General features: G+C 45.5%; 45 protein-coding genes (1 of these 45 running past the window's edge). 26 read left to right on the forward strand and 19 right to left on the reverse strand.

Annotated features, from left to right (window positions below; genetic code table 11):
- Nucleotides 1-272: 272 nt before the first annotated feature.
- From GMES_RS09630 to GMES_RS09650, 5 genes are all read right to left on the reverse strand, one after another.
- Complete coding sequence (locus GMES_RS09630) at nucleotides 273-581, reverse strand: hypothetical protein (protein WP_039987111.1); 309 nt, start codon at nucleotides 579-581, stop codon at nucleotides 273-275.
- Nucleotides 582-1,596: 1,015 nt separating this feature from the next.
- Nucleotides 1,597-1,911, reverse strand: coding sequence for a type II toxin-antitoxin system RelB family anti-toxin transcriptional regulator (locus GMES_RS09635; RefSeq protein WP_006992471.1), 315 nt, complete (start codon nucleotides 1,909-1,911; stop codon nucleotides 1,597-1,599).
- Nucleotides 1,898-2,233, reverse strand: a complete 336-nt coding sequence (locus GMES_RS09640) for a type II toxin-antitoxin system RelE/ParE family toxin (protein WP_264368272.1) — start codon at nucleotides 2,231-2,233, stop codon at nucleotides 1,898-1,900. Before GMES_RS09640 ends, GMES_RS09635 begins: the two co-directional genes overlap by 14 nt.
- A 352-nt stretch (nucleotides 2,234-2,585) precedes the next feature.
- Nucleotides 2,586-3,632, reverse strand: a complete 1,047-nt coding sequence (locus GMES_RS09645) for a hypothetical protein (RefSeq protein ID WP_006992473.1) — start codon at nucleotides 3,630-3,632, stop codon at nucleotides 2,586-2,588.
- A complete protein-coding gene (locus GMES_RS09650) occupies nucleotides 3,632-4,894 on the reverse strand; it encodes a hypothetical protein (RefSeq protein WP_006992474.1) in 1,263 nt (420 codons plus the stop codon). Before GMES_RS09650 ends, GMES_RS09645 begins: the two co-directional genes overlap by 1 nt.
- Before the next feature lie 942 nt (nucleotides 4,895-5,836).
- On the opposite strand from GMES_RS09650, the gene GMES_RS09655 reads away from it, so the two are divergent.
- The 12 genes from GMES_RS09655 (at nucleotide 5,837) to eutC (ending at nucleotide 20,937) form a co-directional block, all read left to right on the forward strand.
- On the forward strand, nucleotides 5,837-6,505 hold the full coding sequence (locus GMES_RS09655; protein ID WP_006992477.1) for a GntR family transcriptional regulator: 669 nt from the start codon (nucleotides 5,837-5,839) through the stop codon (nucleotides 6,503-6,505).
- Between the two features lie 99 nt (nucleotides 6,506-6,604).
- A complete protein-coding gene (gene prpB / locus GMES_RS09660; protein ID WP_006992478.1) occupies nucleotides 6,605-7,483 on the forward strand; it encodes a methylisocitrate lyase in 879 nt (292 codons plus the stop codon).
- Between the two features lie 112 nt (nucleotides 7,484-7,595).
- Nucleotides 7,596-8,720 (forward strand): bifunctional 2-methylcitrate synthase/citrate synthase, encoded by a 1,125-nt coding sequence (gene prpC, locus GMES_RS09665; protein ID WP_006992479.1) that lies wholly within the window; start codon nucleotides 7,596-7,598, stop codon nucleotides 8,718-8,720.
- 133 nt (nucleotides 8,721-8,853) lie between these two features.
- Complete coding sequence (gene acnD, locus GMES_RS09670; RefSeq protein ID WP_006992481.1) at nucleotides 8,854-11,460, forward strand: Fe/S-dependent 2-methylisocitrate dehydratase AcnD; 2,607 nt, start codon at nucleotides 8,854-8,856, stop codon at nucleotides 11,458-11,460.
- A 9-nt stretch (nucleotides 11,461-11,469) separates the two neighbouring features.
- Nucleotides 11,470-12,711, forward strand: a complete 1,242-nt coding sequence (prpF, locus tag GMES_RS09675; protein ID WP_006992482.1) for a 2-methylaconitate cis-trans isomerase PrpF — start codon at nucleotides 11,470-11,472, stop codon at nucleotides 12,709-12,711.
- Nucleotides 12,712-12,721: 10 nt separating this feature from the next.
- Nucleotides 12,722-12,901, forward strand: a complete 180-nt coding sequence (locus GMES_RS09680; RefSeq protein ID WP_006992483.1) for a hypothetical protein — start codon at nucleotides 12,722-12,724, stop codon at nucleotides 12,899-12,901.
- 27 nt (nucleotides 12,902-12,928) lie between these two features.
- On the forward strand, nucleotides 12,929-14,125 hold the full coding sequence (locus GMES_RS09685; RefSeq protein WP_006992484.1) for an MFS transporter: 1,197 nt from the start codon (nucleotides 12,929-12,931) through the stop codon (nucleotides 14,123-14,125).
- Nucleotides 14,126-14,302: 177 nt separating this feature from the next.
- On the forward strand, nucleotides 14,303-15,313 hold the full coding sequence (locus GMES_RS09690) for a GGDEF domain-containing protein (RefSeq protein WP_006992485.1): 1,011 nt from the start codon (nucleotides 14,303-14,305) through the stop codon (nucleotides 15,311-15,313).
- A 339-nt stretch (nucleotides 15,314-15,652) separates the two neighbouring features.
- Nucleotides 15,653-16,855, forward strand: coding sequence for an alkene reductase (locus GMES_RS09695; RefSeq protein WP_006992486.1), 1,203 nt, complete (start codon nucleotides 15,653-15,655; stop codon nucleotides 16,853-16,855).
- A gap of 136 nt (nucleotides 16,856-16,991) precedes the next feature.
- The gene (locus tag GMES_RS09700; RefSeq protein WP_006992487.1) at nucleotides 16,992-18,047 is read left to right on the forward strand and encodes an NAD(P)-dependent alcohol dehydrogenase; all 1,056 of its coding nucleotides are present in this window, start codon (nucleotides 16,992-16,994) and stop codon (nucleotides 18,045-18,047) included.
- Nucleotides 18,048-18,625: 578 nt separating this feature from the next.
- Nucleotides 18,626-20,029: an ethanolamine ammonia-lyase subunit EutB gene (locus GMES_RS09705; RefSeq protein WP_006992489.1), complete on the forward strand. Its 1,404-nt coding sequence runs from the start codon at nucleotides 18,626-18,628 to the stop codon at nucleotides 20,027-20,029.
- Complete coding sequence (gene eutC, locus GMES_RS09710) at nucleotides 20,029-20,937, forward strand: ethanolamine ammonia-lyase subunit EutC (RefSeq protein ID WP_006992490.1); 909 nt, start codon at nucleotides 20,029-20,031, stop codon at nucleotides 20,935-20,937. The genes GMES_RS09705 and eutC overlap by 1 nt, the downstream gene beginning before the upstream one ends.
- Nucleotides 20,938-21,170: 233 nt before the next feature.
- Here eutC and GMES_RS09715 read toward each other — a convergent pair whose 3' ends face one another.
- The 4 genes from GMES_RS09715 to GMES_RS09730 all read right to left on the reverse strand — a co-directional run bounded on the left by GMES_RS09715 (nucleotide 21,171) and on the right by GMES_RS09730 (nucleotide 27,179).
- The gene (locus GMES_RS09715) at nucleotides 21,171-22,850 is read right to left on the reverse strand and encodes a DUF3466 family protein (RefSeq protein ID WP_006992491.1); all 1,680 of its coding nucleotides are present in this window, start codon (nucleotides 22,848-22,850) and stop codon (nucleotides 21,171-21,173) included.
- Nucleotides 22,851-23,153: 303 nt separating this feature from the next.
- A complete protein-coding gene (locus tag GMES_RS09720; protein WP_006992492.1) occupies nucleotides 23,154-24,665 on the reverse strand; it encodes a hypothetical protein in 1,512 nt (503 codons plus the stop codon).
- A 441-nt stretch (nucleotides 24,666-25,106) separates the two neighbouring features.
- Nucleotides 25,107-26,357, reverse strand: coding sequence for a Vgb family protein (locus GMES_RS09725; RefSeq protein ID WP_006992493.1), 1,251 nt, complete (start codon nucleotides 26,355-26,357; stop codon nucleotides 25,107-25,109).
- A 141-nt stretch (nucleotides 26,358-26,498) separates the two neighbouring features.
- A complete protein-coding gene (locus GMES_RS09730; RefSeq protein ID WP_006992494.1) occupies nucleotides 26,499-27,179 on the reverse strand; it encodes an SDR family oxidoreductase in 681 nt (226 codons plus the stop codon).
- Between the two features lie 333 nt (nucleotides 27,180-27,512).
- Here GMES_RS09730 and GMES_RS09735 point away from each other — a divergent pair, with 333 nt between their 5' ends.
- The gene (locus GMES_RS09735) at nucleotides 27,513-28,739 is read left to right on the forward strand and encodes a threonine/serine exporter family protein (protein ID WP_006992495.1); all 1,227 of its coding nucleotides are present in this window, start codon (nucleotides 27,513-27,515) and stop codon (nucleotides 28,737-28,739) included.
- Nucleotides 28,740-28,786: 47 nt separating this feature from the next.
- Here GMES_RS09735 and GMES_RS09740 read toward each other — a convergent pair whose 3' ends face one another.
- From GMES_RS09740 to GMES_RS09750, 3 genes are all read right to left on the reverse strand, one after another.
- Nucleotides 28,787-30,418, reverse strand: coding sequence for an FMN-binding glutamate synthase family protein (locus GMES_RS09740; protein WP_006992496.1), 1,632 nt, complete (start codon nucleotides 30,416-30,418; stop codon nucleotides 28,787-28,789).
- A gap of 155 nt (nucleotides 30,419-30,573) precedes the next feature.
- Nucleotides 30,574-30,945 (reverse strand): VOC family protein, encoded by a 372-nt coding sequence (locus tag GMES_RS09745; RefSeq protein WP_006992497.1) that lies wholly within the window; start codon nucleotides 30,943-30,945, stop codon nucleotides 30,574-30,576.
- A 132-nt stretch (nucleotides 30,946-31,077) separates the two neighbouring features.
- The gene (locus GMES_RS09750) at nucleotides 31,078-31,944 is read right to left on the reverse strand and encodes a LysR substrate-binding domain-containing protein (protein WP_006992498.1); all 867 of its coding nucleotides are present in this window, start codon (nucleotides 31,942-31,944) and stop codon (nucleotides 31,078-31,080) included.
- 178 nt (nucleotides 31,945-32,122) lie between these two features.
- Between GMES_RS09750 and GMES_RS09755 the strand changes: the two genes are divergently transcribed.
- The 5 genes from GMES_RS09755 (at nucleotide 32,123) to GMES_RS09775 (ending at nucleotide 40,207) form a co-directional block, all read left to right on the forward strand.
- Nucleotides 32,123-32,449: a DMT family transporter gene (locus tag GMES_RS09755; RefSeq protein WP_006992499.1), complete on the forward strand. Its 327-nt coding sequence runs from the start codon at nucleotides 32,123-32,125 to the stop codon at nucleotides 32,447-32,449.
- Between the two features lie 186 nt (nucleotides 32,450-32,635).
- A complete protein-coding gene (locus GMES_RS09760; RefSeq protein ID WP_006992500.1) occupies nucleotides 32,636-33,760 on the forward strand; it encodes an S-(hydroxymethyl)glutathione dehydrogenase/class III alcohol dehydrogenase in 1,125 nt (374 codons plus the stop codon).
- Nucleotides 33,761-33,880: 120 nt separating this feature from the next.
- Nucleotides 33,881-34,723, forward strand: coding sequence for an S-formylglutathione hydrolase (fghA, locus tag GMES_RS09765; RefSeq protein WP_006992501.1), 843 nt, complete (start codon nucleotides 33,881-33,883; stop codon nucleotides 34,721-34,723).
- Between the two features lie 271 nt (nucleotides 34,724-34,994).
- On the forward strand, nucleotides 34,995-37,625 hold the full coding sequence (locus GMES_RS09770) for a glycoside hydrolase family 2 TIM barrel-domain containing protein (RefSeq protein ID WP_006992502.1): 2,631 nt from the start codon (nucleotides 34,995-34,997) through the stop codon (nucleotides 37,623-37,625).
- Between the two features lie 251 nt (nucleotides 37,626-37,876).
- Nucleotides 37,877-40,207 carry a beta-galactosidase gene (locus GMES_RS09775; protein WP_226990280.1) on the forward strand — a complete coding sequence of 777 codons (2,331 nt, stop codon included), beginning with the start codon at nucleotides 37,877-37,879 and terminating at the stop codon, nucleotides 40,205-40,207.
- Between the two features lie 319 nt (nucleotides 40,208-40,526).
- Here the strand turns inward: GMES_RS09775 and GMES_RS09780 are convergent, their stop codons facing one another.
- On the reverse strand, nucleotides 40,527-41,834 hold the full coding sequence (locus tag GMES_RS09780; RefSeq protein ID WP_006992504.1) for a short-chain fatty acid transporter: 1,308 nt from the start codon (nucleotides 41,832-41,834) through the stop codon (nucleotides 40,527-40,529).
- 272 nt (nucleotides 41,835-42,106) lie between these two features.
- Between GMES_RS09780 and GMES_RS09785 the strand changes: the two genes are divergently transcribed.
- Nucleotides 42,107-43,033 carry a bestrophin family protein gene (locus GMES_RS09785; RefSeq protein WP_006992505.1) on the forward strand — a complete coding sequence of 309 codons (927 nt, stop codon included), beginning with the start codon at nucleotides 42,107-42,109 and terminating at the stop codon, nucleotides 43,031-43,033.
- Between the two features lie 217 nt (nucleotides 43,034-43,250).
- On the opposite strand, the gene GMES_RS09790 is transcribed toward GMES_RS09785, so the two are convergent.
- The 5 genes from GMES_RS09790 to hmgA all read right to left on the reverse strand — a co-directional run bounded on the left by GMES_RS09790 (nucleotide 43,251) and on the right by hmgA (nucleotide 48,277).
- Nucleotides 43,251-43,676: a GNAT family N-acetyltransferase gene (locus tag GMES_RS09790; RefSeq protein ID WP_006992506.1), complete on the reverse strand. Its 426-nt coding sequence runs from the start codon at nucleotides 43,674-43,676 to the stop codon at nucleotides 43,251-43,253.
- 31 nt (nucleotides 43,677-43,707) lie between these two features.
- Complete coding sequence (locus GMES_RS09795; RefSeq protein WP_006992507.1) at nucleotides 43,708-44,640, reverse strand: 2-hydroxyacid dehydrogenase; 933 nt, start codon at nucleotides 44,638-44,640, stop codon at nucleotides 43,708-43,710.
- 222 nt (nucleotides 44,641-44,862) lie between these two features.
- The gene (gene maiA, locus GMES_RS09800; protein ID WP_006992508.1) at nucleotides 44,863-45,507 is read right to left on the reverse strand and encodes a maleylacetoacetate isomerase; all 645 of its coding nucleotides are present in this window, start codon (nucleotides 45,505-45,507) and stop codon (nucleotides 44,863-44,865) included.
- Between the two features lie 121 nt (nucleotides 45,508-45,628).
- The gene (fahA, locus tag GMES_RS09805) at nucleotides 45,629-46,942 is read right to left on the reverse strand and encodes a fumarylacetoacetase (protein ID WP_006992509.1); all 1,314 of its coding nucleotides are present in this window, start codon (nucleotides 46,940-46,942) and stop codon (nucleotides 45,629-45,631) included.
- A 30-nt stretch (nucleotides 46,943-46,972) separates the two neighbouring features.
- Entirely contained in the window at nucleotides 46,973-48,277 is a 1,305-nt protein-coding gene (gene hmgA / locus GMES_RS09810) for a homogentisate 1,2-dioxygenase (RefSeq protein ID WP_006992510.1), read from the reverse strand.
- A 243-nt stretch (nucleotides 48,278-48,520) separates the two neighbouring features.
- On the opposite strand from hmgA, the gene GMES_RS22815 reads away from it, so the two are divergent.
- The 3 genes from GMES_RS22815 to GMES_RS09825 all read left to right on the forward strand — a co-directional run bounded on the left by GMES_RS22815 (nucleotide 48,521) and on the right by GMES_RS09825 (nucleotide 52,037).
- Nucleotides 48,521-48,835 (forward strand): beta/alpha barrel domain-containing protein, encoded by a 315-nt coding sequence (locus tag GMES_RS22815; protein WP_006992511.1) that lies wholly within the window; start codon nucleotides 48,521-48,523, stop codon nucleotides 48,833-48,835.
- Between the two features lie 422 nt (nucleotides 48,836-49,257).
- A complete protein-coding gene (locus GMES_RS09820; RefSeq protein WP_083879598.1) occupies nucleotides 49,258-51,603 on the forward strand; it encodes a multiheme c-type cytochrome in 2,346 nt (781 codons plus the stop codon).
- A gap of 86 nt (nucleotides 51,604-51,689) precedes the next feature.
- Nucleotides 51,690-52,037 carry a VOC family protein gene (locus GMES_RS09825; protein WP_006992514.1) on the forward strand — a complete coding sequence of 116 codons (348 nt, stop codon included), beginning with the start codon at nucleotides 51,690-51,692 and terminating at the stop codon, nucleotides 52,035-52,037.
- A 67-nt stretch (nucleotides 52,038-52,104) separates the two neighbouring features.
- Here the strand turns inward: GMES_RS09825 and GMES_RS09830 are convergent, their stop codons facing one another.
- Nucleotides 52,105-52,734, reverse strand: a complete 630-nt coding sequence (locus GMES_RS09830; protein WP_006992515.1) for a LysE family translocator — start codon at nucleotides 52,732-52,734, stop codon at nucleotides 52,105-52,107.
- 390 nt (nucleotides 52,735-53,124) lie between these two features.
- Between GMES_RS09830 and GMES_RS09835 the strand changes: the two genes are divergently transcribed.
- The 4 genes from GMES_RS09835 to cydD all read left to right on the forward strand — a co-directional run.
- Nucleotides 53,125-54,711: a cytochrome ubiquinol oxidase subunit I gene (locus tag GMES_RS09835; protein ID WP_006992516.1), complete on the forward strand. Its 1,587-nt coding sequence runs from the start codon at nucleotides 53,125-53,127 to the stop codon at nucleotides 54,709-54,711.
- Entirely contained in the window at nucleotides 54,708-55,847 is a 1,140-nt protein-coding gene (cydB, locus tag GMES_RS09840; protein ID WP_006992517.1) for a cytochrome d ubiquinol oxidase subunit II, read from the forward strand. The genes GMES_RS09835 and cydB overlap by 4 nt, the downstream gene beginning before the upstream one ends.
- A gap of 71 nt (nucleotides 55,848-55,918) precedes the next feature.
- A complete protein-coding gene (cydX, locus tag GMES_RS09845; RefSeq protein WP_006992518.1) occupies nucleotides 55,919-56,071 on the forward strand; it encodes a cytochrome bd-I oxidase subunit CydX in 153 nt (50 codons plus the stop codon).
- Nucleotides 56,061-57,671, forward strand: the 5' portion of a protein-coding gene (cydD, locus tag GMES_RS09850) for a thiol reductant ABC exporter subunit CydD (RefSeq protein WP_039987119.1). Its footprint extends 177 nt past the window's final position; 1,611 of the gene's 1,788 nt are visible here — the first part of the coding sequence; its start codon is at nucleotides 56,061-56,063; its stop codon lies beyond the right edge, outside the window. The genes cydX and cydD overlap by 11 nt, the downstream gene beginning before the upstream one ends.

Below are 57,671 nucleotides of genomic sequence, written 5' to 3' on the forward strand. Positions count from 1 at the left end.
GGTCTTGAGGGGCTAAGGCACTGGGTCATAAGAAGTAATTTGACACAGTGCCTTAGTGCTTATACCTCTATTATTAAACCCCATGCCAACTATACCTCAGCCATTATTTTTCCTTATCCTTTTTGAGAAAATGGACAGTCGCCAGCTTAACGAATATTCATCAAGGCGGATTGGCGTACGTAATAATGTGTGATTGCTAGACAATCCAACGCTGCTAGACACAAAAAGAGCGTTATCGAGAGGCTCGGCTTATCCAGTATTCAGTTTATCTACTAATCTAATATGAGCACACAGTCCCAGCCTTCATCCACCAGGTCGTCAAAGGCACCTTGTAACGATCCTTTCTTTTTAATGGCAATGTGACTAGGGCCTTTTTTGCAATCAAGCTCATCATGCTGCACGGGCTCTAGGGTCGTCAGTTGCAATATCTTAGCGATTTCCACGGCAGACGTTCTATCACTAGCCGTAATAACCACTTCGTCTGAATGAATTAAGTAGGGTAGTGAAACTGCCGTACTAGTACATCCGTTTAAGGTTGCTAAAGATAGTATTGTTAGTAACGCTATATTCAGTATTTTCATAAATTTCCCCTAATAGTCGTAAAGCTAATATGCCCAAGTGCTTTGCTGAGCTATGTAAGAATGAGTATAGACAATTACGTTAGAGAAGAAGGGACGTCGGGGCGCTGATCTTTTATATCATAGAGGGGTATGGCAAATACTATGAGTTGTCATCTGCATACAAATAACCAGTAAAAACAAGCCTAAGAGAACATAATTTACTGATGTACATTGCATAAATCCTGACTAGAAAGTGGTTAAATTTAGGTACTGATAAGGCAAAAATTAGCTATGTCTACATGAGATAACTAAGAGCGAGTAACCAGTTTGAGTACAGGGCAGTGTGGCAAAACGGAGATAACAAAGTCATGGGATGTATGCGAAATCACTTCTTACGATGTTGCTGTAGATACCGGCAGATTTATACCTAGCAGCGAATATTTTTACTAGGCAGGTGCTGCGCACCCAGAGCATTCGCTGCGCTTACCGCAATCCATTGCGGATTTGATACGTCATCCCTGCCGCACCAGATACTCTTTCTTCTACAGCTAAGAAAGAGTAACCAGACAAAGTTGTAGGGAACGACTTTGGACATCCAAAGGACGGTGCGTAGCACGCAGGGCATGGACAGCCCGAAGTAAAGAAGCCGCCTCCAGCAAGTCACTTATCCCTGCGCGTCTCGTCTAACACTGGTCGTGAAAACGCGTTCCCGACGCGGCTTTCACTCAGATTGCTCCCGGCAATCTCACCAGCGTTAGCCTTCGATGCTCGGGGTGACTTGAGTCGGTAGAAAAAACAGCGACAAAGTCGCCAAAAGTAACGGCTACGCCGCTAAGAAAACAGTGTTGTCGAGTGTCGATTCGAAATAAATTATCATGGGTGTCTCGTTAATTCAGCTGTTGAAGAAAGAGTTACTCGAGCCGCGGGACGCGGTTTGAAAATAGGCATGGATGCCATAAGCACAGCGCATAGTGGTCAAAGCCATTTGGTGCAGGCCGTTGTGGGGGCAGGAGGTTAGAGACCTCTGGCTACCCGATTATAGCTCTGCTATGCGCGCGAGAGTTTCCGGATGACGTTGTACTAATTTCAAAAGAGTAATTGCTTGCCCATTAGGAGCACTGCGTCCTTGCTCCCAGTTCTCTAAAGTACGAGAAGATGTATGAAGCAAACTTGCAAACACACCGCGAGACATATTCAATTTTTCTCGAATATGTACAATTTCACTAGGTGAAATATCAAGTTCATTTAGATCCTTAACTTGATGTGTTTTAAGAGTAAGCTTCCCCTCTGAATGTTCTTTTGCTTCAACAAGAGCCGAGCTTAATTCTGTAAATAAATCACGATTGCTCATTGCGCCATACCTCCATAAAAGTCTTTAATTTGTTCTTTTGATCTGCGGTGAAATCTGACATTTCACTCTTCCCATAAATAGTGAGCAAATAGAAGCGTCGTTTTTGATCAAAAAAGTAATAAATGACACGTGAACCACCACGCTTACCTTTACCCTTACTTGCAACTCGAAGCTTGCGCAAACCACCTGTACCTTGAATGACATCCCCCTGCTTAGGGTCTGACATTAGTTCAGCCTGAAACAGCCTAAACTCTTCATCACTGAGATAGTCATCTCGATATTTCTCAAATATTTTTGATTCTACAAATATACACTTCATCATTAAAGTGTACGCAATTCGCGTATAGTAGGCAAGGAGGGATATAAATGAGTTATAACAGCTTCATTCACCGACAATCTAACAACGAACATTTTTAACATGGGTGTCTTCGTATCTTCTCGCGACTCAAACTTTCCCGCTCAAATTGGCGACTTGTCATACCCTTCTTTTGAAAACCACTAGTGATTGATTCTCAGATAATTTAATTACGAACATTTTTAACATGGGTGTCTTCGTATCTTCACCCCTAAAAAAGCAGGGTCGTCGAGCGTCGATTTAAAATGAATTATCATGGGTGTCTTCGTATCTATCTTCGTATCTAGTTAAGAATTAACTTGGGTGTCTTGTTAATTCTTCAAGCATTTATACTAAAGCTGAATTCTTTTCTATTAATTTCCCAACAATCTAGCAAACAACCTATTGTTGCTCTAAGTTCGAGAGATGATTCAGAGTGATTTCTAAAGTCTCGGCTCATTGCCAAAAACTCAAGCTCCTTAGCAGTAGAAAAAATTGTTTTCCCCACGTCAGCTTTAGCAAAATATTCTCCAATGATATTTGTTGGCAAGGAATCAAAATCTGCCATTACCTTTGAACGAACTTGTGACGATATAGATCTACCTTCAGCAGCAAACTGCTCAACCAGTGATAAAGACAATGAAAGCATTTTAGTTACGCCTTCCTGACCTTTTGAGCCGTAAGTAAAACCTTCAACTAGTTTACCAACTCTTTCATCGTGCTCGAGGAAAGAGAGCTCTTTGAGGATATAATCAACCCCTATCGAGAATAGTGATAACGAATAATAAAAGCATCGAAGTGCTACGTCTAACTGACTTGGCTTAGTTAAAATTTGTTCTGCAAAAAATCTTGAAACTTCAAGCCATTGATTACATGAATCAAAACTAATTTCATTGGCAAGTAAACTTTTACATTTTAATATCTGTCCTTTCCAATCACCATCAAGCTTGCCTAAACTGTATTTTTCAATTTCTTCTTCAAATTCCTCATCAGAAAAACGGTTTTTTAAGAACCCTTCAGATTTAGACAGTTTAGATAGGAACACTCCATCCAATACTAATACGTCTAAATCTAAACCAAAATCCTTAACCTCTTTTCTTTTATCTGTTGTTGCAACAATCACATTGTTTGCACTAACAGCTTTAGCCAGTCCTTTAGCCCAAAAAATTCGCTCGATAGCCTGAGGCGTTTTTTTATTTTTAACATCAACTATTGTTATATTTCTCGTTAGCGATGATTCACGACTATATAACCAAAGGTCAATGTCAGTAACATCAAAACCTTCATATACAAATGGAACTCCACGAACAACAAAATAACCTGACTGCATGAAGTAATTTCTTAATTGCTCCTCCATTTCAAAGCCTTTTGGTATTTTCCTTACCATTAGAAACCACCTCCTGTTCTTAAAGAACTAATCATATCATTAGTCTCAAATGGACTCTTCTGTATTTGTTCTCGCCTAATTATCTCGCGATTCGCTTCAGGCCCTCTAAATTTTGTTATTGCTGCACCTGGTAATGACTGAATTGACTGTTCACTAACATCTCCTTGCCTAATGGCTTGAAGTGCTAACTCTCCAACTTCCTTTTTTAAAAGTCTCATCAGCGGACCACTGCGCCCATTCTTAGTACCATGACGTATCGCAACAACCCCTTTTAATTCCAGAACCTTATAATCTTGCCCAATTGCACTAACAGGCCCAACTTCTCTACCGTCGATTAACGCTCCAAGTAAGCGGTCGATCATACTGATTTGACCTCGTGCATAGGCACTTTTTGTCATTCCGTAAGTTAATGAAGCAACAAATGCTTTAGCTAAATCAAATGCATCATCAACCATAGAATTACTGAACTTAGAGAAAGCTGAAGGCAATGTTAAATAACCAACCTCCTCTTGATTGTTACTAACTACGTTAATATCAAAAAAGCCAATAGAGTTAACCTTTTTAAACAATGGCTCGCCTAGTATTCTTAGTGCATCAGTATATGATACACATGCATTTTGCTTTAAGAGTTGAGTTAATTCTGTAAGGGAAGCTTGCTCTTCTACTTTAAGTGAATCTAACACAGCTTTTGTTTTAACAGCAGAATTTCGTCTGAACAAGTTTCCGTTAAATAATAACTTTTCATTTTTACTAATCGGCTCAGCATCAACAAATCCAATATTCTCTGAATCATGAAATAATTGTTTAACTTCATTTTTAGCTAATTGATATTCATCAGAAATCTTTTCTGAAAGCTCTGTACTACTAACAGGTTTATTCGATGCTATTTCCGCTAGTTCAATAGCAGATACTTCAATATTTTTAGGGTCAAGGGTTTCAAAAATATTTGTTGTATGTTGTAGAGCTGATGATGTGGTTACACCAAGTACACCAACCCCTGATGAAGATACATCTATTAGTTCTTGTTCTTTAAGTACCTCCAGCAACTTAGGTAGCTCAAAAGCGGTATTTATGTTGGAAGCGTTAGCTAACACATTGAGTTTTTCGTTTGTTATGACACTTTGATTAGTTTCTGAAATGGCAGACAATAAAATACCAGCCTTACCTGCAACAAAAGTGTTTTGGTAGTCACCTTGATTGGTAACATTCTGTAGTTTATTTGTGTGGTGAATTAACCAAGAACCCTGTACTTTTTTATCCATTTAGATACATCCAATGTTGATTGTTCTTCATAACAAAATTAATAGCTGGAAAAAGTTCCGCGTTTAATCACGGAACTTTTCCGCCTTTCCCTACGTGTCGTTTTTAGCATACACCCTAACTTGTTGTACAGGTTAATTTTTTTCCATTTCTTAAACACGATTTGTAGAAACACGGAAAACTTCCAAGATCTTGCTGTTTACCGGAATAGTTGACGAATATGCAGTAAATCTAACTACGAAGCACCCGTTTCTCGACTCAACTTTTTTGGCGACGAAGTCGCTGCTTTTGCTTTTCTCGCGACTCAAATTTTCCCGATCAAAGTGGCGACTTGTCAGATGGCCAGACAGGGACGTCTGGACAAGGCGTGTTGCTTTACAGGGATGTTTCCTCACGTCGGTCTGACAATAAAGGCGCTACTTTTAACGGAATAGAAAGTTTGTTGGAGCCGGCTTCTTTCTGGTGACTCTTTCTTAGCTGTTGAAGAAAGAGTTACTCGAGCCGCGGGACGCGGTTTGAAAATAGGCATGGATGCCATAAGCGCAGCGCATAAGTGAGCACAGCTCATAGGCAGCGAAGCTGTGCTCAGTGCGCGCAGTGCATAAGTGGTCAAAGACCATAAGTGGCCGCAGGCCATAAAGTAAGCAACGCGCATAAGTGAGCACAGCTCATAGGCAGCGAAGCTGTGCTCCGTGAGCGTAGCTCATAAGATAAGCGCAGCGCATAGTGGCCGCAGGCCATAAAGTAAGCAACGCGCATAAACAACCGCAAGGTTGAAAAAAGATGGAATTGTCGACAATACCCGCTATTCCCTCTTGAAAAACCAAATAACTTTGCTATATTGTCGACAACATTAGGTTGTTGAGTGATTTTCAGTTCAGCGTAAATCTTACTCACACTCGCTAAAAAAACACCTTAAATTGGTCGGGAACTAAGCTACCTCCATGCAAAATCTAACCGAACAAGCTATCACTGCTGCTGATAAAACCTTTTTTCAGTTGCGTAAAGACATCGTTGAAGGTGTGGTGCTGGCCGGTTCAAAGCTTAGTGAAACGGAATTGTCGACAAAGTACGGCGTGAGTCGCGCCGTTATCCGTGAAGCGATAAACCGCTTAGAGGCGTGTCATATTGTTGAGCGCAAAGCCAATGTGGGTGCGCGCGTGGTGTCTTTGTCTCCTGAAGGGCTGGTGGACTTATATCAGGTGCGCGAATCCCTTGAAGGCATGGCCGCGCGTTTAGCGGCACAAAACATGAGCGATGACGAAATCGCAGACTTAAATGCCTTACTTAATGTGCACTCCCAAGATGTAAAAAATCATGGCTCTTATTATCAAGAAGCAGGGGATGTGGACTTTCACTACCGGATTATTTTAGGCAGTAAAAACAACCATCTTATCGCCATGCTGGTAAACGGTATTTACCACTTGGTGCGCATGTATCGCGTGCAGTTGGGCATGTCTGGCCCCCGCGTAAGCACTGCGTTTGATGAGCATAAACATATTGTACAAGCGATCTCGAATCGAGACGGTGAGTTGGCCGAGATGCTAATGCGCCGCCATATTTTATATTCGAAAAATAATATTCAGCGCAAATTAGCGCCAGAGCAGATGTAGCTTTGGCGTCATTTCGTTGTCATCAAATAACCCTTTCATTGTTGCACTGGGGTGAATGTTCACCTCATCACAAAATAACTACTCTAAGGAGCAAGTCATATGAGCCCAGGTCAAAAATTCCGCCAAGCCTTAGTCGATAATAAGCCGCTGCAAATCGTTGGGGCGATCAACGCGTATTCCGCCATGATGGCCAAGAAAATTGGCCATAAAGCCATTTACTTATCCGGTGGCGGCGTGGCGAATGCTTCTTACGGGTTACCTGATTTAGGCATGACGTCATTAAACGACGTGATTGTTGACGTGCAGCGTATTACCTCGGCCTGTGACTTACCGCTGTTAGTGGATATCGACACAGGGTGGGGCGGTGCGTTTAACATTGCTAAAACCATTCGCGATATGGAAAAGGCCGGTGCTGCAGCGGTACATATGGAAGACCAAGTGGCGCAGAAGCGCTGTGGCCATCGCCCGAACAAGGAGATTGTGCCGCTAGAGGAAATGGTTGACCGGATCAAAGCCGCGGTTGATGCGCGTACCGACCCAGACTTTTTCATCATGGCGCGCACCGATTCGTTTGCGCAAGAAGGCTTAGACGCCGCGATTGCTCGGGCCAAATCGTATGTTGCTGCCGGTGCTGACGGTATTTTCGCAGAAGCGATTAAAACAGAAGAGCATTACCGTGCCTTTGCCGAGGCGTTAGATGTGCCGATTTTGGCCAATATTACTGAGTTCGGCCAAACCGAATTATGGAACAAAAAAGTGCTAGGCGAGTGGGGCGCAGCGATGGTGCTTTACCCATTAAGCGCATTTCGTGCCATGAACAAAGCGGCAGAAAACGTATACAACGCGATTTTAGAGCAAGGTGATCAAACCTCTGTGGTCGATACCATGCAAACTCGCATGGAGCTTTATGATTACCTGAATTATCACGACTACGAACAAAAGCTAGACAGTCTTTTTGCCCAAGGCAAAAACAAGTAAACGCATAAATAGCGCCGCGTAAACCAAGGTTTCACGGCGCAAAAATTAACGTGATTAACGTTTTAACGAGTACGTCAAAAAACGTTAACGAATACTTATTTAGGAGCAATTCATGGTTGATAAAAAATTAAGTGGTGCTGGTTTACGTGGTCAAAGCGCAGGCGAAACGGCGTTGTGTACAGTGGGTAAGTCAGGTTCTGGTTTAACCTACGCAGGTTATGATGTATCAGATTTAGCAGATAACGCCACCTTCGAAGAAGTGGCTTACTTACTGTTTAATGGTGAACTGCCTAATCAAGCGCAACTCGACGAATATAAAGCATCACTGCTGACGCAACGTGATTTACCCCAAGCACTAAAAGAGGTGCTAAAACTTATTCCAAAAGACGCGCACCCAATGGATGTGATGCGCACCGGTTGTTCATTTCTAGGTAACATTGAGCCAGAAACTGATTTTTCACAGCAGCATAAAGCGGCGAATCGTCTGTTGGCGGCTTTCCCTGCAATCATGTGTTACTGGTATCGCTTTACCCATGATGGTGTTGAGATTGATTGCACCACTGATGAAGACTCGTTAGGCGGGCATTTCTTGGCTCTTTTACATGGTAAAACACCGTCTGAGCAACATCGCAAGGTAATGGATGTATCGCTTATTTTGTACGCAGAGCATGAATTTAACGCTTCTACCTTTACTGCGCGTGTATGTGCGTCGACGCTGTCTGATATGTTCTCTTGCGTGACAGGTGCGATTGGTTCATTGCGCGGGCCATTGCATGGCGGTGCGAACGAAGCCGCCATGGACATGATCCAAAAATTCAGCTCACCTGCGGATGCCAAAGTACAAATGGCTGGCATGCTTGAGCGCAAAGAAAAAATCATGGGCTTTGGCCATGCGATTTACCGCGAGTCTGACCCGCGTAACGTGATCATCAAACGGTGGTCAGAAAAACTGGCGCAGGAAAATGGCGATACGTCTTTGTACGACATTTCAGTGGCCTGTGAAGAATTCATGTGGGACAGCAAAAAACTGTTCTGTAATGCTGATTTCTTCCACGCGTCTGCGTATCACTTTATGGGTATTCCGACCAAATTGTTCACGCCTATCTTCGTCTGTTCACGTCTAACAGGCTGGGCCGCGCACGTGATGGAGCAGCGCAGCAACAACCGTATTATTCGCCCAAGTGCGGATTACGTTGGGCCAGAGCCGCGTAAAGTGTCACCTATTAGTCAGCGCTAAGCTGTAAGGGCGGGGCGAATGTTTATGCATTCGCTTCTGCTTTATTGCTTATATTTATTCGCCAGTATCTGCATTTCTCATTATCAAACAGGTTATGACTGGCGCGTTGTTACTCTCGTATTTAAGGACCGCTATGAATACCGATTACCGTAAACCTCTTCCAGGCACCAAGCTGGATTATTTCGACACCCAAGCAGCTGTTGATGCTATTACCCCAGGTGCTTATGCCAAACTACCTTATACCTCACGGGTGCTCGCTGAAAACTTGGTCAGACGCTGTGCTCCTGAGCAGTTAACCGATTCGTTGAAGCAATTAATTGATCGCAAGCGTGACTTGGACTTTCCCTGGTTTCCTGCACGCGTGGTGTGCCACGATATTCTCGGGCAAACGGCATTGGTTGATTTAGCCGGCTTACGAGATGCTATCGCTGAAAAAGGCGGTGACCCGTCAAAAGTGAACCCAGTGGTGCCCACGCAGTTGGTGGTGGATCACTCATTGGCTGTTGAGTACGGTGGTTTTGATAAAGACGCGTTTGAGAAAAATCGCGCGGTAGAAGACAGACGTAATGAAGACCGCTTTCATTTTATTCAATGGACCAAAACCTCGTTTAAAAACGTCGATGTTATTCCATCGGGTAACGGCATTTTGCATCAAATTAACCTTGAGCGTATGTCCCCTGTGGTGCAAAAGCTTAACGGCGTTGCCTTTCCGGACACGTTAGTGGGCACTGACAGCCACACGCCTATGGTCGATGCCCTTGGGGTGATGTCGATTGGTGTGGGTGGCCTTGAAGCAGAAAGCGTTATGTTAGGGCGCGCATCGTATATGCGCCTGCCGGATATTATCGGCGTTGAGCTAACTGGGCGCCCACAAGCAGGTATCACCGCCACTGATGTGGTGTTGGCATTGACCGAATTTTTGCGCAAAGAAAAAGTAGTGTCGTCGTATTTAGAGTTTTACGGCGAAGGCACTAAGCACCTGACGTTGGGTGACAGAGCCACCATTTCAAACATGACTCCAGAGTACGGTGCGACCGCGGCCATGTTCTATATTGACCGTCAAACCATTGATTATTTGACCCTAACCGGGCGTGACGACGAGCAAGTGAAACTGGTTGAAACCTACGCAAAACACACTGGTTTATGGGCAGATAGCCTTGAAACCGCTGAGTATGAGCGTGTACTTACATTTGATTTATCGACTATCGGGCGCAATATTGCTGGGCCGTCAAATCCCCATAGCCGTGTACCCACCTCTGAATTGGCCCAACGCGGTATCAGCGGCGTGGTAGAAAACGAAGAAGGCAAAATGCCTGATGGCGCGGTGATCATCGCGGCTATCACCAGTTGTACTAATACCAGTAACCCGCGCAACATGGTGGCCGCTGGCTTAATTGCTCGCAATGCCAACAAACTCGGCTTAACGCGCAAGCCTTGGGTGAAAAGCTCATTGGCGCCGGGTTCAAAAGCGGTGCAACTGTATTTAGAAGACGCCAAATTATTGCCTGAGCTAGAACAACTCGGTTTTGGGGTGGTGGCATTTGCGTGTACATCTTGTAACGGCATGAGCGGCGCCCTTGACCCAGTGATCCAAAAAGAAATTACCGATCGCGACCTATACACAACGGCTGTGTTGTCGGGTAATCGTAACTTTGATGGGCGTATTCACCCTTATGCGCAGCAAGCATTTTTGGCGTCACCGCCTTTAGTCGTGGCATACGCTATTGCCGGTACAATTCGTTTTGATATTGAACGGGATATTTTAGGCCATGATAAAAACGGTAATCCAGTAACACTAAAAGATATTTGGCCAACCGACGAAGAGATTGATGCGGTAGTCAAAGCCAGTGTTAAACCTGAGCAGTTCCGTAAAGTGTACGAGCCCATGTTTGATTTAAAAGTGGAATACGGCACGCACATTAACCCTCAATACGACTGGCGCCCACAAAGTACTTATATTCGTCGCCCTCCTTATTGGGAAGGGGCCTTAGCCGGCGAGCGTTCCATGAAGGGCTTACGCCCATTGGCAGTATTGGGTGACAATATCACTACGGATCACTTATCGCCTTCTAATGCGATTCAGCTCAACAGCGCGGCAGGTGCCTATTTGCACAAAATGGGGTTACCCGAGGAAGACTTTAACTCTTATGCGACCCACAGGGGCGACCATTTAACCGCTCAGCGCGCAACATTTGCTAACCCTAAACTGTTCAATGAAATGGTGCATGAGGTAGGTGCTGACGGGAAAAGTAAGGTCAAACAAGGCTCGCTAACGCGTTTAGAGCCACAAGGCACTGAAATGCGTATGTGGGAAGCGATTGAAACCTACATGCAGCGCAAGCAGCCACTGATTATTGTGGCGGGTGCGGATTATGGTCAGGGCTCATCGCGTGACTGGGCAGCCAAAGGCGTCCGCTTAGCGGGTGTTGAAGTGATTGTGGCAGAAGGTTTTGAGCGTATTCACCGTACTAACTTGATTGGTATGGGTGTATTACCACTGGAGTTTATGCCAGGTGATAACCGTCACACGTACAAGATAGATGGCAGTGAAACCTATGATGCTTTAGGTGAGCGTAAGCCGGGTGCACAAATGACCCTAAACATTACCCGCAAAAACGGTGAGCAGGTGAGTGTGCCGGTGAAGTGTCGTATTGACACCCAAGAGGAATCGTCAATCTATGAAGCAGGCGGTGTGCTACAACGCTTCGCGCAAGACTTTCTTGAAGCGACGGTAGGGTAAGGAGTAGGTATGGCTACTAAAGCTAAAACACATCAGCCACAAATCAAAATCCCCGCGACTTACATGCGCGGGGGCACCAGTAAAGGGGTGTTTTTCGCCTTGAATGACCTGCCTGAGTCGGCACAAAAGCCTGGCTCTGCAAGGGACAACCTCTTGCTGCGCGTCATTGGTAGCCCTGATCCTTACGGTAAACAAACCGATGGTATGGGCGGGGCGACATCGAGCACCAGCAAAACGGTGATTCTGTCGAAAAGCGACCAAGCCGAACACGATGTAAATTATCTGTTCGGCCAAGTGGCTATCGATAAAGCCTTTGTTGATTGGAGCGGTAACTGCGGTAACTTAACGGCTGCAGTGGGCTCGTTTGCTATCAGCAATGGTTTGGTGAAAGCCAGCCGTATTCCGCAAAACGGCATTGCCGAGGTGCGCATTTGGCAGCAAAACATCCAGAAGACCATCATTGCCCATGTGCCCATCACCGATGGCGAAGTACAAGAAACCGGTGATTTTGAGTTAGACGGTGTGACGTTTCCCGCCGCCGAAGTGTTGATAGAATTTATGCACCCAGCGGATGATGGCGATGCGGCTGCTCAAGGTCAAGACCAAGGCCCAAGTGGTATGTTCCCCACAGGTAATATTGTGGATGAACTTAACTCACCTGAGCTGGCGGCTGTTGGGGTAAGTAACCTTAAAGCAACGTTAATCAATGCCGGTATTCCAACGATTTTTGTAAACGCGGAAGACATTGGTTACACAGGCACTGAGTTGCAAGAGGTGATAAACGGCGACCCTGCTGCGCTGACCAAGTTTGAAACCATTCGCGCTCAAGGTGCTGTGCAAATGGGATTAATCAAGGATGTTAGTGAAGCTGCGTCACGCCAGCATACGCCGAAAGTGGCGTTTGTAGCGCCGCCAAGGCCTTATGTGTCATCCAGTGGCAAGGCTATTGAACTTGATGACATTGATGTATTGGTGCGGGCCATGTCGATGGGCAAACTGCATCACGCCATGATGGGCACTGCGGCCGTGGCCATTGGTACAGCTGCAGCCATTCCGGGCACACTGGTGAATTTGGCCGCTGGTGGCGGCGAGCGCAGCGACGTGCGTTTCGGTCACCCGTCGGGCACCCTAAAAGTCGGCGCGGCTGCCGAATTAGTGGATGGCCAATGGTCAGTGATAAAAGCGTCTATGAGTCGCAGTGCGCGTGTCTTGATGGAAGGCTGGGTGCGTATCCCTAAAGACAGCTTCTAACGCGTGTAACGTGCACTGCTTAAGTCACTCGTTGGTGTTGGCGCAAAATATCGCCAGCATCGCCCAAGCTGATTTAATCGGTGTCATGCAGATAAGCGATTGGAAAGCGACGTTAGCCTTTGCTAAGGTCGCTTTTTCGTGTCAGTTACGCACACAGCGTATTGAAATTCTACTTTTCAACTTATGTTGAGCTTGTAACAAAGGATATTCTGCAAGGATGATCGCCCCTCATACTGCTGCCTTTTGGCGCGCTACGCTGGCCCTGTGTTTAGGCTCGTTTATGGTGTTTGCTAACCTGTATGTGACTCAGCCATTATTGCCTATGATAGCCGAGCAGTTTGGGGTGTCCGCGCTGCAATCGAGTGTCAGTTTTACCATTTCCACCTTTACTCTGGGTATCTCTCTGCTATTTTACGGGCCGCTCTCTGATGCCATTGGGCGTAAAGGGATTATGCTGCTCACCATGATGGGTATTACGCTTACCACTACTTGTTTGGCCTTCGCTGGTGATTACCAAAGTTTGCTGATTTTACGTGCCGCCCAAGGCTTATTTTTAGCGGGTTTGCCCGCTATCGCGGTGGCCTACATGAGTGATGAATTTAACGCAGACGCTTTGATGATAGCCGTGGGAATCTATATCAGTGGTAATTCACTTGGTGGTATTGGTGGGCGTTTACTTGGGGGCTTTTTGGGGGAAAATTTCGGGTTGATCGGTACCTTCGAAATAATGGCATTACTCAGCTTAAGCCTGACACTAGCATTTGCTTGGCTTTTACCTGCTTCAAAAGGTTTTTTACCTAAACCTCTGCGCCCCAAATCCATGCTGCATCAGCTCGCAGCACACCTAGCAAACAAACGTTTGTTGCTAAGTTACTTGATAGGCGGACTAAGCTTCTTTATTTTTGTAAACCAATATAGCTTCATCACATTTGTACTTAAAGACAGCCCTTATTCTTTATCGGCTCAGTTTATTGGGCTGCTCTTTTTAACCTATTTATCTGGCACTTACGCATCTGCTATTTCAGGTAAATTGGGCAAGCGTTATTCGCAACCAGTGTGCATGATGGCTGGCACAGTGATTATCATGCTTGGCTCAGCCGTGACTTTAGTGCCGTCCATGTATGCGATTATTCTAGGGTTACTGATCAACGCATTTGGTTTCTTTTTGACCCACTCCACAGCTAGCAGCTGGGTAAGCTTGAACGCGAAAAGCGGTAAAGCCAGTGCCTCGTCTTTGTATCTGACTTTTTATTACCTTGGCGCAAGTACAGGCGGTATTTATTTAAACATGTTCTGGCAACGAGCTCATTGGGCTGGTGTTGTGCTGGGTTCGTGGTTAATGTTATTGGTTATATTAGCTCTTGGTTATAGATTAAGGCGTCTGCATGGTATTTCACAGCAGACATCACTATAGTAACGCCATGAGCTGACGCGATTTATGCTTTTCGTTGCTTTGAGGTAAATGGCACTATAAAGTTTATAAATCTGTTTGCTTGTTAGGATTGCTACAATCACCAATTACACTCTGCCTAACGCTTTATCCCTTAGTGTGCAAAAAATAAGGCTAATTATAGCGCTGGGCACAGCATTGATGATGAGTTTTATAATTGCTGATTTAAGCGTTATTCCCGAAGCTGTAAAACCTGTGTACCTCACCTCTCGCTTGGGTATGCAATTCCCGATATTGGCAACCTTTTTCGCTCTGACTTTTCTACCTTTTTATCAAAAAATACATGATGTGGTGCTGTGCATAAGCTTGCTATTAGTGTGCTATGCCAACTATTGGTTAATCGTACAATGCTGGAAAATAGCTGAGTTTTCATTTTCTTATGAAGGCACCTTGCTCTACGGGCTTTTTTGCATGTTTATCATGCGGCTATCCTTTAAGTTTTCAATCATTTTTGTGTTATTTACCATACTCGGCTTCGCCTTAATTATATTCTCGTATCCTGTTTACGCAGGCTTTGGCATGGTGAATCTTGGCTTTGTCTCCCTTGGCTTAATAATCAGTTTGATCGGCGTAAAACAAATCGAAAATGCCTTTGGGCGCTTTCAACAACTCAATGAAAAATTGGTGCGTTTAAACCAAATAGATCAGTTAACTGGGCTATATAATCGCGGCGCTTTAGAGCAGCAATTTGATCTGATGCTATCGGTTTCTAATCGTATTGGCACATCTATCAGTGTCTTTATGATTGACCTTGATAATTTCAAAGATTTTAACGACGGTCATGGGCATTTGCGCGGTGATGAAGTGATACAAACTCAAGCTGAAATATTAAGACAAGTGTTTAATCGAGAGACAGACACTGTTGCGCGCTATGGCGGTGAAGAGTTTATTGTCATATCACTGGGCATTAACGCACAGGCTTCTGAGGCACTGGCGGCTGAAGTTCTTAGAGAGTGGGTAAGAAGAAAAATTAAACACGGCAAAGGTCAGGGCCAAGATTTTGTGAGCTGTTCAATTGGCCTGATAAGCACTCAAGTCGATAAAGAAACCCAGAAGAAACATTTAATTGATACAGCGGATAAGGCACTTTATGCGGCAAAAGATAAGGGCCGAGCGCGTTTTATTAACGCTGATAATCTCGATATCCTGTAAGGGAAGCTTATTGGCCCACTCAAGAAAGCGACTGAGTAATACTGCCACTCGCTTTGCAATTATTACTGTTTTAACGCTGAGCTCCTTAGTTTTTACCTTCTAAAAATATAATTCCGTTACCACCAAACACGTCTGCACAACAGAGCTCTTCTACCATTAGCACGAGAACGCGGATATTTTTCAGCGATTGGAATACCCCTTGCTTAGTCTATATCACATCACTTTAACGTTGCGCGCACGTTACAGCCAAATCAAAGTGGAAACTCTAGCTAGAGCCAGAGCTGAAACAAAGGCTAGGAGTGTCAAGCGCAGCCGTAACTCAGTAAGAGGACAATACCATTGCCAAATATTCATAATTCACCCTCATCTCAGCCCGAAACAAGTGAAACAATTAACGAAACAAACAGCGAAAAAAGCGCCTTTCCTTCTTTACTAGCGCCATTAAATATGGGGAATATTCAGCTTAATAATCGTGTGTTTATGGCGCCCTTAACACGTTCTCGCTCAACCCCAGGGGAGAATTTACAGACGCCTTTGCATGCCTTGTATTACGCACAACGCGCTTCTGCGGGCCTGATCATCTCCGAAGCCACACAAATCAGCCCTCAGGGGCAAGGTTATGCGTGGACGCCGGGCATTTTCACTGATGAGCAAGTGAGCCATTGGGAAGTGGTCACAGATGCAGTACACAACGCCGGTGGTCGTATTTTCTGCCAGCTATGGCACGTTGGGGCTATCTCGCACCAAGTGTTCCAACCACATGATGCGCGCCCATTTTCATCAAGCGAATTTCAACCTGAAGGTGAAGCCTTTGTCGGTGATTTACTGCCAAACGGCCCAACGGTGCCGCACCCGAAAGCCCAAGCGATGACGCTTGAGGATATCGACAATCTAAAACGTGATTATCGTCACGCGGCAAAATGCGCAAAAGAAGCTGGGTTTGATGGTGTTGAATTGCACGCAGCGAACGGTTATTTGCTCGACCAGTTTATACGCTCATCGGTTAACAAACGAGACGATCAATATGGTGGCAGCGTGGAAAATAGATTGCGTTTGTTAGAGGAAGTTATTGATGTTATTGCGCAAGAAATACCGCGCAACAACATAGGTGTGCGCCTGTCACCCACGGGCGGCCCCGGTGGCAGTTATGATGACGACCCAGAAGGCACTTACGTCGCCGCAGCTAAAGCGGTGTCAGGCAAAGGCGCTGTTTATTTGCATGTGGTTCGCCCGAACAACCATACAGGCGATGGCTCAGGTATCGAAAAGGGTAATCAGTTGCTTAAGGATATGCGTGCAGCCTTTAGCGGAGTGTTTATCGCCAACGGTGAATTTAGCCCGCAAGAGGCTAATACGTGGATTGAAAACAACGACGCTGATGCAGTGGCATTTGGGCGCTCATTTTTAGCTAACCCAGATTTACCGGCTCGCATCGCCAACGATGGCCCGTACAACGAGCCAAATGAAGAGACATTCTACGGTGGCGGCAGTGAAGGATACGTAGATTACCCGTCTCTTAATTTCATTCAATCAGCCATGTAACGGCCGCTACTTCTATATGACGTTGAAAGGGCGTGTTTACCTAACGTAAACACGCCTTTCACTTTTAGATACTCGCCGAAGTGGACATTGAAAAACCGTAGTCCACTTCGCACTAGCTTTAAATGAGAGAGAAACGATGACCACTATTTCAGCATATGCAGCAAAATCAGAAGACGGCCAAATGGCACCTCATGAAATTAAACGCCGAGCGCCTGGGGAGCATGATGTACAAATCGATATTCAGTTCTGTGGTGTGTGTCACAGTGATTTGCACGCGGTTAAAAACGACTGGGGCAACTCAAATTATCCTTTAGTGCCTGGTCACGAAATCATTGGCGAAGTGAGCGCAGTGGGCAGCAAAGTAAGTGACTTCAAAATAGGCGATACGGTGGGTGTGGGTTGCATGGTGGACTCGTGTCAAACATGTGCAGCCTGTGAAGAACATCTTGAGCAGCACTGCTTAAACGGCGCGACCATGACCTATAACAGCAAGTTGAAAGACCCTACTGATGATGAAGAAGACATCACGCAAGGTGGTTACTCTAAACAGGTTGTGGTGAGTGATAAATTTGTGCTCAAAGTGCCTAAAAACCTAGATAAAGCCGCTGCTGCGCCGCTTTTGTGCGCAGGGATCACCACATACTCGCCGTTACACCAACACGGTGTTAAAGAAGGCATGACAGTGGGCGTGATTGGTTTAGGCGGCTTGGGCCACATGGGCATTAAGTTCGCTTCTGCCATGGGGGCGCATGTGGTGATGATCACCACCTCTAAAGAAAAGGCTGATGACGCCAAAAAGCTCGGCGCGGATGATGTATTAGTCACTAAAGACAAAGACGCCATGAAAAAATGGCGGGGTAAGTTTGATTTCTTGCTTAACACCATTCCCGTAGGGCATGACGTGAACCCGTATCTATCTTTGCTCAAATACAACAGCACTATGTGTTTCGTCGGTGCCATTGAGCCACTTGACGCGGTTAACGGTGCATTGATGATTGGCGGGCGTAAAGCGCTGGCAGGCTCACTTATTGGTGGAATTAAAGAAACCCAAGAGATGCTCGATTTTTGCGGTGAGCACAATGTGGTCTCCGAAATCGAAAAAATTGACATGCAGGATATTAATGACGCGTTTGAGCGTATGAAAAGTAACGATGTGCGTTATCGCTTCGTAATTGATATGCAGAGTTTTTAACGCCACTGGCCAATTGGAATACTGTAGCGCGTCTTTAAAATGAACATTGCCCAGAAAACCCAAGCATTGTGCTTGGGTTTTCTATTTAGGGCATCCTATTAAGAGCTTTGTGATTAAGGCTTTCTAGTGAGTCGCTTGGCTTGGCGTTATCGCTTGCTCGCATTGGCACCTCGGTATTTAACTGTGCTTTGAAAAGGTGCAGTGTAACTAAATTGGTGCTCGCTTTATTGGGCGTTACGTGCCAATGATAAGTAACTTCGAGAGTTTATTTTACCTTTTTACTGTAACCTATTGATATTCATGATTTTTAAGTGGTTATGAATATTCTTTGCTGAATAGTTCATTGAGCGGCATGCTTCTCGCAACTTCGCATAAATTAACCGTTTTATTTATTAACCAATTTTTAGATTTTTGACCAATAATAAAGGAACAGAATATAAAGTGCGCAACACCCTAATCTGGCTGCTAGTGACTCGTGTGATAGAGCATGCTGTTGAATACAGGCTTACTCATATAATCAAGCGCAATAGCGTGAGCAAGCAGCTGACACTGACCAACACATCATTATGGATAGTTGAATGAGTCAAGGTTATCGACACACAGTCGGCAGTACCACCTATCAGTTCACGAGTTTGGCCCAGCTAATGGCCAAAGCCACACCCGAACGCTCGGGAGATAGATTATCAGGCGTGATTGCTCGCACCGCACAAGAGCGCGTTATTGCTCAAATGACGTTGGCTGAAGTTCCCCTTAAAACCTTCTTGAATGATGCGCTAATCCCCTATGAAAAAGATGAAATCACGCGCTTAATTCTAGATGAACACGATCAACAAGCGTTTGCGCCTATTGCCCATTTCACCGTGGGAGATTTTCGAAACTGGCTGTTAAGCGACTACGCCACTAGCGAAGTACTGGCCAGTGTAAGTGCTGGCATTACCCCAGAAATGGCCGCGGCTGTGTGCAAAATAATGCGCAATCAAGACCTCATTTTAGTGGCTAAAAAATGTCACGTTACCACCGCATTTCGCAGCACAATAGGCCTGCCTAGCAGGCTTTCAACTCGATTGCAGCCCAACCACCCCACCGATGACATAAACGGCATTGCGGCCAGCATGCTAGATGGTTTGCTGTACGGAAATGGCGATGCGGTCATAGGCATCAACCCAGCAACAGACAATGTTGCACAGGCCACCCACCTGCTGCATTTAATGGATGACGTCATTCAGCAATATCAAATTCCAACACAAAGTTGTGTATTAACCCATGTGACCAACACCATAGAGTGCATTGAAGCGGGGGCGCCGGTGGACTTGGTGTTTCAATCTATTGGCGGTACACAAGCGACCAACAGCAGTTTTGGTTTTAATTTGGCGACATTAGCAGAAGCGCAAGAAGCCGCGCTTAGTCTAAACAGAGGTACAGTGGGCAACAATGTGATGTATTTTGAAACCGGTCAGGGCAGTGCGTTGTCGGCGAATGCACATCATGGGTTAGATCAGCAAACATGCGAAGCCAGAGCCTATGCTGTGGCCCGAAAATTTAATCCATTGTTGGTTAATACAGTGGTGGGCTTTATTGGCCCTGAATATTTATACGATGGCAAAGAGATCACCCGAGCTGGGCTTGAAGATCACTTTTGCGGAAAATTGCTTGATCTGCCTATGGGCTGTGACGTGTGTTACACCAATCACGCTCAAGCTGATCAAAACGATATAGACAACCTGTTGACATTACTCGGGGTGGCGGGTTGTTCATTTATTATGGGGATCCCGGGCTCAGACGACATTATGCTGAATTATCAAACGACCTCATTTCACGACGCCTTGTATTTGCGTCGGGTGATAGGCGCGAGACCAGCACCAGAGTTTGAGATGTGGTTAGACCAAATGAAGATCATGAAAAATGATGGGCAGTACATACTATCGGATCATGTGCCAGACGTTTTTGCCCGTTCGTTAAAGGCACTAGGGGGACGTTCATAATGAAAAAGTACATTGAGGAACCCGCAACACAAAGCAAGAGGTTGGACAATCACGGGAGTCTAACAAACAGTAAAGTGGTAAAAAACCCATGGCGCACCTTACGTAGCTATACGAATGCACGTATTGGACTAGGGCGGGCAGGGATAAGCTTACCCACCTCTGAAATGCTGGGGTTTCAGTTGTCGCATGCCAAGGCCCGAGATGCAGTGAAATTGCGATTAAACACGCAAGAGCTACAACATAAACTCACCGAGTTTTCGTCATTGTTGCCTTGCCCACCCATGGTGCTGCATAGCCAAGCGTTTGATAGAACGACATTTTTGCAGCGCCCTGATCTGGGAAGAAAATTAAATGACGTGTCGCGCAACGACTTACTTAACTTTATGACCCAACAAGGGGGAGAAAGCGAGCCGCAATACGATTTGGCGATAGTGGTAGCGGACGGACTTTCATCCTTGGCGGTGCAACATAATGCCGCGCCTTTTTTAAAGCAGTTAATGACTCGACTACACAGCGCATCAGAGTCGTGGAGCTTGGCACCGATGACGATCATTGAGCAAGGCCGGGTCGCCATTGGTGATGAAGTAGGGGAGCGGTTAAACGCCAAGGCCGTGTTGCTGTTAATTGGTGAGCGTCCTGGGCTGAGCTCCCCTGATAGCCTAGGGTTGTATTTTACCTGGCAACCCAAAGTAGGCTTAAACGATGCACAGCGAAATTGTATTTCTAATATCCGCCCTGCAGGTTTGGGCTTCGACGATGCGGCTCAAAAAGCGATGTATTTACTAACCCAAGCCAGGCGCTTAAAGCTTTCAGGGGTTAACCTCAAAGATCGTTCTGATAGTGATGTGCTTAGCGCGTTAAAAAACAGAGTAGTGCCTATGCGCAGCTTTTTAACTAAGCCGAGCTAGCGTGACACTGAGGTTGCCTTGATTAATATCTAGCAAAAAAATAATGGGTGCATAAAGAGCTAAGTCTACTCCCGTGTTTCAGTGAATTTTTAATAGACATGAAAAAAAACGAGCTGTTAAATACAACAGCTCGTTGATATTTTTCATAAACATCATGCATTAACGATTGTTACTATATGCCTAAGCGTATTCTTAGCGTTTAAAAAGGCTCGTTCGTGAAGGTACAAAGCGCGCTAAACCAAACAATCCAACAAACAATAACCAAAAGCACCAGCGCCTTGGCGTTCGTACTCTTCTTCGTATACATCACAGTTATCAATCGAACCACCTGGTATGGGCACTAGCTTAATTGCGACAACGTGGGTGCTTGAAGATTGGGCATCGTACTCATCTAGTTCAATTTCACCTGTGATATCTTTATTAACGCTAGATACAGTTGCCGTTGCAATGATTTCGCCGTTTTCGTTAATGCCATTGGCTTGAGCAATGGTATAAGGGCTATTGCATTCAATTAAGTCGTTTAGGCTTGAGAAAATATCGTTACGATAATCATAAACAAAGCCTTCTACCCGGCGAATGCCTGAGCTGGTTTCTTCAAACTCGGTGAAACCAACCACTAGGTTGTCGTCATTGATTGCGGTGGGGACAGTAGAGGCACTGTCAAAGAAATCATCTGGGTAGTCAATGATACCTGAGTCGTAGTCATACACGAAAAACTTGTTAGGCGTTGAGCCCAGTACGCTTTTGGTGGCGTATCCTACAACCAAATCATTGTTATTGATGTCGACCGCGTAGCTGGCAAAAACATCGTACTCTTCGTCGCTATCTTCGCTGATCGTGTAGGCTTTGTCATTGTCGTAAATTACTGCCGCTGAGGTTAAGGTGTCAGTATTTTGATAGAACGCCGGTGACGTACCCACGGCAATACCAAAATCGTTGATGGCGACAGCCGTGCTGCTGTAAACCGTGGTGTCGTCTTCATCTGGTTCAATTAACATGGGTAGGGCGTAGGTATCTTCGACACCGTTATCGTCTAATTGCCAAATAACCCCTCTTTGCTGAAATACGCTTCCGAGACTGGCATTGGTGCTGATACTTAAACTGCGCAAACACGAGGCTTCAGGGATATCACCTCGCTCACTTTCATCGGCACAAGCATCGATACTGTCTTGCAAGGTAGTAGACACCAATTCAGTGCTCCCTATGCCGACTACTTGATTCAATTCATTTATATCGTAGGCTTCGCTGTATCCGCCCAAAGTACTTTCAGGCGGTGTCAGCTCTATTACGTTATCTTCTATTTGAGCGAATCCACGGTAGTAAAAATCATTTAGTACATAAGTGACATCTTCTATGTCTTCTGTCACATATTCCAGTTTATAAAAACCGTCGTAACTTTTCCCGACGGTATAGCCAAAGTCGTTGATACCACGTACGGTTGTGGTGGCACTGTTGCGGTACTCGTCGGTGTCATTGTCAATGGTGTCAAAACCATGAAGCAAAGTACTGGTGTCTTCTGAGGCCACATAGCTATTTAAGCTGGCAATTTGCTGAAAGAACTGGCTTTCGGCATTGGCCGTAATATAGGCATATAAAAATTCGTAGTCAGCGGTATTGAAGTCGCCCGAACGAGCATTTTCTAAGTTGGTTAACCCGGCAATGAGCGTAGCTGAATCGAAATTCAGCAATGAAACATCAATTACGGGATTAAATTGCGACGCTAAGTTAACGGCGATTTCACCGATGCTGTTGATGGCGGTTGGGTATGAGTCAACGCCTAACTCTGCGACGGGTAACTCAACTACTTGATACTGAGCACCGAACGCAGCGGGAACTGATAAAAAGGCGCTGGACAGAAATGCGCTGGACAAAAAGGAGCGGGATAAAAGAGCTGCTATTCGTGTTTGTTTCATTGTTTTTTCATCGCTTGTTTCATTGCTCGTGTCATCGCTTGATTATTACGGCTTACTATTGGCCTGCATAAAAGCGCTCTGCTCAAAACTAAATGTCTGACTCTGTTAGCGCTGTCGTTTATCTAGCTTGTGCAATGCTTTACTGGCTTTTAGGCAATAAAGGGCCTAACAGCGATAAAGCGAAAGGCTTTCAAAGCGTATGATGCAGATGTCGGCTAATGTGAGTCTTGGGTCGTCACTTGATATGTGAATCAGCGCCATAGCGAGGCAATTCCTTACTATGGCGCGAATGCGGTAAACCAATTAGTTAACTTGGTTTTGATCCACTAATGTCATGCTGAACCCGGTTGATGCGCTGTCATCTGGGGCAAAAATCAAGAACTGCTCAACACTGTCTTCGTCTAATGTCAGTTGGAAGCTGTCCATGATGATATCGCTGCCTTCGATAGTAGCGATGGCGAACACATCGTAAGTGTTATTGATAAGCGTGATAGAGCTGTTGCTTTCTTGTAAAACAGACAGGGTATTATCAGCGGTAGAAATCACTTCGTCGTTTTCAACAAAGTAGAATTTCACACGGCTAAAATCATCAGAGTCACTTAAGTTAACCACTTTAATTCCATGGCTATAAATGCTTGAACTGCTGCTTTTAGTGATGGTTAAAGACTTAATAATGGACTCGTAGTTATCAACGATACCGTCTTCGTTTTCATCGATAATGTCGTCTTCGTCATCATCAACGGCATCCGTTTTAGAGTATAAGAAAACAATATTGTCTGCGTTTTCTTGCAAACTTAACAATGCATCATGAATAAACAGCTCGTCATTATCAGCATTTAGAATGTCGAATGAATAGTCACCGTTAGAAGTCGTTGTCGTTTCACTGAATTGGCCGTATCCCAGGTCATCTACCATCAATTCGCTGTCGTCATCTAAATCAACGTTTAAGTCGACTACGCCAGTGTAATCAGGAATGTACTGGTTTGTGGCGATGCCGTTGTAAAAACCGAATGAGGCCTCAGCGTCAACATCGTTTAGCTCAGTAACACTGTTTACACCGATACTGTCGATGGTAAAAGGTGAGCTGCCTACACCTACGTTGTCACGCAATACCACAACATATTGGCTTACCACAGAATATGAAATATCTTCAGAGGTAAAGATTGGCTCGCTGCCACCTGGCTCAGTGATGTAGAAAATATACTGATCTTGTTCAATCTTTATATTGTCTGTAAGGCTGTTGAGTTCAACGGTTGATACGAACTCTGCTTCATTGAAGGTTTCGTTGTCTTCAGAGATGTAAACATCCACAGTGGAGTAGTCAGTGTTTAGATTTAGAAAACGCACGTTAAATAAATCATCGTCGTCGTCATCATCGTCATCTACCACAGGGATATCAAATGTGAGTACGTTAGGCGAACGAATATCGTCAGTAAGGGCAACAAAGGTAATCACTTCGTTTTGAATTTTATGCTGCTCTTGATAAATCACTTCAAGATCGCTGCGATCGCTACTTTCTTCGTCCTGCCAGCCAAGTTCAACCCAATAAGTGTCATTGTCCAGCGCGTTGTTCGAAGTGACATTGCCGAAAGTCACTGCACCATAGGTAATTTCTACTTCGTCGTCGTCATCTTCATCTAAGTCTTCATCAACGGTGAGATACACTGCTGGGGCGTTGTATGAGGCGTTGTAAAAGCGGATGTATCCAGTGTTGTCATCGTCACTTGAACCACAGCCAGTAAGAGATAATAACGCAACCCCCAAATATAGAGCAGGGGAGCGAATTATCGACGACGTCGTTTTGCTTAACTTCATTGTATCTCCAGGTTTATTTTCTTAGGTGAGATGCGGTCATATTTCACCTAAGGCTTTGTTTAATTGCCATTGTGACGTAAGGATAAAACGTTAAGTTCATTGGTTATGAGGCTCTTTACATAACCTTTACCTTTCTTGGCAATCGCTGACATTTCTATACAAATGAAGACAAAAGCTTGCGGGAAATTTGAACGAAATAGTTGGATTTGACAGGTTGGCTCGCACTGGCCACAGCTCAGGTCAGATGTACAAATTGTCCTTTAAAGAAACACTGCTGATTTACTACAAGGTTTAGTAATACCATTACTACACGGCGACGCCTTAATCAAAAACCGCTGGGCGCATTCTAAGGGGGCATTTATTAATGCGGATTGGTATGAATGGGTGAACTTCGGATCTCATAAAAAAGAAGCGGCTCGGACGAACCGCTCAATAACGAAATTAGTTCTTTTGGGCCTCTGGCTTGACCCGAATGATTCGATTAGTCGCGCTTTGGTGGATGAGCAAATTACCGTCACGGGTTGGGCGCATGTGGCGCACTATGCCGGCGAAGATTTGCGCGTCTCCCTTTCCTGTAGGAATGGGCCAACTTTGAAAGGTTTCGTTTTTTCGGTCAAAACGCACCAAGGCATCAGGGCGTTTACCTGATTCGTTGTACCAAATGGCATCCCCAATGACTGCGATAGCGTAGGGGTGTGAGTTTGGCCCGCTGGGGGAAGGCCATTCTTTGACTTCACCATTGTCAGGGTTGAGTCGACCTAAGCGGCCCCGCCCAGAATTGACGTACCAGATCATGCCGTCATCTGCGATATCAAGGCGCCTAACGGTCGTGCTTTCATTCGGCAGTGGGTACTCACTGAGCGACATGGTTGTAGGGTCTACTTTGACTAAGCAGTTACTACCATTACAGGCCACCCAAGGCGTGCCCTGGCTATCAATTTTAATGCCATACGGGCGAGCGTCTTGGGTTGGCATGGTGACTAATTTGATTTCCCCCGTGCTGGGTATCAAGCGGCCTACCATATTGCTGTGCTGCAAGGTAAACCACAAAGCACCGTTGTCATCGAAAATAGCTGAATGGGGGTCTTTCGCTTGCGGGTCGGGCATTTTATATTCGGTAATCTCGCCCGTTTGGGGATTGAGCTTACCCATTGTGCCGTTCTTGTTGCCTGTGTACCAAATGTTGCCGTTACTGTCGTGGGTGACAGTGTGCGGCATGGCGCTAGCCGGCAAGGGATATTCACGCATTTCACCAGTTTGTGGATTTATGCTCCCAATGAGATTTCCCCACTGGCCTGCCCACCAAATTGATCCATCTGGCGCTTCAATTGGATCTCGTGAACGCTGGCCCAGTGTAGGAACAACCCATTCTTCAAACGTAACAGAGAGGTCGCCCTCTACCAGCTGTGGGTTGCGCCGCGACTTAGGAGGAAAGTGTTTGGCTAAATAGGCTGTGATTTTTTCCCGGTTCGGGTTGCCGTCTAAATTGACCATGGTGGCAATCAAGTGCTGCCAACCGGTTTGGTTGTAGCCAACGCTAGATGCAATGCGATCGCTGGTATGACAGGCGTTGCAATGGGCTTCAACCAACTGTTTGCCGACATCGTCGGGCAGAGGTTGTGCAAATAAAGAGCCTGGGCTCAGTATGTGGGTTAACCCCATGGTCAAAATGGCTTTCGCTAAATGCTTCATGTTTCCTCCTAAGTGAAAAATACACATCCACGGCATCACAAAATCATAACAGCACAATACCACAAGGCCACGGTCCTACATTACCCGAACAAAGCGTAAAGTTGCAGAGTGGCTATGCAACTGCTTAAGGTCTAGCCTACTCTAATTTGTGGGCATTAAGAATATTTCGCGAACACAATTTCGTTTGTCGGCTTCAACGGCAAATAACACTGCATCTGCAACATCTGCAGGGGCAAGTTTGTCAGGCTTTTCGTCATCAAAAAACGGGGTGTTGACCATGCCCGGGGTAATGGTAGTACAGCGACCGCCCCATTCTGCCATCTCCTCTGCTAAGTTTTGCCCGAAACCATACGCAAACCACTTCGTCGCTCCGTATATCGAGCCTTTGATTGGGCGCCTACCTGCGGCTGAGCTGGTAATGATAAACTGACCTACAGACTCTCTTAGGTGGGGTAACGTGAGCTTAGCGGTGTAAAGTAAAGCATTGATGTTAATTTGAATCATGGTATCCCACTCATCGGGATCGCCTTTTTCTGTGCCAGATGTAGACACACCCATGCCAGCATTGGCATAGGCCACATCGAGGCGGCCGAATTTATTGATACCTTCTTTTACCACTTTCTCAAGCTCGTTAATGTCGGTGGCATCTGCGGCGACTGCAATTGCATGGTCAGCGCCAAGGTAATCCACTAATTCATCTAACTTTTCTTGTCTTCTAGCGGTTAACACCACTTTGTGGCCGTTTTGGACCAATATTTTGGCTGTCATCTCGCCAATACCACTGGATGCGCCGGTAATTAATACGACTTTTTCTTTCGCCATGTTACTTTCTCCTAGTGATGTAAAATTTGATGTTTTGTGTTTGTTACTACTAGAGCTGATGGTGTTTTGATCAAATTCAAGCCAAGTAGATGAAGTCACTTAATCATTAGATGTAAATAATCATTTAAGTGTCCTATCTTGGTCTATCGACGAGGAGCCAATGTGAACATGCCGTTCTCGCTTGAAAGGATTAGATTTTATAATGCTGGGTGAATAAAAAATGTGCGTTGTGTAACGCTTAAAATGTCACTAAAATCCGCGAAAATTTAACCTAAGTCGTTAATTATGAGCGATTTGAAATATTCTAATTAAGTATTTAAAAGGGCGGGTGAAGTGAACACAGCAGAATTTATTCAAATTCGAAAATTTATCGTTAAATTGGGCATTATGTTGCACAAATACGGTACACCTGCGTTTCGCTTAGAAGCATACTTAACTGAGCTTGCGACCTATTTTGGGGTCCGCGCTTCCTTTATTGCCACGCCCACGGCATTGACGTTCGTCATTTGGAGCGACAGACGAGAAGATGAATACAACCACTCAGTGCGTGTGCAGCCCGGTGATTACGATATGAATGCGTTGTCTCGCACCGATGAGTTGGCCACGCGCCTGCTCGCTGGTGAGGTCGGTTTAGAAGAAGCCGATCATCAGCTTGACGTGATCAATGAGATGCCCAGTCCTTACGGTAAGATATTAACCGGTCTAGGGTTTTGTGCTGCCACGGGCGCATTCGCTATGCTAATGGGGGCGAGTTGGCAAGAAATACTGTGGACCTCGTTAATTGGCCTAGTGGTTTACTTTTTAGTGTTGTGGTCGCAAATATCTCGCCGGGTGACCCTAATGCTTGAGCCAGCGGCATCTTTGGTCGCAGGACTGATTGCTTGTGCCATCAGTTTCTATTTCGATCACGGGATCAATATTCCGCTGGTGGTGCTTTCGTCCGTTATCATCTTAGTACCGGGATTAGCCTTAACCATGGGCCTAGCCGAGTTATCATCACGAAATTTAGTCTCTGGTACTGCGCGCGTCATGGATGCGGTGATGCAATTATTCAAACTTTATTTTGGGGCATTTCTAGGGATAAGCATCGGCTTTGGTTTATTTGGCCCGAATGAGTCATTGGTCGCCACTTCGTTACCGGAATGGACGCGCTGGTTCGCCATTTTGATGTTGTGTTTGGGTTTAGTGGTCATCTTCAGAACGCGGGTTAAACATATTCCGTGGACCTTGCTCTCAGGTTTTATTGCCTATGGGGCGACGGTTTGGAGTTCAACGTATTTAGAGCAGGGGTTAAGCACCTTTGTTGGAGCATTTGCTCTTGGGATTTACGCTAATTTATTCACCCGAATTGCCCACGCTCCAGCGTCATTGGTGAGCATGCAAGGCTTGATTGTTTTGGTGCCAGGTTCGAAAACCTATATTGGTTTGAATTCCTTTGTTTCCGGCCAAGACTTTGTGCAAGCAGAGCATATTGGGCAGGAAACTTTCTTGATTTTTATGTCGCTGATTGCAGGCCTAATATTCGCCAATGTTGTCATGCCCACAAAAAAGGCACTGTAGGTATTGTGTTTAACCTAAGCGCCTCGGTTTGATTTGGAGATAGTGGGTTAACTCACCTCTTTTAACCCTTCGTCCGTCTCTGCTAGATAGTGCTTAGGAAAAAAGCTGTCGGGGCTGGCTTCTTTAAGCGCTTGGGCAAACTTGCTGGGTTTCTCATCATCAAAAAAGCTGCCGGGTGTGGGGCTTTGGTATATTTCATCAAAGCGGCGCACTTCGGTTTGACTGACGCGCCTGAAAATATGCGAGCGATTAAGATCTTCTGTGTTGCGCAGACCTGCAGATGCGATGATTTCTAATGCCGAATTCACTGTGGCTTTGTGATAGCGAGCCACTCGCTCAGCTTTATCTGGCACCACTAAACCTCTAGCTAACTTAGGGTCTTGCGTGGCTATGCCAGTGGGACACTTGTTGGTGTTGCATTCTAATGATTGTACGCATCCCAAAGCGACCATCATGCCTCTGGCGCTGTTGCACATATCTGCGCCAAGGGCGAGGTTTTTGACCAAATGAAAGCCACTGAAGGTTTTACCGCTGGCAATTACGCGAATGTCTTTTTTCAAATCAAAACCGACCAAAATGTCGCACACGAATGACAGTGCTTCACGCAGCGGCATACCCACAGAGTTAGAGAACTCAAGTGGGGCGGCGCCTGTGCCGCCTTCGCCGCCATCCACCGTGATAAAGTCAGGTTTAATGCCGGTTTCAACCATGGCTTTACAAACAGCAACAAACTCGCTGGCACGGCCGATACACAGTTTAAATCCTACTGGTTTGCCACCAGATAATTCCCGTAATTGTTTGACGAATTGCATCATTTCAATCGGTGTGTCGAAGGCGCTGTGAGAGGGTGGGGAGTCCACTTGTGTGCCCGGCTCAACTAAGCGAATTCTGGCAATTTCATCGGTGTTTTTATCTGCAGGTAAAAGGCCGCCGTGGCCTGGTTTCGCCCCTTGGCTGAGTTTGATTTCAATCATTTTGATCACATCTTTTTGGGCGATTTTTTGAAATGCTTCAGGGGCGAAGTTACCGTCTTTATCGCGACAACCGAAATAGCCGGTACCAATTTGCCAAACAATATCACCGCCGTTTTCAAGGTGGTAATCACTGACGCTGCCCTCGCCTGTGTTGTGATAAAAGCCGCCTATGGCCGCGCCTTTATTTAATGCCCGAATGGCGTTGTCGCTCAATGCGCCAAAGCTCATGGCGGAGATATTGAAAAAGCTGGCTTCGTAAGGCTGCAAGCAATCAGGCCCTCCGACAGTAATGCGAGGCGCAGGGCGTTTGCTGTCATGGTGCTTTGCCGCCATTGAATGGCCTATCCATTCGTAGCCCACGCGTTGGGTGTCGATTTTTGTGCCATAGGGGTTGGAATCCAAACTTCCTTTTGCTCTTTGGTAAATCAATGAACGGAACATACGGGTTATCGGCGTGCCGTCGGTTTCTGATTCGAAAAAATACTGACGAACAAAGGGGCGAATACGCTCCATAATCCAGCGACCGTGACCAACAACGGGAAAGTTACGTAAAATGCTGTGCCGTGTTTGGTTATAATCGTAATAACCCACTGCCACGATAGGGATGAGTAACACGAACAGCCATAGTGCGGGCAGCCAAAATAAGCTCAGAAGTAGAACGACCACAGCTGACCAAATTGCAATTCTTATCAGTTTTGTTTCCATTGTTGCTCACTATTGTTGGTTTTTTGATTGGGTGATAATTATCAGACCTCTTGATCCAAGAACATCGTTCAATTATTTCTATTGCTGGAGAATAATCTAGTGGGTTGTGTATCGGCATATTTCAATGCGCTTACTGAATACACCTTAAAATCTGTTTATCTGTGTTGATCTACTAAGATTGGGTTTCCGTCAGGGTCTGTCACCATGAAGCTGCCTGGGCCTTCACTGTTTTCATCGGCTTCGCTAATAAACTCAACGTCTCTATCTCTTAATGATTGCTGAATTTTACGCACATCAGTGAAGGTTTCTGTGGGATTACCGTGATTGTCCCAACCTGGGTTGAATGTCAGCATATTTTTTTCAAACATACCTTGAAACAAACCAATGGTTTGACTGCTATTTCTGAGGATTAACCAGCCTTGTTTTTGGTCTCCTCCTACTACCGCAAAGCCTAGTTTTTGGTAAAAGCTTTTGGATAAGTCGATGTCTTTTACGCTTAAGCTAATTGAAAATGCACCCAGTTCCATGATGTTCTCCTTTGTTCACGTTCGCTAGCATGCATGAATACTAACTTGTTCGAGCATGCTATGTGTACAATAACGCTAGCATTCAAGATCAGTTCACGCAAAGGACGGTGGTTAGTTGATGAGACTTATCGCCTAACCTAGATGTTCAGCTAGATAATCCACTAAGGTGCGAATTTTGGGTGATAAATGCCTGTTGCGCGGGTAAACAGCCCAAATACCTTCTTCGGATTCGCGATAATTATCAAGCAAGCTGACCAGAGCGCCACTTTCGAGGTCTTCTTGCACGTAGTAATCCGGCAGTTGCACTATGCCCAACCCTTTTAGTGCAGCGTCCACTAAACTGTACCCGCTGTTATACCTTAGCCTGCCTTTTACGCGGATATTTCGCTCTTTACCCTCGTCACAAAAGTGCCAATAATCTAGGGTGCCCAGTAAGCAGCTGTGTTTATTCAATTCTGACAGAGAATGCGGAAAGCCGTATTTCGCCAAGTACCCAGGGGAGGCACACACAAAGTTGGTGCGGGTTGCGAGCTTTTTCGCCATCATAGATGAGTCGCTTAATTTACCTAAGCGAATAGCTAGATCGTAGCCTTGCTCCACTAAGTCTATTTTCTGGTTGCTTAAATATGCCGACACCTCTACGTCAGGATAAAGCAGCATAAAATCATTCACTAAGGGCAGAATTTGTTGCTCACCATAGGTAACGGGGGCAGTGAGGCGAATCGTGCCTTGGGGCTTTGATTGTAAATTTGTGATGGCGCGCTCTGCGGCATCGAGTCCATCAAGTACGCTGCGACAATGTTGATAAAAAAGGCGGCCTTCTTCGGTCAAGGACACTTTACGCGTGGTGCGATAAAACAGCTTCACGTTTAATCTCGATTCTAATGCGCTTATCTGGCGGCTGACTTGGGCTGTTGAAATAGCTAAATTTTTTGACGCTTGAGTAAAACTTTCTGTTTCAGCCACATAAACGAATTCGTTGATCCCTTCCCACTGCATGATTGTTACCTGTGAGTAAAAGTAATTTACTGAATCAGTATATTATCATTCTTCAAGAAATAAATATAATGCTCTGCATACTCGCAAACGAGCGTGAAAACAGAAACGTATGGGCGTGTTGGCAAAAGCTTGAGCAAGGCGCTAAACAGCCAGTTAAGACATTACATAGGAAGCAAAGATGAGTTGGGTGTTTTTAATACTAGGTGTGGTTGCGGAAGCCATGTCACATGTAGCGCTAAAAGAAACTGATGGCTTTACTCGGCCTATTCCTAGTGCGCTCGTGTTAATGGGGCACCTTGCGGCTTTTATGTTTTTAGGCCAAGCGATGAAAGGCATGCCCATAGGAATTGTACACGCGTTGTGGGCTGGGCTAGCGATTGTCACCGTCACCTTATTGTCGACAGTGATTTACCGCCAACACCTGGATTTAACCACGTGGTTTGGTATGGCGTTCGTCGCCGTAGGTGTGGCAATGATCAATTTGTCCCAAGGCCATAGCCATTAAGTACGAGTCGATTTTCAGACCTTGAGGGCGTGTTTTAAACGAATGGAGCACAGCACACAAAACAACTACTTTTCATGTAGGTAATTTATTTCAGTCTATTTATTAACACACTTTTACTAATGCAGTTTCATCCACGAAATCGATTTATTTACGTAATCAATTTATTAACTCAAAGAGAGGACCACTATGTCAGATCAATTTATTAAATCTAAAGCCGCTATTGCTTGGGGACCTAAGCAGCCATTGTCTATCGAAGTAGTAGACGTCATGTTACCGCGTAAGGGCGAAGTATTAATTAAAGTGATTGCCTCTGGAGTGTGTCACACAGACGCATTCACTTTATCCGGTGACGATCCAGAAGGGATTTTCCCGGTCATTCTGGGCCACGAAGGGGGTGGTATCGTTGAACAAGTAGGCGAGGGCGTAACCAGCGTTTCGGTTGGCGATCACGTTATTCCTCTTTACACCCCTGAGTGCGGTGAATGTAAATTCTGTTTGTCTGGTAAAACTAACCTTTGTCAAAAAATACGTGAAACTCAAGGTAAAGGTTTGATGCCTGACGGCACCACGCGTTTTTATAAAGACGGCCAGCCTATCTTTCATTATATGGGTTGTTCAACATTTTCTGAATATACGGTTTTACCTGAAATCTCATTGGCAAAAGTGAACAAAGACGCCCCCTTAGAAGAAGTATGTTTGTTAGGTTGTGGTGTTACCACAGGCATGGGCGCGGTGATGAATACCGCCAAAGTGGAAGAAGGCGCGACTGTGGCTATTTTCGGTTTAGGTGGCATTGGCTTGTCAGCCGTCATTGGTGCAACTATGGCCAAAGCCAGTCGTATCATCGCTATCGACATCAATGAAAGTAAATTCGAACTAGCGAAGAAATTGGGCGCAACTGACTTTATCAACCCTAAAGACTACGACAAACCCATTCAAGACGTGATTGTTGAGCTAACAGATGGTGGCGTTGACTACTCATTTGAGTGTATCGGCAACGTTAACCTTATGCGCTCTGCACTTGAGTGTTGCCACAAAGGCTGGGGCGAGTCTGTGATCATCGGTGTGGCGGGTGCTGGGCAAGAAATTTCAACCCGCCCATTCCAGCTAGTAACGGGGCGTGTATGGCGCGGCTCTGCCTTTGGTGGCGTGAAAGGGCGTTCTGAATTGCCAGATTACGTAGAGCGTTACTTACAAGGTGAGTTCAAACTGAGCGATTTCATCACCCATACCATGGGCCTTGAGGACATCAATGAATCTTTCGACTTGATGCACAAAGGCGAGAGTATTCGCAGCGTTATTCACTTTTAAGCGAAAGCGATATTGTGACTGCTTACCCTTTGGCGAGCAGTCATTCTTTATGCTTTTTTAGCAACAACACGAAATTCTACAAAACAACAAAAGGCTCCTGGCCGAGTTTTAGGCATGCTTATGACAATTGAAAATTTATCAATCAACAAAAGCTTTGGCGGCTGGCACAAACAGTATAGTCATCCATCCAAGGCCCTAAATTGCAGCATGCGCTTTGCGATTTATTTACCGCCGCAAACCGCGAATGGCACTAAGGTGCCCGTTTTGTATTGGTTGTCAGGCTTGACCTGCACCGACGAGAACTTTATGCAAAAAGCCGGTGCACTGCGTATAGCAGCCCAGCTGGGCATCGCCATAGTGGCACCAGACACCAGCCCTAGGGGCGACGATGTGGCCGATGATGAAGGTTATGATTTGGGTAAGGGCGCAGGCTTTTACGTGAATGCGACCCAAGCACCTTGGGATCGACATTATCATATGTACGATTATGTGGTGAATGAACTGCCTCAGCTAATTGAAGGGACATTTCCCGTGTCGGACAAACGCGCGATTGCAGGCCATTCGATGGGCGGCCATGGGGCATTGACTATCGCCATGCGCAATCCTGAGCGTTACACATCTGTGTCGGCATTTAGCCCGATCAGCAACCCAGTAAACTGCCCTTGGGGGCAAAAAGCCTTCACCACATACCTTGGTAGTGACATGGCAAAATGGCGTGAACATGATGCCAGCGAATTGATGCGCAGTGCCACACAGTTTGTCCCTGCTTTGGTTGACCAAGGCGCATCTGATGACTTCTTGAGTGAGCAGCTAAAGCCTGAAGTATTGCAAAGTGCAGCTAAGGCCAGCGGCTATCCGTTAGCGCTGAATTTGCACGAGGGTTACGATCATAGTTACTACTTTATCAGTAGTTTTATCGAAGAACATTTATGCTTTCACGCTGAGCATTTGAACAAGGCGTAGCCTAAAGCCAATGCTCTCACAGTTATGCTTGTTGGTTCAGTATCTAATAAGGTGAGCGCTTGCGCTTGCCTTAATCTTAATCCTCATTTACCCGCTTACTTATTTTGCCGTTTTTGATTAATTCACACAGATGGGAGAATGTTTTGCTTATTTATTTTTATCGTATTACATTGCGACTAAATTAACTCCAGCCGCATTGTTAACAAAGTGTTGTTAACAATATTTCGATGTTGTACCTTATTCATTAACGAATGTGATAAGGGTTAAACGTATGGATTTTGTTGTTACAGGGCGTATTAAGATATTTTTAATTACACTAGTTTCACTTTTTATATTGGGCTGCGCGCCGCACCAGAGTGCATTACATCAAAGTGTGCCGGTTGATGATAAGGCGCTTTCTATCGCGGTGAACAAGCACAGCCAAGATCACCAGCGGGTGGAGCGTGATTTTAATCGCGATTGGCTATTTTCCCTTAGTGATAACACGCAATATAGCAACACAAATTTTGACGACAGTGCATGGCGAACGCTTAACCTTCCTCACGATTGGAGCGTAGAACTCGCCTTTGATAAGCAAAAGGGTGACGGCGCTACAGGCTACTTACCTGGTGGAGTAGGCTGGTATCGCAAGCACTTTACTACCCCTAGCAACTCATCAGATCAGCCTAAAGCGCAGCAGCGACACTTCATATACTTCGATGGCGTATATAACCGTTCAGACGTTTACCTCAATGGACAAAAACTAGGCGCTCAAGAATACGGCTACACTCCATTTTACTACGATGTTACCGATGTATTAGCTCCAGAAGGTGAAGACAACGTGATCGCGGTCAGGGTCAATCATTCTCGGTATATTGACAGTCGTTGGTACACAGGCTCAGGCATTTACCGAAACGTTGAGTTCATTACCACAGGCGCGCTGCACATTCCTATTTGGGGCTCCTATGTGCTCACACCCAGTATCACAGATAGCAACGCACACGTAGTGCTGGCCACCAAAATCGCCAACGCTCAAGCACAATCTGCCCAGTTCACCGTGCAATCGTATATTGAAAATGCTCAGCAGCAGGTAGTTGCTAAGCACGAGCAAGTGCATCAACTCGCGGCCAACAGTACGCTAACCGCTAACCAAGAGATGAATATTGCGCGGCCAATTCGTTGGGATATCAATAACCCGTATCAGTACACTGTGGTCAGTCGGATTTTACAAAACGACCGTGTTATCGATGAATACCGCACGCCTTTTGGTATACGTGAACTGCGTTTCGATGCCGATAAGGGCTTCTTTCTTAATGGCCGCTCATTAAAAATAAAAGGGGTGAATTTGCATCACGATGCTGGGTTAGTAGGTAGCGCTGTACCGGATGATGTTTGGCGTCGTCGTTTACTAAAATTAAAGGAGGCTGGGGTCAACGCAATACGCGTAGCACATAACCCTTCTTCACAAGCGTTCTTAGATTTGTGTGACGAGCTGGGCTTGATGGTACAAGTAGAAATATTTGACGAGTGGGACAATCCCAAAGACAAACGCTTGAATCAGCAAGAGCGCCATTCAGATGATATTAGCCGAGGTTATGCCGATATTTTTGCCCGAGACGCGAAGCAAGACTTAACTGCAGCAGTCACCCGTGATCGTAATCACCCATCGGTGATCATGTGGAGCATTGGTAATGAAATTGAGTGGACCTATCCACGTTATGCAGCGGCTACGGGTTATTTTGATATGAATGCAGGGGGAAATTACTTTTTTAACCCGCCATTTATTACCGCCGATGAAATTTCTCGTCGTTTTCATCAAAGCCCAGAGGGAAAGCACGTACTAGCAAAGACCGCTAAAAAATTGTCTGATTGGGTCAAAGCGTTAGACACGTCACGTCCGGTGACCGCGAATTTAATACTACCCTCTGTCAGTCATGTGTCTGGTTACACTGACGCCCTTGATGTAGTGGGCTACAGTTATCGGCGCGTGATATACGATTATGGGCATGAGCGTTACCCTGACAAAATGATTATGGGCACAGAAAACGTTCCCCAATGGCATGAATGGAAAGCGGTAATGGAACGTGATTTTATTGGCGGTACATTTTTGTGGACAGGTATTGATTACCTCGGGGAGGCACATAACCAATGGCCTAAGAAGTCGAGCGCCACAGGTTTGCTGGACCTAGCAGGCTTTGAAAAGCCGGCTTATCACATGTTCAAAACCTTGTGGAATGACACGCCTCATCTCTACTTAACAACGCAAACAATGCCATTGTCACCCTATAAATTGAACGATAACGGCGATGTAGTGGAGAAGAAGAAAGATGCCTGGCAGCAGTACGTGTGGGGCTGGTACGACGTTAATCATCACTGGAATTATAGCAAGGATACACTTGTCGCAATTGAGGTTTACACCAATTGTGCCAGTGCAGAACTAATGGTTAATGGTCAATCAAAAGGGATAAAAAATCTTGCTGATTTTTCTGATCGGATACTGAAATGGGCCGTGCCATATACATCTGGAACTGTTGTGGCCAAAGGCTTAGGGGACTGTAAAACACAAGATAAGCTGCAAACTGCCGAAAATGCCAGTCAAATAAACTTACACGTGGATCGCCAAGTATTGCCCGCAGACGGCTATGGGGTTGCACATATCGAATTGCAGATGCAAGACAACCAAGGCAAACCAGTTGTTCTAGATGAGCAAACTATACAGTTTGAAATTACAGGCCCTGTGACAGTACTAGGTGTGGATAACGGTGCGCCAGACAGTTCACAACCCTATCAGGCACAACAAGTGACCACGGCAAAAGGGCGAGCGCTTTTGCTGTTGCAATCAACGCTAACCCCAGGCGAAGTCACAGTGACGGCCAGTGGTTCAGGGGTAAAAGCAGCTTCATTGCACTTAACGGTTAAATGACGACAGGCAGTTAAGCCTATCAACACCTTAGCAAAAAAGTAGATGAAGGCGCGCATTGGCTATGTTCCGTGTAGCTGTTTTACTAGCAGATATGCGCGCCAATTTTGCCATTGCTAACGCTAACTAAAGCGTGAAATATGCAAAGACAGAATGTGTACGAAAACGAAATTTAATTTTCATTTGAATGATGTTTTTCACATATAAATAATATAGTATTGACATTTGTTAACAATAAACAATGGTGTTTACTGATGTCAAAACTATCTCACGGACTGTTACTATCGCTACTTACTACAGGATTAAGTGCATGTAACAACGATGCTTCCTCGAATAACGTTAAACCGTCTGCTTCGAATCAACAAAATAATGAACAAGTGCTGTTAGCTGATTTTGAAGAGGCGACATTGCCTAGCTGGATCCAACGGGATCATATCCAAGCTAAAATAACGAAAGCCGCAGGCATCACCAGTGGCAATCAGGCGATTGAGCTAACATTCGACTCAAGCTCAGAGTATTCAACGTTATCTCTTCAACCAGCCAAACCTTGGGATTTATCCGTATTGGGCGATATGAACCTCGCTTTTGATGCCACAAACACAAGCGATGTGTCGGTTCATTTATATCTTCGGGTGAATGATGCGCACCAGATGCAAACCAGAAGTATCTCGATTCCAGCTCATAGCAGCGCTACCTACTATGCTGATTTAAGTGGCCCACAAATTTCCTTAGACAGTGGTTTACGAGCCGATCCACCAGCTTGGTCGTCGGATGAATTTAGAATGCCTTATATGACGGGTAATAAGCTCCTAGATATTAGTGAAATAAAAGAAGTGAGCTTTTACATTTCGTCAAATATTGAAGATAAGCAAGTCATCCTGGACAACGTAAGGGCCAGAAGTAATCCAGCTATCGACCCCGAGTATTTAGTGGGGTTAGTGGACGAATTTGGTCAACCTGCAAAATCTAATTTCAAAGATAAAGTGAAATCTGACAGCCATTTAAAACAACTTGCCGAAGAAGAGCTGGTTGATTTAGCGGCTAACCCGGTATTAGCGGACCGTTCTAAATACGGCGGCTGGAAGAAAGGCCCAAAATTAGAAGCCACAGGATTTTTTAGAACAGAAAAGGTTAATGGCGTTTGGTCCTTAGTTGACCCCGAAGGATATTTGTTCTTCTCATCGGGTATTGCCAATATTCGTATTGCTAACACTACAACATTAACAGGGGTCGACTTCAAAGACGATCAGGTACGCTATATTGACCCTGAAGATGTTACCCCGGAAGACTCTTTGGGAATACGGCCTGTTTCTGCAAAAGCGCAAAAGACACGCTATATTTCATCTGAATTACGACACAATATGTTCAATTGGCTACCAGATTATGACGATGAATTAGCCAATCATTATTCGTATAGAAGAAGTACGCATAAAGGCCCTTTAGCACATGGTGAAACCTTTAGCTTTTATCAGGCTAATTTAGAGCGTCGCTACGGAGAACGTTATCCAGAGTCGTTCATTGATGACTGGGAAGATGTGACCATTAAACGCATGCGCAGCTGGGGAATGACATCATTTGGAAATTGGGTTGACCCAGAATTTTATCATAAAAACCAGTTTCCCTATTTTGCCAATGGATGGATTATTGGGGATTTCAAAACCGTTACCGCCGATGGACATGGCTGGTCGCCGATGCCGGACCCTTACGATCCAGAGTTTGCCCGACGCGCGAAAGTCACGACGCAAGTCATTGCCGACGAGGTCAAAAACAATCCGTGGTGTATAGGCGTGTTTATTGATAATGAAAAAAGCTGGGGTAACCCAGCAAGTATAGAAAGCCATTATCGTATCCCTATTCAAAACTTTAAAATGGATGCGAGCCAAAGCCCAGCTAAAGCTGAGTTTACTAAGTTGCTGCAAGATAAATATGGAGATATTGCAACGCTTAATCGTGCATGGGAAACCAATATTCCTTCTTGGGATTCGTTCGCCAAAAAATTTGATGTAGAGCAAATTAACGATGCCATGATTGAAGATATGTCGGTTATTCTTGAAACCTACACCAGCCAATATTTTGAGGTGGTCAATAGCGCATTAAGAGAAGTTATGCCAAATCACTTATACATGGGTGTGCGAATGGCCGCTTGGAGCATCAACCCTGAAGGGGTTCGTGCAGCTAAAAAATACGTGGATGTGATGAGTTATAACTACTATCGAGAAGGTATGCATGACTCAACTTGGGATATTCTTCCACAGATAGATATGCCGAGCATTATTGGGGAATACCACTTTGGTGCGATGGATACGGGACTGTACCACCCGGGGTTAATTCACTCTTCTGACCAAAAAGATCGCGCAAGAGGGTATCAAGCTTACATGCGTAAAGTAATAGACAACCCTTATATGGTGGGGGCGCATTGGTTCCAATACACAGATTCGCCCGTTACTGGCCGTGCGTACGACGGTGAGAATTACAATGTAGGCTTTGTTACTAACGCAGATGTACCCTATAAAGAAATGGTTGAAGCGGCGCGAGAGATAAATCAAGAATTGTATCCGCGTAAATTCAAAGATGCAGTTAAATAACGCTCTCTTTAAATGGGAGATTGAAACGGACGCAAGTGAGTTTCGCGCAGTTGTGATTGCTGGCGCATTTGAGTATCACTCATAAGAGCAAGAAGCTGCTTTAAATCTGAGCCCTGGTAGCTACGTAGAATCGACAGGTGCCTTCACTCACAGCATTGAAAACAAGGGTTATACACCAGCCACTGTTTTCATTCGACTAATAGCAAATACCACGTTAACTAGATTAAGCTCAGCCCTTGGCAGTATTAGCTATAAAGATTGTTTTAAGGAGTAACGCAAACATGGCCAATGTGAGTTGGCCATTATTTAATTCCCCGCTTTACACAAAGCGCAATACTAGCGAAATAATGATCCCGGTGACGATGAGCTGAACTAAGCAAAAGCCCATAATATCTTTAGCTTTGAGCCCTGCAATGGCTAACACGGGCAACGCCCAAAACGGTTGAATTAAATTAGTCCACGCATCGCCCCACGCTACTGCCATAGCCACGCGGCTAACATCTGCGCCTAGTTCAGCGGCAGCAGGCAAAATAACTGGGGCTTGTACCGCCCATTGACCGCCACCAGATGGGACAAAGATATTGACGATACCAGCACTGATGAAGCTCCACACGGGGAGTGACTCGGCGCTAGCAAAACTGATAAGCCATTGGGACAAACTTTGGGCTAAACCAGATTGCACCATGACCGCCATAATTCCCGCATAGAACGGAAACTGAATAACAATGCCGCTACCACCATGTATTGCCTGTTGAAGGCTGTGCAGCAAACGTTTAGGGGTGCCATGTAATACGATGGCTAGAAATAAAAAGAGGCTGTTCACGATATTCAGATTCAGGCCGCCGCCTTGAACAAAGTAACTTAATAGGTAGGCTATACCCACAAAAGCGACTAACACCGCTAACAGTTTACTGTTCTCAAGTTTATCTGCTGGTCGAGCATTTTCGGCGCTTGGCATAGGGTCATCATGCAGTTTATCTGGGCTGACGATAATGCTTTCGTCAGCAGGGGGCATCATCAGGCGATTAACCAGAGGTACGACGATAAATAGAATAGCGAGCAGGATAAGGTTAAAGCTGCTGAATAGGGTGCTGCCTGTGGTGATTACGCCGATTTGGTCCTCACTAAAGTGCCCAGACGTAGCGATTGTCAGTGGAATTGATCCCGCTAAACCGCCATGCCACACCACAAAACCAGAATAAGCACTGGCCACTAACAGTCGGTAGTCGACTTGAACGTTGCGGGCAAGGGCTTTGGCAAACAAAGCCCCGACGACTAAACCAAAGCCCCAGTTGATCCAACTGGCCGTGAGAGACACCAAGGTCACTAAAATAATGGCTTTACCTGGAGTATTCCCTAATTTCGCTAAGCGCCCTAAAAGGTTTTTCATTAAAGGCGTATTAGCCAACATAAAACCGCTGACTAATACCAACAGCATTTGCATGGAAAAGCTTAACAGCCCCCAAAACCCATCGCCCCATTGGGTGATGACGTTCAAAATTGGTTGCTGCTCAAAGGCAACTGCAGCGCCGATTGTGACTAGTGTTAAGATAAGAACAAAAATATAGGGATCGGGGAGATAACGTTCTACTAATTTTATAAAAGGTTTTGCGGCACGGTTTAGCATGTAGAACGCCTATAACATATTGATAACAAGACGTATCTTAGCGTATTTTAACTCAATGTATATGCTTTGGTATTGTTGCTAGAAAGCCGGTGACAGAACTAGAGAAAATGCATCATATGCAGGTTTGCTCAAGGTCTTGCTTCAGGCGCAGCTTCTGGCCTAAGACCGGATTGAATATGTACAAACTGACTCAATCTATTAACAAAAAGCCCATTGGTTTTTCTTTATAATACCCAGTTTGATGCGTTTGTAATACCCAGCTTGAGGCACTTATGATAGTTCGCGATACCCCTCATTCATTTAAGTTGTTTTTTATTTTGCGTGGGTCGGTTTTACTGCTTATTTACGGAAAAATTCTATTTATCACCTTGCTGGGCGTGGCAGTGGCGGTGGCTCAACATTTTTACCCTAGGGTCTTCCCTGATTTTACCCTTGCACCTGTGGCTTTGTTTGGTGTCGCGCTGTCGTTGTTTCTTGGTTTTCGCAACAATGCCAGTTACGACCGGTGGTGGGAGGGGCGCAAACAGTGGGGGAAATTGGTGGTGGCCTCGCGCAGTTTGTCGCGCCAGTTGATGTCGTACATTGATAGCAGTGAAAAAAAGGGCGTTGAAGCGCAAGAGTATACTATAAAGCTCACCATAGCCTTTGCTCATGCGCTGCGACACCAGCTTCGCCAGACTGACCCATGGCCCGATATACATCAGTATGTCACCGATCAAGACACACCATTCTTGCGCGAAGCAAACAGCCTTCCAGATGCCATACTGAGGTTAATTGCGCAAAAACTTGGCCAGTTTCGTGAGCAGCATTTGTTGTCTGATATTTTACAAGTCAGCTTGCATGAGCATATTACTGCGATGGCAGAAGTGCAGGCAGCGTGTGAGCGAATTCAAACTACCCCGCTGCCATTCGCATACATGTTACTCGTGCAGCGTACGGCATACTTGTACTGCTTCATTTTACCGTTTGGTATCGTAGCGACCCAGGGCTTAGTGACGCCGTTGTTCAGTGCCATCATTGCATATACATTCTTTGGTTTAGATGCGTTAAGTGAAGAGTTGGCTGCGCCGTTTGGTCTATCTGCAAATCACTTACCTTTGCACGCTATTTCTCGGACGATAGAAATTAACCTGCTGGATATACTCGGTGAGAAACCATTACCTGAGCCTATCGAAGCACAAAACCACCGCCTAGCCTAGTGTGCGTTAGACTCCAATTATAAAGACAGCGTGAACGCAATTTTGATTGGTATCTTTTGGATGGTTGCTTGCTTGGTTGATTATTTACTTACTGACTTAGAAATACGTTAGCTAAGGCGCGCTCGATCCCCTTTTTTTATCGCCTGCATAGCAAACAGGCTAAGTGAAAACGTTTAACGGTTATCGCAACAAGCCTTAACCGTTTTTGTAGCAACGCCTAACGAATGGTTGCTGCCATATGATAAAAGCGTTCATCTTCGCTGTGTATCGTAAAACCATTTCTTGCATATAGCGTGATGGCAGGGCTTATTTTTAACACTCGCAGAGTGAGGGTATTGACGTTGGCGTTAGCGGCTCTGCGCTTTGCTTCCTTTACCGCTGCTTTACCAATACCTCGATTTTGAAAGGTGGGTAGCACTTGAAGATCTCGTAAAATATACCCTTCATCGCCTGTCGCTAATCTCATCACACCGACTACTTCTTGCTGAAATACAATATCGAGGTTATCCAGTTCCTGGGTCACTTCAAGTACTTTAGCCACATCCCAATCTGGGGCGAATTGTTTATAGTAGACGCGCATATTTTCATAGGTGAAACGTGCTGCCCGGTGAAGGTTTTCAGTTGCTACAAAGGTGATACTCACTAAGCCTCCTTGTTAGTCGTGTTTACAGCGCTCAGTAACCAAGTTCTCTGTCCACTGTGCCAATCAGCGGCGTTTGATTAATGTAACGCTGCACATTGGCCAGTAAAACTTGGCCTGCGCTATCGTCTTGGGTTACCGCAGCGATATGCGGAGTCACCAAAACCTGAGGGTGCTGCCATAGTGGGTGAGTTTCAGGCAGTGGCTCGATAGCAAATACATCGAGCACTGCATAGGCCAAATGCTCTGCGTCCAGCAGAGTGATTAGATCTTCTGGAATAAGTTGTTCACCGCGCCCCACATTAATCACGCTGGCCCCTTTGGGGAGCTGGCTTAGGGTTTCACAATTAAGTATGCCTCGGGTTTCAGGCGTGAGGGGGACTAAGCTGACTAAAATATCGGTTTGGGCTAGAAACACCCCTAATTCAGCATCGCCACTAAAACACGTTACCTGTTCGACCTGTTTCGGACTGCGACTCCAGCCATTGACGCTAAAGCCAAGTTGTAAAACGGTTTGTGCAGCAGCTTGACCTAGACTACCCAGCCCAAAAATACCGATGCGCCTTTGCTTATTAGGCACTGTGGGGATGGGTTGCCACGAACCGGTTTTATTCGCGTTGATATAGGCGAAGGTATCTCGATGAATATTTAGCACATGCATAGCAATAAATTCGCTCATGCCTTTGGCAATACCTGGGTCGAGCATACGTACTACCTGAATATGCTCAGGTACGCTGGCTAAATCGAGTTGGTCAACGCCTGCCCCAACAGAAAAAATGACTTTTAGATTGGGGTAGTCTTGTTGGTAATCACGGGGTAATTTCCACACTATCATCAGCTCGATCCGGGCTTTATCTTCAACGTGTGGCCAGTGGTGCCAAGTTACATCGGGTAGAGCATCAGCGAACAATGCTTGCCAGTTATCGTTGCGTGATTGAGGGCCGCGAAAAAGCACATGGGTTGTCATGAAAATTTGCCTCGTTATTCGAACATTATTTGTGTGGCGGTATCCTATCCTGAGTGAGGTAAAATTGGTATTCGCTACAGGCGTTTCGGCGGATGCTTTTATTAGAACAGCCTCACAGGAAAAATTTTATGGGAAAAACTAACCTACTTAGATCGAACGAATTTATGGGGCACTTAGCCCCAATATTCTGTGATTCTTTTTTTCCCGTGACACAACGTTTGCTTACAACGTGCTGTCTGGTTGGTTTTCTGGTGCGGCTTGAATGAAGGCGTCGAGTTCGTTGCAGGCTTGATAGGCACGCATTATTCTTGGGTAAGCTTGCATATCTACTTTGAATCGCAGAGCGTTGTATACCTGCGGCACTAAATAAACGTCGACCATAGTCACCTGATCCCCCATAGCGAAAGCAGACTGCGTATTTTCTGCTGCAAGCAAGCGCTCAATAGCTTCAAATCCTTGTTCAATCCAGTGGCGATACCATTGCTGTTTTTGCTCATCTTCAATGGCCAACTCATTGCTGAGGTACTTCAGTACGCGTAAATTATTCACTGGGTGAATGTCGCAGGCGATCATGTCAACTATGCTGCGTACCTTGACAGCATCCATTAGGTCTTCGGGCATTAAAGAATGTTGCGGATACTTGGCCTCAATATACGCGAGTATTGCCCCTGATTGAGTGATAATTTCGCCGCTTTCAAGTTGTATACAAGGCACAAGTCCTTGTGGCTGCAGGGCTTTATACGTTTCGCTTAAATGCTGGCCTTTAAGTAAATTTACCGCTACCAATTGATGCGTAATGCCTTTTAGATTTAAGGCTATACGCACCCGATACGCAGCTGAAGAGCGAAAGTAAGTAAACAGTTTCATTGTGTTAGCTCCTGAGCATCATTCTGAGAATTTTTCTGTGCATCAGTTTTCATTGTTTGAACCCCGTTGAGAGCAAGACAACGGCTCCCAACGGAATTTCACTCATTTAACGGACGATAATTTAGAAGACTGCAGGCAATAACGTGCCCACCACTTCACCGAAGCCAATAGTTACCGCACCGTCGCGGCGGCAATGGGCGCGCATAATAATAGCGTCTCCGTCTTCTAGAAATTTACGGGTTTCGCCGTTATCTAACGTCAGGGATTTTTTGCCCCCTTGGGTTAACTCGAGCAACGAGCCTGCTTCATCTGCTTCTGGGCCTGATTGCGTGCCTGAGCCTAGCAAATCACCTGGGGTCATGGGACAACCATTCACACTGTGATGCGTGACAAGTTGCGCCGGTGTCCAATAAGAGTGTATGAAGTTTGACGCTGATAATTGCTGAGGTGTTTGGTCGTTTTGACGCATTTTTTCGGTTTGAATTAGACAACTCAGTGCAATATCAAGATTACCGGCTTGGGTGTTGGCTTCGCTGGTTAAATATTCAAGGGGTTGTGGATCACTCTCGGGGCGTGTGAAGGCTTCTCTAAATGGTGCCAAGGCTTCTGTGGTGACGATCCAAGGGGAAATGGTTGACGCGAAGTTTTTCGCTAAAAATGGCCCAAGAGGTTGGTATTCCCACGCTTGAATGTCACGCGCTGACCAGTCATTTAAAATACACATGCCAAAAATATGCTGCTCTGCTTCGGTGATCTTAATACGGTGACCTAGGGTGGTGCCTTGACCAATAAACACGCCCATTTCCAATTCGTAATCAAGACGCTGACACGGGCCAAAATCTGGTGTGATGGCGTCTGGTTTTTTGGTTTGCCCCACAGGGCGAGGGAAGGTTTGCCCAGACACTCCAATACTTGAAGAGCGCCCGTGATAACCAATTGGCACCCACTTATAGTTAGGCAGCAAAGGGTTGTCTGGGCGAAACAAGCTGCCCACTGCGGTTGCGTGGTGAATAGAGGTATAGAAGTCGGTGTAATCCGTGACGTGGCAAGGCATGTTAAATTCAGCGTCGGCTTGCGCAATTAAGCAACTCTCAAGCGCAGCTTGATGTTCAGAACCTTCAAGCAAGGCATTTGATAGCGCTAAACGCAGGGCTGAATTTTGAGTTGCCCCTAAACCCATGAGGGTATTCAAACTTGTTTCACTGGCCGCTTGGGTTGCTCGTTTGGCATCGCCATGCAATAAGTTCAAAGCGGCGACTTTGGCCATATCAAGAATGGAATCTCCGATGGCAACGCCCCCGCGCCATTGGTCTTTGGTGTTTACTTCACGAAATATCGCGAAGGGCAGGTTTTGGATGGGAAATTGCTCGTGGCCGTTGGCTGAAGTTACCCAGCTTTTGCGTGCTGGATCGTGGGTTTCATTGAGTAAAGTCATTATTTCATGTCCTATGTCATCAGCGAGCAATTAAGGCTGGCCGTTAAAATGTTTTTTAAGGTCACCCCAGCAAGCCAAGTAGTTGTTTTGGCGCAAAGGGGTGTTAAGGGCAAATTTTGTGGGCGCAATGATGTAGCGCGACTCAAGCATGAATGCCATGGTGTTCTCATAGCGCTGAGGCACAAGCTCTGCTTGGCTGGCTTTGTCGAATACGTCGGCCTCGGGACCATGAGGTGTCATGCAGTTGTGTAAGCTCATGCCGCCGGGTTCGAAGCCTTTTTCTTTAGCGTCATACGTGCCTTCAATTAAGCCCATAAATTCGCTCATAAAGTTTCTGTGATACCAAGGTGGGCGGAACGTGTTTTCAGCCACCATCCAGCGCGGCGGAAATATTACAAAATCGACGTTGGCTACGCCGGTCTCGCTGCTTGGTGAAGTCAGTACGGTAAAGATTGACGGGTCGGGGTGATCGAAGCTTACGGTGTTAAGTACATTAAACCGCGACAAGTCATACTTGTAGGGCGCGCTGTTGCCCACCCAAGCCACCACATCAAATGGACTGTGGTTTTGCTTGGCTTGGTAAAATTCACCGCAGAATTTAGCGATGACTACGTGTTCGCCTTCCGTTTCCTCAAAATAAGCCGTGGGATATTGAAAATCTCTTTGATTAGCAAAGCCGTTAGCGCCTGCTGGGCCACGCTCGGCGAGCTCCATAGGGCTGCCGTAGTTTTCGCACACGTAACCTCTGATGGGGCCCTGATTGGGCTCAATCTTGAACTTTATGCCTCTGGGGATCACCAGGATTTCCCCCGGTTTAATGGCTAACTTACCCATTTCGGTTATCGCAATGAACTCCCCAAGTTGAGGAATAAAGAGTAACTCCCCGTCAGCGGAATAGAACGAACGATCGCCCATACCTTGGTTGGCGCTGTACACATGAATACCGATCCCTGATTGACCTCGCACATCACCATTGGCCGCCATGGTGGTTAAGCCATCAATAAAGTCTGTTGGGGCTTCTGGGATGGGCAGGGCGTCCCAGCGCATGACATTGGGCGGGCAATCCACCTCGGTGATAGGCCCTGAGCGCACAGCGCCTTTATCCATTTTATTAAAGTCACCCATGGCAATAGAAGGGCGAATTCGGTAAGTCCACGTGCGCCGGTTTTCGTGACGTGGGCGCGTAAATGCACTGGTACTAAATTGCTCGGCGTAGAGCCCATATGGGCAGCGCTGTGGGCTGAACTGCCCTATAGGGAGCGCACCTGGTAGGGCTTCTGTTTGGTGTTCGTTATTGAAACCAAATAAGTAGGTCAATTCGGTATTTGTATTCATATTTACCTCTATGAACCTGTTTATTAAAAGAGGAGTTTAAGGTTCAAAGTTTTAGTCAATGGTGTACTACTTGTGTTTTAATCTAATTTTTTAATAAACTGATGACAATAAATTCACAGTTGAATTACGTATTTAGATCAGTGAGTTATTCAGCGAACTGTAAACTTATGTTTCGTTTTACGTCTGCGTGACTGCTTATAATCCCCTTTGATAACTAAACTGCCCTCAAATAATAGGTAAATTATGTTTTCGAATTCACTGCACACAGCCTTAACTCAGTTACCGCTAGTGGCGATTTTACGCGGCATCACACCAGAGGAGGTGGTTGATGTCGCCCAAGTTCTTAAAGAAGAAGGCTTTAACATAATTGAAGTGCCGCTTAATTCTCCTGAGCCTTACCAAAGCATCAAACGCTTAGTGGATGCGTTTGGTGATCAGTTATTAATCGGCGGCGGTACGGTGTTGAGCACCGCTCAAGTGGATAAGATTTATTCTGTAGGCGGCAAACTTATCGTCTCTCCCAATGTAAATGAACAGGTTATTCGTCGTTCTAAATAATTGAGGTTGTGTTCTGTCCCTGGGTTTTACAAAGTAACCGAAGCGTTTAAGGCGATTGAGGCTGGGGCCGATGGGATCAAATTGTTTTCCACTGATACGATCGGGGCCGAAGGCTTAAAAGGGATGATGGCGGTTTTCCTGAGGACATACCTGTATTGCCTGTAGGCGGCATTACAGGTGAAACGCTCCCGGAGTTTTTGAGGGCTGGGGCAGGAGGATTCGGTTTGGGCTCTGGTTTATATCAAGCGAGTATAAGCGCTGATGAGGTAATGCTGAATGCGAAAGGCTATATACGAAGTTATAAGAATGCGTTAGAAAACGTATAAGAATGAAACCAACGGTAAGCATGTGCGCAGTTGCAGGCTAGATGTTAAAGCAAATACGATAAAGCAATTCCATTAGGACATAAGCAGTTGAACATGATGAAGTGGCAAGCGGTACATGCAATAAAGGTAAAAAACCTGTGTTTATTGGTCTCTTTTTTGTTGGCAGCGCTCTTTAGTGTCCAGAGCACAGCGGTCACTGTTGCGAACGACTCAACAGCGCCTAAAAATGTGGCACCTGCCTACGCTGGTGCGCAAACTTGCCAAAGTTGCCACCAAAGTGAGTATGACCAGTGGCAGCAGTCTGATCACTTCAAAGCCATGCAAACGGCGAACAAAGACACTGTGCTAGGTGATTTCAATGATATTGAAGTGAACTTTCACGACATAGCGACCCGCTTTTTTATTGAAGATGGCCAGTACAAATTAACCACTACCAACAAACAGAATAAAGTCCAAACCTTTGCTGTGCCGTATACTTTTGGTTTTTACCCGCTACAGCAGTACTTAGTTGATGTGGGTGATGGGAAGTTACAAGCGTTTAACATCGCATGGGACAGTCGCACTAAAGAAGAGGGCGGGCAACGTTGGTTTCATTTACAGCCTATTGAAAAAATCACCCCTGAACACCCTTTCTTCTGGCAGCGTCATTTTCAAAACTGGAATAGCAGATGTGCTGATTGTCACACAACCGATCTTAAACGTAATTTTGAACCTAAAACTAATTCTTTTGATACTCAGTTCAGTGAAGTGAATGTAGCCTGTGAAAGCTGCCACGGGCCCGCAGGACAACACATCAAGCTGGCTAAAAAGGGTGAGCTGAGCGGCCAAGATTCAGGCTTTAGTCAAACCTTACCCGAGCTAAAAAACTTTTCATTTAGCCCAAATAAGCCGATTGCCCATGCCGATGGAAAACCAAACAACAGTGAAATTAATGTGTGTGCGCGTTGCCATTCGCTGCGCACGCCATTGTCACACCCCTTCTCAGACAACAAACAAAATTACAAAAAACAAAATTACAAAGACACCCATGATAAAAATGCCCTTGCTCACAGTGCTAATCAGCCTCAGCAACGCTTTGTGGATGACAACCGCTTAGAGTGGATCCGTGCGCCGTTTTATCATGCTAATGGCAGCATTAATGAAGAAGTGTTTGTGGCAGGCTCTTTCATGCAAAGTAAGATGCAACATGCCGGAGTGACCTGCTCGAACTGTCATAATGCCCACACGGGGAAAGTCAAAATTCAAGGCAATGGTTTGTGCTTGCAATGCCATCAGGCGGAAACCTTCAATACACCAGAGCATCATCACCATACGCCGCAAACAGATGGCGCTATGTGCGTTAACTGTCACATGCCTGAAAAAACCTATATGGGTGTGGATGACCGGCGCGACCATAGCTTTTTGATCCCGGATTTGAGCTTTAACAACGCGGCAAGTGAGCCTCAATCCTGCTTGGCCTGTCATGATAAAACCGACAAGCATTGGCGAGAAGCCAGTCACAAGCTATGGGGTAGTAATTCGAAGGTAAATGAATGGAAAGCGGCTCGTGAGCATGTACAGAACGCAGCCCCTCAAGGGTTGGATGAAGCCATCGCCTTTATTCAAAACCCTGAGCACAGCTATTTGCGCAGGGCATCTTTACTGGCGGATTTAAGTCAGTACCGCTCGCAAGAGGGGGTAGATATCGCTCTTGCAAACCTAGAAAACGATAATGCTTTGCTGCGCCGAGCTGCGGTAGAGTCGCTAGAAATCCTAAGCCCCCAAGCTCGTTGGCAGGTGCTGAGTCAGAAACTCGATGAGCCGAGTAAATCAGTCCGTTTTGAAATGGCAAGAACGCTAGTAGAAAGTGTGGGTCAGTTATCGCGCTCAGATAAAGCCAAGCTGATACCACTGTTAGATGAATATCGAGATATGCTTGCGTTAAACGCAGACTCACCGATTACCCAATTAGCCCTTGGTAATTTAGCTAGTAACCTTGGGGATTTAGCAGGGGCAGAGCAAGCGTATTTAACCGCGTATAAAATTGAACCCAGTTATATACCTGTGTTAATTCAAATTTCTGAATTTTACCGTCAGCAAGGTCAAGATAAAAAAGGCGCGGGCTATTTGAGTAAGGCATTGAAAGTTGAACCGAACAACGCCCAAGCTAATCATGCGTTAGGTTTATTCAAAATTCGTCAGAAACAATATGGACAAGCCTTAGCGAACTTGAAAATATCGGCCCATAGTGACGAAGCCTTGCCGTCTTTTGCTTATATTTACGCTGTTGCCCTTGACCACCAAAGCCAGACTAATTTGGCTATCACTGAACTGGAACAGGCCCATCAGCGCTGGCCAGCTGATACTGACGTGTTAAGTGCGCTCATCAGCTATTTAAATAAAACGGGTCAAACCGATAAAGCGCAGCAATACCAGTCTATGTTGCGCGCGTTGCAAACTTAAATATGCATGCGCGTGGCTATGATTTGGCGCATAACTCGAATGCTTAACCAGGCGCTAGTTAATAAAGAGATTGAGGATTGATTTTTATGCAACCCACTGACATTCGTCTGTTTATCCCGTCTAAAGACTTCGCTGTATCGCAAGCATTTTATCAGGCTTTGGGGTTTATCAAAGATCCTGTTAACGACCAGTTATGCATATTCAGTAGTGGCGAATGCACGTTCTTTTTGCAGAATTTTTATAACCAATCGCTCGCTGAGAATCTAATGATGCAGCTTATCGTCAAAGATATTAACGCGGCGCTTAAGCAAATCGAAAGTATGGGCGAGTTAGTCGATAAGTACGAACCCATTCAGCAAGAAACTTGGGGCAAGGTAATTTACTTATGGGGGCCAGCTGGTGAGTTATGGCATATCACCGAGTTAACCGTTTAACGTTTAATTTCATTTAGGACACAAATTATTGCAATACACAAACTGCACAGCTCGAATCTATACTCGATTAGATATTCGAGCTGACCGACGCCATTTTAATCCCCGCAAACAGCAAAAATCCGCCCGCTGACTTATTGATCATATTCACAACGGATGCTTTAACCGAGCCGCTAGAAAGCTTTTGCCCAATGTATGCATACATGGTGTACGACAGCAAATCGACCACCAAACACGAAGCGCCCATGATAAATAACTGCAGTAAAATAGGTTTTTCAACATCAATAAACTGTGGCAACAAGGCTAAAAAGTAGAGCAGTGCTTTAGGGTTTGCTAATTCTACGATAAACCCCTGACTAAACAGTGCGATACCTTTAGCATTTGAGCTGGCACTTTTATTGATCCTCAAGCCGCCGCTTTTACTCAGAATGGCATTTAAGCCTAAGTACACCAAGTAAGCCACACCTACCCATTTGATTATCGAAAAAACGAAGTTCGAAGCTACGAGTAGCGAAGCAATTCCTGTGGCAGACAACAAAAAATACACCACGTTGGCGCTGGCCACGCCGGTTACTCCAAATATGGCTTTTTTAGCGCTATGGCGAGCCCCCTGAGAGGCAATGGTAATTACCGCAGGCCCAGGCGACATACATACGATTATGGTCGTGGTGAGAAAAATAAAATAGGCGTGAATGTCCATGGGCACTTCCAACTGTTTTGCGGTGGCTTTAATCTATATTGCGCGTAACGTGCGTATTATCTTATGAGTAGCTGGAACTAAAGCTAGGTTGTAAATATCTGCGAGAAACAGAGCTCAAGGCGCGTAATGTACGATGAACATGCATTATTTACCAGCACGGTGATTAACGCTGGAACGCAGATTTTGGCTATGTCGCTAATTATTCCTGACGTGGGTCAATAACATGAATATTAGATAAATATAATATAACCTCACTATTGACAGAAAATGACCAATAGGAGTAAAGTTCACAAAGTTTCAGTAATTACTGAAACTTTGGAAAGATTTACGCCATCCACCTAACTTTGATATTCGTTTTTGTCGCAGCGCGACTCAATAGGAGCCCTTGAGATGATAGATGAAACCTTCGTGGATCTATCACGATTACAGTTTGCGATCACCGCACTGTACCACTTTTTGTTTGTACCTCTGACCTTAGGCATGACATGGATTCTCGTGATCATGGAATCTGTCTATGTGATGACAGGACGCGAAATTTACCGTGATATGACTAAGTTTTGGGGCAAGCTATTCGGAATAAACTTTGCTATAGGGGTAGCCACTGGGCTAACCATGGAGTTTGAATTCGGTACCAATTGGTCGTATTACTCACACTACGTGGGCGACGTGTTTGGTGCTCCATTAGCGATAGAGGGCTTAATGGCTTTCTTTTTAGAATCAACCTTTGTGGGTATGTTCTTTTTAGGCTGGGACAGACTAACGCGCCGTCAACATTTAGGTGTAACGTTCTTGATGGCGGTAGGTACCAATCTATCTGCGTTGTGGATTTTGATTGCCAATGGTTGGATGCAAAACCCAGTCGGCGCAGAATTCAATTACCAAACCATGCGTATGGAAATGACTAGCTTTGCTGAGCTGGTGTTCAACCCCGTGGCGCAGGTTAAGTTTATTCATACCGTTTCAGCGGGTTATGTTGCTGCGTCAATGTTCGTGCTTGGGATCAGCAGTTATTACATCCTAAAAGGACGTGATATTTCTTTTGCTAAACGCTCATTCTCCGTGGCCAGTGGCTTCGGCTTAGCGTCAATCCTGTGTGTTATTTTACTCGGCGATGAATCGGGCTATGAAGTGGGTGAAGTACAAAAAGTGAAACTCGCGACAATCGAAGCTGAGTGGCACACAGAAGAAGCACCAGCAGCGTTTACCATGTTTGGCTTCCCCGATTCAGAAGAGCAAGTGACCCGTGCTGCTATTAAAATCCCATACGCGTTAGGCATTATTGCTACGCGCTCACTCGATGAAGAAGTGGAAGGGATAAGCGATTTAGAAAAAAACCATGAGAAACGTATTCGTAATGGCATGCTAGCTTATGAATATCTGGATAAACTCAGAAACGGTCAAGACACACCAGAGAATATTGCCACATTTGATGGGCTAAAAGCCGATTTGGGCTACGGTTTATTGCTTAAGCGTTACACGCCAAATGTGGTTGATGCCACCGAAGCAGATATCCAACAAGCGGTGAAAGACTCCTTCCCACTGGTAGGGCCGATGTTTTGGTCATTTAGGATCATGGTGGCGTGTGGTGTGGCTATGCTCATCGTTTTTGCACTGGCTTTTTACTATAACGCGCACCGAGTTATTGAACAGAAACGTTGGTTGCTGTGGGCCGCGGTGTTCAGTATTCCGCTGCCTTGGATCGCCATAGAGTTTGGTTGGGTGGTCGCAGAATACGGCAGACAACCTTGGGCAATTTCAGAGATTTTACCCACGTTCCTGGCGACCTCGTCATTGACCACAAACGACTTGATTATGAGTATTGCTGGGTTTGTGATCTTTTATACCGGCTTGGCAATCGTTGAAGGTTGGTTAATGTTGCGATTTGTTAGGCAAGGACCGAGCTCATTGCACACCAATAAATATCATTTCGAGAAAATAAACCAACAGCCGGCTGAGGAACAAGGAGCGCAATCATGATTTTTGATTACGAGACGTTGAAATTATTGTGGTGGTTGATCATTGGTATTCTACTGATTGGCTTTGCGGTAACTGATGGCATGGATATGGGCGTGGCTATGCTGTTGCGCCTAGTAGGTAAAACGGACAGCGAGCGCAGAACGGTTATTAATACCATCGGCGCGCATTGGGATGGCAACCAAGTGTGGTTTATTACCGCCGGTGGCGCATTATTTGCGGCCTGGCCCATGGTGTATGCCGCGGCCTTCTCCGGTTTTTACTTTGCTATGTTGCTGGTGTTGTTCGCTCTGTTTTTCCGCCCATTAGCGTTTGATTACCGTAGTAAAATTGATACGTACCGCTGGCGTAACAATTGGGACTGGGCGCTACTCGCAGGCAGTGCCATTCCAGCTTTAGTATTCGGTGTTGCGTTTGGCAATCTGTTTTTAGGGGTGCCGTTTAATATCGACAACTTGCTGCGTGCTAGTTACCAAGGTTCGTTCTTCGGTTTACTTAATCCATTTGGCATCTTAGCCGGCTTGGTTAGCATTACTATGTTAATGGGCCATGCGGGCATGTGGTTGCAGCTACGCACCGACAGCGATGTTGCCAAGCGCTCTGGTCAATACGGTCGTTATGCATTACTGGTATTTATCGCGTTGTTTGCCATCGCAGGGTTCTGGGTAGCCAATATGGACGGGTATCAAATTGTCAGCATGCCTGACACCCAAAGTTATGCTAATCCTATTGGTAAAGTGGTTACCTCAGCGCCAGGAGCGTGGTTAGACAACTACAGCGCAATGCCACTAACGTTAATATTCCCTGCACTGGGGATTGGCATGGCAGCGGTTGCGTGGTTCTTCTCAAAAGTGGGTAAGCCTGCGCTTGGTTTGGTTTCTTCTAGCTTGATGTTAGTGGGCGTTATTATGACGGCGGGGGCATCGTTATTCCCATTCGTTATGCCTTCAAGCAACAATCCTAACGTAAGTTTAACCATGTGGGATGCGGTTTCTAGCCATATGACGTTAAACGTTATGTTTGTGGCGGCGGCTATTTTTGTACCATTGATTTTGGCCTACACCACTTGGTGTTACGTGAAAATGTGGCGCAGGGTGACAGTGCATGAAATTGAAAATAACACCCATGGTAGCTATTAAGTGCGGGTTAGTTGAATAATTTGCAGGTGTCATCTTATTAAGCGCTGACACCTAATATTAGGAGAGTTTTTATGTGGTATTTTGCGTGGATTTTAGGCGTGCTATTGGCCTGTACATTGGGCGTCATTAACGTGATGTGGTACGAATTTCAGCAAAACAAAGACAGCATAGCCGACGATGAAAAAGAGTTGTACGAGAGGCTGCAAAAAGAACGTGACAACTAAAGCCCGTCCAGACCGCGCCCAGCAAATGCTGTTGCGCGGTTTTTTAAAGCGCGAATCTGCATCTGCCGCCGGGTTACTTCGATTCAGTATCGCCCTTGGTACTGTTAACGCCTTACTCATGATTGCTAGTGCCTATTTACTCGCTCAAAGCATTCATCTCGTTATGTTTGAAGGGGCCGACTTAAGCGCCGTTAGCCATTTTCTTTGGACTTTAGGGGGACTGATACTTGTTAGGGGCTTGCTTTTGGCCCTAAGCCAACGTTTGAGTGCTCGAGCTGCACGTAATATTAAATCAAATATACGTGCCAATTTACTTGCCAAAATCACACAGGTAGGGCCGAATTTTACCGATCAAAAAGGCCACGGCGCCATGCTAAATACCTTGCATGATGGGGTAGAGGCCTTGCATGATTATTACGCTAACTATTTGCCTAGCGTGGCATACAGTGCCCTTATTCCATTGGCTATATTAGTGGTGATATTCCCAACCGACTGGCAAGCAGGGTTAATATTTCTGTTTACCGCGCCGCTTATTCCTTTTTTCATGATTTTAGTAGGCCATAAAGCGGAAAAACTGAACCAAGAGAGATGGCAGCAATTAGCGATGCTCGGGAATTACTTCTTTGACCGCATTCGCGGCTTAACCCAATTGAAATTGTTTGATGCCACCAAACGGGAATTAAAGCAGATTGCTAAAATCTCGGATGATTTTCGCCACGCTACCTTAAGTGTGCTGAAAATTGCGTTCTTATCTTCTTTTGCGTTGGAATTTTTAGCCACCATCAGTGTGGCGCTTGTTGCTGTGTTAATTGGTTTTCGTTTGTTTTTTGGCACACTGGATTTTGCCACCGGCTTTGTGGTGTTGTTATTAGCCCCAGAGTTTTATTTACCCTTGCGTAAATTGGGCAATCATTATCACGCGCGCCTTGAAGGGATAAGCGCCGCGGGCGAAATGCTAGAAATACTGCAAACCCCTGGTAACGAGTCGCAGGTGATGGCTGAGCCAGCATCTAGTGCGCTAGATGATACCAGCAATAATGGCTCTATCACCGTTTCTGGGCTGAGCTTTACTTATCCTGACAGCAATGAAGGTATACATGATATTACCTTGGCTTTACCGGCGACAGGGATGATGGCTTTTGTCGGGGCAAGTGGCGCTGGTAAAAGCACCTTATTTGATTGCTTTCTCGGGTTTTATCCTCAGGTCATTTCTTGCATTGATGCGGGCAATGGCCCATTTAGTGCTGCAGATATACCAAAGTGGCAGCAAGAAATCGCCTGGATCCCTCAACAGCCAACATTATTCTACGCCAGTATTAAAGAAAACATCATGCTAGGTAAGCCTAACGCCACGCAAGCAGAGGTAACTATAGCGGCTGAAAAAGCAGGCGCGCTGGCATTTATTCAATCCTTACCTGATGGTTTCGACACTCTTTTAGGCGAACAAGGTGAGGGGCTATCTGGCGGGCAAAAGCAGCGTATCGCACTGGCTCGCGCATTTTTAAAAGACGCTCATATTTTAATACTTGATGAGCCGACTGCGCATTTAGACAGCGCCACTGAGCGTGATGTACAGCGAGCCATTAATGAGCACGCTAAA

This window comes from Paraglaciecola mesophila KMM 241, assembly GCF_000315015.1.
In the GTDB taxonomy this organism is placed as follows: Bacteria; Pseudomonadota; Gammaproteobacteria; order Enterobacterales; family Alteromonadaceae; genus Paraglaciecola; species Paraglaciecola mesophila.

Coding starts and splice junctions, on each gene's coding strand:
- GMES_RS09630 (WP_039987111.1), bottom strand. CDS start 581: ATGAAAATACTGAATATAGCGTTACTAACAATACTATCTTTAGCAACC.
- GMES_RS09635 (WP_006992471.1), bottom strand. CDS start 1,911: ATGAGCAATCGTGATTTATTTACAGAATTAAGCTCGGCTCTTGTTGAA.
- GMES_RS09640 (WP_264368272.1), bottom strand. CDS start 2,233: ATGATGAAGTGTATATTTGTAGAATCAAAAATATTTGAGAAATATCGA.
- GMES_RS09645 (WP_006992473.1), bottom strand. CDS start 3,632: ATGGTAAGGAAAATACCAAAAGGCTTTGAAATGGAGGAGCAATTAAGA.
- GMES_RS09650 (WP_006992474.1), bottom strand. CDS start 4,894: ATGGATAAAAAAGTACAGGGTTCTTGGTTAATTCACCACACAAATAAA.
- GMES_RS09655 (WP_006992477.1), top strand. CDS start 5,837: ATGCAAAATCTAACCGAACAAGCTATCACTGCTGCTGATAAAACCTTT.
- prpB (WP_006992478.1), top strand. CDS start 6,605: ATGAGCCCAGGTCAAAAATTCCGCCAAGCCTTAGTCGATAATAAGCCG.
- prpC (WP_006992479.1), top strand. CDS start 7,596: ATGGTTGATAAAAAATTAAGTGGTGCTGGTTTACGTGGTCAAAGCGCA.
- acnD (WP_006992481.1), top strand. CDS start 8,854: ATGAATACCGATTACCGTAAACCTCTTCCAGGCACCAAGCTGGATTAT.
- prpF (WP_006992482.1), top strand. CDS start 11,470: ATGGCTACTAAAGCTAAAACACATCAGCCACAAATCAAAATCCCCGCG.
- GMES_RS09685 (WP_006992484.1), top strand. CDS start 12,929: ATGATCGCCCCTCATACTGCTGCCTTTTGGCGCGCTACGCTGGCCCTG.
- GMES_RS09690 (WP_006992485.1), top strand. CDS start 14,303: ATGATGAGTTTTATAATTGCTGATTTAAGCGTTATTCCCGAAGCTGTA.
- GMES_RS09700 (WP_006992487.1), top strand. CDS start 16,992: ATGACCACTATTTCAGCATATGCAGCAAAATCAGAAGACGGCCAAATG.
- GMES_RS09705 (WP_006992489.1), top strand. CDS start 18,626: ATGAGTCAAGGTTATCGACACACAGTCGGCAGTACCACCTATCAGTTC.
- eutC (WP_006992490.1), top strand. CDS start 20,029: ATGAAAAAGTACATTGAGGAACCCGCAACACAAAGCAAGAGGTTGGAC.
- GMES_RS09715 (WP_006992491.1), bottom strand. CDS start 22,850: ATGAAACAAACACGAATAGCAGCTCTTTTATCCCGCTCCTTTTTGTCC.
- GMES_RS09720 (WP_006992492.1), bottom strand. CDS start 24,665: ATGAAGTTAAGCAAAACGACGTCGTCGATAATTCGCTCCCCTGCTCTA.
- GMES_RS09725 (WP_006992493.1), bottom strand. CDS start 26,357: ATGAAGCATTTAGCGAAAGCCATTTTGACCATGGGGTTAACCCACATA.
- GMES_RS09730 (WP_006992494.1), bottom strand. CDS start 27,179: ATGGCGAAAGAAAAAGTCGTATTAATTACCGGCGCATCCAGTGGTATT.
- GMES_RS09740 (WP_006992496.1), bottom strand. CDS start 30,418: ATGGAAACAAAACTGATAAGAATTGCAATTTGGTCAGCTGTGGTCGTT.
- GMES_RS09745 (WP_006992497.1), bottom strand. CDS start 30,945: ATGGAACTGGGTGCATTTTCAATTAGCTTAAGCGTAAAAGACATCGAC.
- GMES_RS09750 (WP_006992498.1), bottom strand. CDS start 31,944: ATGCAGTGGGAAGGGATCAACGAATTCGTTTATGTGGCTGAAACAGAA.
- GMES_RS09755 (WP_006992499.1), top strand. CDS start 32,123: ATGAGTTGGGTGTTTTTAATACTAGGTGTGGTTGCGGAAGCCATGTCA.
- GMES_RS09760 (WP_006992500.1), top strand. CDS start 32,636: ATGTCAGATCAATTTATTAAATCTAAAGCCGCTATTGCTTGGGGACCT.
- fghA (WP_006992501.1), top strand. CDS start 33,881: ATGACAATTGAAAATTTATCAATCAACAAAAGCTTTGGCGGCTGGCAC.
- GMES_RS09770 (WP_006992502.1), top strand. CDS start 34,995: ATGGATTTTGTTGTTACAGGGCGTATTAAGATATTTTTAATTACACTA.
- GMES_RS09775 (WP_226990280.1), top strand. CDS start 37,877: ATGTCAAAACTATCTCACGGACTGTTACTATCGCTACTTACTACAGGA.
- GMES_RS09780 (WP_006992504.1), bottom strand. CDS start 41,834: ATGCTAAACCGTGCCGCAAAACCTTTTATAAAATTAGTAGAACGTTAT.
- GMES_RS09785 (WP_006992505.1), top strand. CDS start 42,107: ATGATAGTTCGCGATACCCCTCATTCATTTAAGTTGTTTTTTATTTTG.
- GMES_RS09795 (WP_006992507.1), bottom strand. CDS start 44,640: ATGACAACCCATGTGCTTTTTCGCGGCCCTCAATCACGCAACGATAAC.
- maiA (WP_006992508.1), bottom strand. CDS start 45,507: ATGAAACTGTTTACTTACTTTCGCTCTTCAGCTGCGTATCGGGTGCGT.
- fahA (WP_006992509.1), bottom strand. CDS start 46,942: ATGACTTTACTCAATGAAACCCACGATCCAGCACGCAAAAGCTGGGTA.
- hmgA (WP_006992510.1), bottom strand. CDS start 48,277: ATGAATACAAATACCGAATTGACCTACTTATTTGGTTTCAATAACGAA.
- GMES_RS22815 (WP_006992511.1), top strand. CDS start 48,521: ATGTTTTCGAATTCACTGCACACAGCCTTAACTCAGTTACCGCTAGTG.
- GMES_RS09820 (WP_083879598.1), top strand. CDS start 49,258: ATGAAGTGGCAAGCGGTACATGCAATAAAGGTAAAAAACCTGTGTTTA.
- GMES_RS09825 (WP_006992514.1), top strand. CDS start 51,690: ATGCAACCCACTGACATTCGTCTGTTTATCCCGTCTAAAGACTTCGCT.
- GMES_RS09830 (WP_006992515.1), bottom strand. CDS start 52,734: ATGGACATTCACGCCTATTTTATTTTTCTCACCACGACCATAATCGTA.
- GMES_RS09835 (WP_006992516.1), top strand. CDS start 53,125: ATGATAGATGAAACCTTCGTGGATCTATCACGATTACAGTTTGCGATC.
- cydB (WP_006992517.1), top strand. CDS start 54,708: ATGATTTTTGATTACGAGACGTTGAAATTATTGTGGTGGTTGATCATT.
- cydX (WP_006992518.1), top strand. CDS start 55,919: ATGTGGTATTTTGCGTGGATTTTAGGCGTGCTATTGGCCTGTACATTG.